Origin of the sequence: Kroppenstedtia guangzhouensis (assembly GCF_014637345.1) — a bacterium.
Lineage (GTDB): Bacteria > Bacillota > Bacilli > Thermoactinomycetales > DSM-45169 > Kroppenstedtia > Kroppenstedtia guangzhouensis.
The window spans coordinates 57,672-115,342 of the sequence record NZ_BMEX01000004.1; the positions used below are offsets into that span (position 1 = coordinate 57,672).

The window sequence follows — 57,671 nt, forward strand, 5'->3', positions numbered from 1 at the left end:
CGCTTCTTCACCGGAACCGATATGGGAACCTCGCCGGAGGATTTTGTCCATGCCGCCCGGGAGTCGAAGTGCTTTGCCGGATTGCCTGAAAGCCACGGCGGCAGCGGGGATACCTCCATTCCGACGGCATACGGGGTGATGCGGGGTTTCCGGGCCACTGCACGCCATCTCTGGGGAACGGACAGTCTGAAAGGAATAACCGTCGCTCTTCAGGGAGTGGGCAAGGTGGGGGCCCGGGTGGTGGATCACTTGCTGGAAGAAGGTGCCCGGTGCGTGATCGCCGATGTATCCCCTGAACGAATCGACTCGATCCGGATCCGTCATCCTGAGGTGGAAGTGATGCATGTGGAGGAGATCCATCAGGCGGACTGTGATATTTTTGCTCCTTGTGCCATCGGCGGGGTGATCAACGACCAAACCCTGAAGGAGTTGCGCTGCCAGGCCGTGGTCGGTTCGGCCAACAACCAGCTGGAAGCGGATCGGCACGGGGATCAGCTTCATGAAAAGGGGATCCTGTATGCTCCGGATTATCTGGTCAATGCTGGCGGACTGATCCAGGTGGCGGATGAACTGGAAGGTTACAGCCATGAGCGGGTGATGGAAAAGACTCGGGGGATCTATGACATGTTGCTGCGGATCTATGAGTTGTCCAAGAGAGAAGATCTGCCTACCTGTCGGGCGGCGGATCGGCTGGTCCTGGAACGCCTGCGTCAGACAACCGATCTGAAGCGGATTTTTCTCGGTCTTTGATCGCCGGACCAGGAAGGGGGAAGAAAGATGTTTAAGCTGATGGATCGGGTGGACCGGCAACATATATTGCCTGACGGGGATTTGAGCTCGGAAGGAAGGGAAGTGTGGGGGAAGCTGTCCAAGAACCGGAAGTTGGATTTTTATCGTTGGATGATTCGGGTTCGCACTTTTGACCGGCGGGCTGTCATTTTGCAACGGCAGGGTCGGATCGGCACCTATGCTCCCCTGGAAGGGCAGGAGGCGGCTCAAGTGGGCAGTGCCTTGGCCCTCTCCGAGGAAGATTGGATCTTTCCCAGCTACCGGGAACATGGGGTGGCCATGATCGCCGGGATGCCTCTGACAAAGATCCTCCTGTATTGGATGGGTCGGGTGGAAGGGAACCTGGCCCCGACAGGAGTGCGTCTCCTGCCCCCTTATGTCCCCATTGCCACCCAGATGCCTCAGGCGATGGGTGCGGCCTGGGCTTCCCGGTTGAAAAGGGAGTCTTCCATTGCTGTCGCCTATTTCGGTGACGGAGCCACATCGGAAGGGGATTTCCACGAAGCCTGCAATTTCGCCGGGGTGTTTCGCCTGCCTGTCATTTTCCTCTGTCAGAACAATCATTACGCGATCAGCGTACCTTTTACCCGTCAATCAGCGGTTCCTACGGTGGCGGAACGGGCAGCTGCCTACAACATCCGGGGGATCCGCGTGGACGGAAATGATGTGTTGGCGGTGTATACGGCGATGGAGGAAGCGGTGAGCTGCGCCCGCAATGGAGAAGGAGCCACTCTGATCGAGGCGGTTACCTATCGAAAGGGGGCCCATACCACAGCAGATGATGCCACCCGCTACCGAGAACCTGCCGAGGTGGAAGAGTGGGTGCGGAACCGGGATCCGATCTTTCGCCTGGAAAAGCTCCTAAAGACGGAGGGATTGCTGACGGAAGCAGAAATCCGGGAATGGGAGGAGCACTGCGCGGAAAAGGTGGAACAGGCGGTGAAGGAGGCGGAATCCAGCCTTGCCCCGCCGGCGGATCACCTGTTTGCCCATGTCTATGAGACACTCCCGCCGGAACTTCGCCGGCAACAGGCCGAACTGTCGCAGGAGGGGAAACAGGATGGCTGAAAAAACATTGGTCCAGGGCATTCATGACGGATTGAGGACGGCATTGGGGCAGTATGAGGAAGTGGTGGTTCTGGGAGAGGATGTCGGCAAGAACGGAGGGGTGTTTCGGGCGACAGAAGGATTGTGGGAAGAGTTTGGTGATGAGCGGGTGATCGACACTCCCTTGGCCGAAGCGGGAATTGTGGGAGCTGCCATCGGGATGGCAGTCAACGGCCTGCGGCCGGTGGCGGAGATACAGTTTATGGGGTTCATCTATCCCGCTTTTGAACAGATCGTCACCCACGCCGCCCGTCTGCGCACCCGGACCCAGGGGCAATACCCCGCCTCCCTCGTGATCCGGGCTCCCTACGGCGGCGGGATTCGGGCTCCGGAACTTCATTCGGACTCCACCGAATCCCTGTTTGTTCACACTCCCGGTCTGAAGGTGGTGGTCCCTTCCACTCCCGCTGATGCCAAAGGGTTGCTCCTGGCGTCTATCCGGGATCCCGATCCGGTGATTTACCTGGAACCGATGAAAATCTACCGCTCCTTCCGGGAGGAGGTGCCTGAGGGGTGGTACGAGGTGCCCATCGGGAAAGCGCGGAAAGTGCGGGAGGGGGATGATGTCACTCTGATCACCTGGGGAGCGATGGTTCCTGTGGCACAACGAGCGGCCCGATCTTGTGCGGAGAGGGGGATCTCCTGTGAGGTGTTGGATCTGAGGAGTCTTTACCCCCTGGACGAGGAGGCGGTGATTGCCTCGGTGAAAAAGACGGGTCGGGCCGTGATCATCCATGAGGCCCCGAAGACCGCAGGTATGGGTGCTGAGTTGGCAGCTCGCATCCACGAGTTGGCCTTTCTGTGGATGGAAGCCCCCGTGGAGCGGGTGACAGGGTATGACGTACCTGTCCCGATGTTCGCCTTGGAAGATGAGTTTCTCCCCAGTCCCGGGCGGATTGAGGCAGCAGTCCGGAAAGTGATTCACTTTTGAGGGAGGCGAGAACATGGGTGTCGAGTTCAGACTGCCAGATGTGGGTGAAGGAATGACAGAGGCTGAGGTGGTTCGCTGGCTGGTGAAGGAGGGGGAGAAGGTCGCGGCGGATCAGCCTGTGGTTGAGGTTCAGACGGACAAGGCGGTGGTGGAACTACCCACCCCCGCTCCGGGAAAGGTGGGCCGAATTCCTTGGAAAGAAGGGGATACGGTGGCAGTGGGAGAGGTGTTGCTGGTGATTGAAACCGACCATGAACCGACCCATGGGGAAACAGCAGCAGCAAGTGATGTCACTCCGGCACGTGAAGAGAGAGAGGAGTTTCCCTCCTTGCTCGATCCTCCCCCGGTGGAGGAGGAAACTTTGCCCCATCGACAACGGGTCCTGGCGGCCCCTTCCACCCGACGTCTGGCCCGGGACCTCGGAGTTGAGATCCAACAGGTGAGCGGCACCGGCCCCGGGGGACGGGTGACCAAGGAGGATGTCCGCAAGGTGGCCGCTTCTTTGGCGGAGTCCCAGGGAGTGATTCGTTTTGCTGACCGTGTTGCCCGGGCTGTGACGGAAGGTTTTCCTGTCGATGCTGTCGGCATGGGTGTTGCCTCTGAGAGGATGACGGTAAAAGAGAGTGAGAACGGGACAATGAATGAAGAGCCCCTCTCTCCGACCCGTCGGGTGATCGCCGACCGGTTGCTCTTCTCTGTCACCCGGAAGCCCCATGCGACTCATTTTGACGAGCTGGAGGCCGAAGGGCTGGTGGCTTGGCGGTATCGGTTCAAGGGGGAGACTCGGTCAGGTGCTTCCCGGGTGGGATACTTGCCGATCCTGCTCAAGGCGATCGCCGCCTCCTTGAAGCGTCACCCACTGTTGAATGCCCATTTTGATGAGGAAAAGATGATGATCCGCCGTTTCTCCTCGATCCACTTGGGAGTGGCTACCGACACCCCCCAGGGCCTGCTCGTCCCGGTGATCCGGGATGTGGATCGGAAAAGCATCCTTCAAATCGCCGATGAGCTCCGGGAGTTGACCGAGGCTGCCCGCCAGGGACGCCTGATGCCGGACCAGATGAAGGGGAGCACCTTCACAGTCAGCAATGCCGGCGCCCTGGGCGGGCACTTCGCCACTCCCATCATCAACCCGCCGGAAGTGGCCATCCTCGCTCTTCATCCTGTGGAACAGCGTCCGGTGGTCCGGGATGGAGAGCTGGCCCCCGGCTGGCGCATCAACGTTTCCCTCTCCTTTGATCACCGGGTTCTCGACGGTGCCGACGCCATCCGTTTTACCCAAACCCTCGGCTCCTATACTGCCGATCCGGGAAGACTGGTGCTGGAGTTGACCTGACGCTTCCTCGATGAAACAGGACAAACCCCCGGTTCTCTCGATTGAGAGAGCCGGGGGTTTCTCTTGGTGAAAATCGATCTGTCAGTCGAGTCAGACTGCCTGTCTGGCGCTTATCCAGCAGGGATTGCATAATCCTCAACTTCCAAATCTTTTCCCTATTTATCCTCTATAAGAGAAATTTAGAAGACCCCTTTCTCCCTCGAGGTTAATTCCCCACTACCCATTTCACCTCATCAAACGGCCGATGATAAAAAATCACTGGCAGGGGCAGCATCCCTTGGTTCAATTGATTGACAAAGAATAGAGTCGGTGATAAGGTAATCCTCGTATCGAATGTTCACAATATACTGTGATCATTGAGAGAAGGTATCTCCATTCTTGGAAAGGGGGGCTCCTGGTGAAACTGGGTGTGTTTGCGGTTTTATTCGGGGACAAGTCGTTGGAGGAAGCCTTGGACTATATTGCGGAAAGCGGGCTGGAGGCGGTGGAAATCGGGGCTGGCGGGTTTCCGGGGGACAGCCATTGCAAACCGTGTGATCTGCTGGGAAATGAAAGCCGGTTAAACCGGTTTAAACAGGCTCTGAAGAGTCGGGGCCTGGAGATCAGTGCCCTGAGTTGCCACGGGAATCCACTTCATCCCAATCCAGAGATCGCCCGGCGGGATCATGAGGTCTTTGAGCAGACTGTCCGCTTGGCCGCCAGATTGGGTGTTGAAAATGTGATCACTTTCTCCGGTTGCCCAGGGGAGTCGGAGCACTCTCAGAATCCGGTGTGGGTCACCTGCCCTTGGCCCGACGAGTTTTCCTCTGTGCTGAAATGGCAGTGGGAGGAAAAGGTGATTCCCTATTGGGAGAAACAGAATCGATTCTTGAAGCAGCACGGGGTGCGGGTGGCGATTGAGCCGCATCCGGGGTTTGTCGTGTACAACACTGAGACGATACTCCGCCTGCGGGAGCAGTGTGGGGATCACATCGGAGTCAACTTTGATCCGAGTCATTTCTTTTGGCAACAGATGGACCCGGTAGTGGCGATCAAGGAGTTGGGACGAGCAGGGGCGCTCTACCATTTCCACGCCAAGGACACCGGGATCGATAAGCAGAACACGGCGGTCAACGGTGTGCTGGACACGAAGAGCTACCGGGAGGAGCTGAACCGGTCCTGGATTTTTCGTACCGTCGGCTATGGGCATGGGGAGGAAACCTGGAAACAAATCATCAGTGCGCTGCAATTGGTCGGTTATCAAGGGGCGATCAGCATTGAGCACGAAGACAGCCTGATGTCGGTGGAGGAAGGGTTCCAAAAGGCGGTTTCCTTTTTGAAGAATCTGTTGATCAAGGAAAGGGTGGGTGAAATGTGGTGGGTGTGAGAAAGCAGGTCCGGGTCGGGATGATCGGCTGCAAGTTCATGGGCAAGGCGCACAGCCATGCCTACCGGGACTTGCCTTTCTTCTTTGAGACCGACGTGGTCCCGGTGCAGCAGGCCTTGGCCGCCCGCGATCGGGAAGGCGTGGAACAAGCGGCAAAACAGTGGGGATGGGCCTCCTGTGAAACGGATTGGCGCCGTCTGCTCGAACGGGAGGACATCGATTTGATCGATATCGTCACTCCGAACCATCTCCATGCAGAGATGGCCATCGCCGCGGCGGAGGCGGGGAAGCATGTCATCTGCGAAAAACCTTTGGCGATGTCGGTGAACCAGGCACAGCGAATGCTGGAGGCCGTCAAAAAAGCGGGAACCGTCCATATGCTTTGCCACAACTATCGCTTCGCCCCGGCGGTGCAGTTTGCCAAAAAGCTGATCGACGAAGGACGGTTGGGCCGGATCTATCATATCCGTGCTCAGTATTTGCAGGATTGGATCATGGATCCTCAGTTCCCGCTGGTATGGCGCCTGCGCAAAGAGGTGACCGGTTCCGGTGCACTCGGGGACATCGGGACACACATTTTGGATTTGGCCCGGTTCTTGGTCGGGGAGTTTCAAGAAGTGGCCGGAATGATGGAGACCTTTATCAAAGAGCGTCCTGTCGGCGAGATGAGCGGCGGGTTGAACGCCAAGGTTGAATCCGGAGAGATGGGTGAAGTGGACGTCGATGATGCGGCGGTGTTTATGGCCCGGTTTGAAAACGGCGCCCTCGGCGTCTTTGAAGCGACCCGTTTCGCCGGGGGAAACCGAAACGGCAATCGGTTTGAGATCAACGGTGAAAAGGGTTCCGTCCGCTGGGACCTGGAAAATATGAACAATCTGCAGGTTTATCTGGAGGAAGATGAAGCGGGATTGCAAGGGTTCCGTACCATCCACTGCACGGAGGAATATCACCCCTATGCCGGTGCTTACTGGCCGTCAGGTCATATCATCGGTTATGAACACACCTTTATCAATTTGTTCAGCGAGTTGATGAAGGGAATTGCCGAGGGATTCAGCCCTGCACCTAATTTTGAAGACGGATTGCGCAACCAGCTGGTGCTGGCGGCGGTGGAGAAGTCCGCCCAAAGTGGGCAATGGATCAAGGTATCCGATCTGGAGCCGGTCACTCGGCGATAAATGCAGAAGAAGCGGTGAAGAATGGAAAGGAGACCATCAGTCCATGGCAGATGTTTTGCGGGTGGGTGTGATCGGTGCCGGCGCGATTGCCAGAGGGGCTCACCTCGTCAATTATCAAAAATGTGGTGAGCGGGTAGAGGTTGCAGCCGTCGCAGATACAGTGAAGGAAACGGCGGAAGAGTGTGCAAAGAGGTTTTCGATCCCCCGGGTTTTCACCCGTTATGAAGAGATGTTGGAAAAAGTGGAACTGGATGCGGTCAGCGTCTGCACCCCCAATAAATTTCACGCTCCAGTCACAATGGCAGCTTTGGCGGCGGGTTGTCACGTTTTGTGCGAAAAGCCGCCGGCGATGACAGCGGAAGAAGCGGAACGGATGGCCCAGGCGGCTGAAAAGGCGGGAAAGATTCTCACCTATGGCTTCCATTACCGCCACGCTCCCGAAGTGGAGGCGCTGAAACGATTTGTGGACGCGGGTGAATTAGGTGAGATTTATGCGGCCCGGGTACACGCCCTTCGTCGCCGAGGCATCCCCGGGTGGGGAGTGTTTACCAATAAGGAGCTTCAAGGAGGAGGCCCCCTGATCGATATCGGGGTGCACATGCTGGATACGGCGTTGTACCTGATGGGTTACCCGGAGCCGGAAGTGGTTCTGGGAAGTACCTATCAAAAGCTGGGAAACCGCAAAGGCGTCGGCGTGATGGGGGATTGGGACTGGAAAAATTTTTCGGTAGAGGATATGGCCCGGGGGATGATCCGCTTCAAGAACGGGGCGTCTCTGATTCTGGAGTCGGCCTTTGCCGCCAATCTCGATCCACTGGAGGAGATGAATGTCACTCTGATGGGAGATGAAGGGGGGGCCGATCTGTTCCCACTTAAGATTTATCAGGAAAAACACGACACCCTGGTGAATATTACCCCGGCCCATCTTCCGGAGAAAGGATCTTACGAGCTGGAGATTGAGCGGTTTGTGGACAGCTGTCTCACCGGAATCCCACCCCTGTCCACCCCAGATCAGGGAGTGGTCCTGCAACGCTTGATCCACGCATTCTATCAATCGGCGGAAACAGGTGAAGCCGTGAAGCTGGACCGTTGAAATCAGATATATATCCCCCTCCGTCAAGGAGGGGGATTTGTCCGTGGGCCCGGCTCCACGATATGCATGGGAAGCCGATTTTGAAGTATTGTGAATAAGTGCTGGCCGGGTCAGTCGGGATGGGGTTTCAGATCCCGTTTTCGTTGTTCTGAACTGCAAAAATCAATACACGTGGAACTTCCCCTCCCTGTGAACCGCTTTTCCACAATGCTTTTTGGGCCTAATAGATAAACTTTTCATCCAGAGAGGTATCCGGTCGCATCTTTCTTTCCATTTCCTTGGTACGGGTCACAGTTATTCCGTGCAGTTGTTTCTGGGCGGTAAAGGTGAAGATCACCGTGTTCTCCTTCACTGGGTAGAACAGTTTGGTGTCTGTTTGTTTCTTCGGTTTCCCGAATATTTTCCTCACATTTTCCGGATGGATGGGCCAAGGTTCCCCTTTTTCCCTTATATCGATCCGGGTCAGCCGGTCATGACGGAGTGAAAGTGTGATGCGGCGGTTTTTGTATTCGTATCGCACTTGGCGTTTCTTCTTCTTTACATCCAGTTTGGACCTTGTCACGGGATCCTTGCAGTGTTTTTTTATTTGGTCATAGGTGCTTCCCAGAGGGCCGCAATCATAAGCCGGTGGATCCCCGGCCTCAATCATGGGTTTCAGACGTTGCATCACGCTTGAAATCCCTGTGAATGGAATCTCTTTTTCCGGTTTTGCGTGATGTTCGGTCCCCCAAGTCCAAGAGGCTTGGCCAGGTGGAAGAGGGTGGAGGCTTTTCACCCGAATGGAAGTCAATTTTTTGGTGTTGTCATAGATAAAAGTAATTTGATTGGATGAGACCTTGTAGGAGTACTGGTTGGTCTGTTCCAGACTCTGATGTTCCACATCTTCAAAAGCTTTTCTCACCTGGGGGAAAGGGACCTGTTTAAATGCCGGATCGGAGACCTCCATTTCTGTAAGGATGCGGTCGGTGAAAGAATAGGTGAAAATCCGATTCTCCTCCCCTTGGATCCGTAGCTTTTCAATGAAATGATATGGCTTCTCAGTTTGATGTTCAGTGAGACGGTATACCGGTTGAGGACATTTTTTTAATACATCTTCCAGTTTCATGCCCAGCCTCGCACAATCACTGTGGATCAGCTCTCCTGATCCGGCGAGACGTTTGGCCTTGATGGCTGCAGGTTCATTTCCGCCAATCCGCATCATCCATTCATTAGTGGTATCTTCAAATGCTGTCAATAGAATCGTCAACAGGGTTGGAACTACGATGACGCTGATCAGTATATAGAACCCTTTGCTCCAGTATTTTTTTCCTTTCTTTTTCATGATTGTCTCCCTCTTCAAAATCGGATCCCGATGAGCCGGTTATTCGGTGTGTTGCTCCAAAAATCGGGACAACAACCCGCCATTCTGGTCATTGTACATCCCGGTTTTTCGCAACCAGATCCCGGTACATTTTCCATTGTTGATGTTGAAAGTTAAGTCTTTGTCATCCCATTGATATTTGAGGAAGATAGTCGGTTCCTTGGTCGAAAGCTTCATTTTTCTCTCAGACAAAGGTTCGCCAAAGACTTGCTTTACCTGCTCAGGTGTGATCTTCAACGGTTTTCCATCCAACATATTGATTGAAATGGAGGACAGAACTTCTTTGAAAAACTTGACATTCACCTGATAGTCTTTATAGGTGTATGTCATATTGTGAGTTTTTTGCTGTTTATCGAATCCCTTGGCCGTGAGAGAATCTTCGCAGGTGGACAGTACATCCGAGAGATGGGTTCCTAGGGGACCGCATGCATAGTTGACCATATCTCCCTGTTCTGCCCATTGTTTAATCCGTCTGACTTCGTCCATCCCGCCAACCTTCACTCTCTTTTCATCCGGGACGGGTTTTAATTCTTTTTGATGGAGATCAGTGGGTTTCCCCTTGAATCTTTTATGAGCATCCTTGGAGGAGAGCTCAATCTGTTCAAATTTTTTTTCATGATTGTTATAGGTAAAGGATAACTCCCGAGCATCAGGCAATTTGTATGTATAGATCGTCCGTTTGACCCCGTCAAAGGTACTTTCCAGCGGCTCCTGAGATGGATTTCCGAAAACACGCTTGATCTTTGGCAAGGTGAAGGAAGCGAATTTTTTTGTATCTTTCACCATAATCCGACTTACGTAATCATTGGTGAAGTCGATCAATATCAGATAATGATCGCCTTTGGTATAACCGATCTTTTGTTGTGTAGATTCCCCGTTCATCGACTTTTGACTATACACCGGATCGGGACAATTTTTCATCACACCCTCCAGCTTGGCTCCCAACGGCCCACAGTTATAATGAATCAGGTTGTTATCAGCCACCAGTCGTTTTAACTGCTCCAGATCTGACTCTTCTTCATCCTCGATTCCCAACCATGTATAGACCCAATGGTTGGTTTTTCCTTCGTATGCCGTCAATATGATGGTCGACACCGTGGGAAAGAGGATGGTACCGATTACAATTGTCAATATTTGATACCAACGTTTTCGATTTCCTTTCATCCATGTCAGAATCCGATACCAATGCTTTGGCCTTCCTTTCCCCTTGCTCATCCGGCTGCTCCTTTCCCATCCAGATTCTTTTATTTTAGCAGAAAATGAGGGCGATTCCCCCTTTTGGATGTTTGGAGAAACCAAAAGAAACCCACCTCCCAAAAAGAAAGGCGGGCTGAAGGGAAAGCAGGGAGATTTCCGGGTTCAGGTGTGTTGATTAACCAAAAAATGGGTGGTGGAAGGGATCGCACCATTACATCCCTATACAACTGAATTAAATAATGAGAGGTGGGGAAGAACCTCGGCTTTTCGGTTTGTTTCTGCCTGAATACACAATTGCATAAAAATAAATTACTGTTATATCCTGTCGTGTTTACAAAGAATCGGACGGAATGACCTCCTGACTTTTTATGAGATGGCTTTTACACGTTGGAGTAGTTTCAGTTTGTGATCCCATTCCCTTTCATCCCCACCCAGAGTTCCGATTGCTCCAATGCATAGGCCATCCTGAGCAACCGATTTTCCATCCCTTTCGGTGCAATAAACTGAACCCCGAGGGGAAGGTTGTCTGCTGTGAGATGGACCGGGACGCTCATGGCCGGCTGTCCAGTGAGATTGGCCAGCTGGGTGAAGGGGGTGTAAGTGAGGCTCGGCAAAAACATCTCATAAATCAGGGACTGCTGTCCCTGTTTATCCAGTTCACTGATCTTCATCAGTTCCTCTGTTTCCTGTGCAGTCTGGGTCAACTCTCCCACTGTCGGTGCGGCATCCGCTGTCGCCGGAGTGGCATACAGATCATATATTTTGTGAAATTCCGCCATTTGTTCTGCTGCAGTGTCCCATGAGGTGAGACTGGCTGCAAACTCCGCTGCGGTCACTTTCTTTCCGGCTTCATTCAGTACCCAGGAGACGATTTCCATGTCCTGTGCTGTAATCGGTCTGCCCAGTGACGTTTCCATGGATGCAATCATGGCCGCCATTTCACCGCTGTTCATCAGATAGTAATCCTGCATCAGCCGGATTCCATCCACGCCGGTCTCCCTTTCCTCCACATGATGTCCCTGCTCTTCCAGCCACTTCATCGTTTTGTGGACAGCTGCCACCGCTTCGTCGCTGACGGGAGTACCCACCGGGGAGGTTGTGGAAAAGGCGATACGAAGGGGTTTTAACCCGGCCTTCATATCTTCGAGGAAACTTCCGTCAAACAAGGGTGTCTGGAATGCCGCCTCCGGTTGCACCGTTTGCAACAGGTCCAGCAATGCCGCACTGTCCCGCACTGAACGGGTGAGTACAAAATCGATGGCCGCTCCTTGCCACTGGCGTCCCACACCCGGTCCGACAGGTGTCCGGCCCCGGGTCGGCTTTAACCCGAACAAACCGGTGAACGAGGCCGGTATGCGGATGGAGCCGCCTCCATCACTGGCTCCCGCAAGAGGAACCACACCGGAAGCCACGGCTGCCGCAGATCCCCCGCTGGACCCTCCCGGCGAAAAGGCGGGATTCCACGGGTTTCGGGAAGCTCCGTACAGCTCGGGTTCCGTAATGTTTTTCAGCCCGAATTCAGGTGTGTTGGTATGTCCGAGAAAAAGAAAGCCTGCTACCCGCAGTTTGGCGACCAGATGGGAATCCTGTCGGGCCACATGGGAAGACAACAGTCGGGCCCCCGCGGTCAACAATTCCCCGGCCACGGCCTGGGAGATATCTTTCAGCAGCATCGGCACGCCGGCAAAGGGTTGTCGGGAAAGGTCAAGGAGATCGATTTCCCGCAACACCTTTTCCTGCCTCGTCCGCACCACCGCCTGCAGCCGGGGTTGAACTTCCTCCAGACGGGTAAACGCCGCCTCCACCAATTCTCTTGGCGACACTTCCCTGTTCCGGATCCTTTCTGCCAAGGCTGTCGCATCATGTGAGATATATTCGGATGGGTTCATGGTATGACCCCTCTCTTTTGGTTTTATGGTCTGGAAGCATTGTGAAAAAGCCGTTTACAGGGAGGGTTGGGGTTCACATGGAGTGATTTTGAATCGTCAGAACAACGGAAGCGGAATGTGGAACCCCCATCCCGACCGGCCCAGCCAGTACTAATTCACAACGCTTCTAGCTTCTATTATACTAAGCGGGAACTTGTATGAAGCAGGATCGGCAGACCAGGTCGGGAAAACCACCGGTGGTCAACCGATTACAACAGGTGGTGGGATTTTCATGTTGGGGTTTGGAATATTTTTTCAAAAAGTGAAAAAGACACCGGAAAATTCTTTTCAATTCAGCCGGTGAAAGAAGATTGAACAATGAGTCCCTCCTTTCAGGGGGCTATTTGCGATCTGAGCAAGCTTCTCCGGAGTCACGAAAAAGCAAAAAATGAGGAATTGAATCATTGTAACGGATGGAAAAAAGGGTGTACAAGCCGGTCGTTAGGAACCGAAGATCAATTTCAAAACCGATAGAAGGAATCAAACTATGGCCATAAATAAGCCACTCTCCCACAGTTGTATGAGGGAGAGCGGCTGTTGTTTTTCACGGATGGAATCAATACACCGCATGGGCTGCCGCTTTCACCAGGGATACAGTCTGATCGACAGTGACTTTTCGGTGGTGTTTGAAGTCCGGATCGATATGGATGGAAGGATCATCCGGGTAAAATTCCAACTCCGCGATATGCAGATGTCCGCCGGGAAGATCCTGTGCGCCGAGCCCGAGGCGAAGGCGATTGGAACGGTACTGGCTCTCATTGGAGAGATAACTGCCACCGCCGCCGGAGCGGGCTTTGGAGCCCGATGTCGGACCACCGTCATGGCAGGAGTATGGGTCGGAAAAGTCAGGGGGCAACCACTCACACACTTCATCGTTCCGTAAAACTGGCCAGGGCCCCGTACTGGCGTCGATCATCTCCTGAACAGGCAGAGTCGTTTCAATGAACTCCGGCAGGGGATTCGGCATCGGCCAATGGGAGACGGTGGGGATGACGCCGGAGCGCGACTCCAATCGGTTGTCGATGCCGGTATGCCAGCGTCCGGCGTAACCTTCAATGGCCATGCGACGGGGGCCTCCCTGACTGATGGTCATCATCAGATCGATCCGATGGGGTCCTTGGATCAGGTGGGGACCGAAGGCATCCTCCACGATTCCATCTTCAAAATCTTCCCAACGGACAGGGAAGATGACGGCCTGTATGATCGCGGATCCGTCTTCCGTCCGGATCCGCATCCTATCCAGCTGTAATGCGGAAGCTCCTGAAGGATTACTGCGACGGAATTCCTGCTCCAGCCGGTAGGGATCAAATCCGCTGACCAGAATTCGCTTGATCCCTTTTCCTTTGGGAAACTGAACGGAAGTGATCCCCCGGGAGGCGTATTCCAATTGTTTCAGGAGTTCCTGTCGTTGGACACCGGTGATGGGAAAGTCGGGTTTCCACTGGCGGAGCGCCCGGGTCATGTGCAACCGTGCCCAGTAGAGTGGACGGTCGTCATAGCGGTCCAGAGAACCGAGGTCGGGGCGCCTTCCCTGGGCACGATCGACGGCGGTTTGCCACAGTTGGGTGCTGTGTCTCTCCACCAGTTTTTCTGCTGTCTGCAAATTGGGCGCCGAACAGAGAGCCTGCTCAAACCGGTCCACATAGCGGTTAAAGCGGCTCTCCTTCAGAATCCGCTGTGGAATGGGTGCACCGTCAGCGATTCGTTTCTCTTCAGGGGTGATGGGAACAGAGGAGTCAAAACAGGCGGTTTTGGTTTCAGCGAGGGCTCCCTGAGGTTCTGCCGAAATCAGAAAAGATGTCAACAAAACCGGGATGAGGAACAGGCAAAGCCCGGAGGATCGTTTTGTGAACATGAATCGTGCCTCCTTTTGCGAGTATGCACTTTCTCTGAATTGCAGGTGTGTTGATTAGCCGCATTTTGGGTGTGGAGTTCGTTTCCTGCCACGCAAGGATGTGGAAAGATAGGTATAAATAATAATTCTATTTAAAATTTAAAATCCCTGTCGATTTTTCTCTTTTATTTGGGAAATGGACTGGATTCCCGTCACTGAGCCTCTTTCTCTTTTTTTCATGTTCTGCTTAGATTGGCAAACACCATCTTGACAACAATGGAAGTGACGAAAGTGCATTAAGATTTGATTGCTCCGTTGCTTGAAAGCGCTTTATGATAAAGGAAACAGGACGGGGGGATCAAATGTGTCCGTGAATCAACATGCCATTGACAAAAACGGTGAACCTCTCCGAGAGCGGAATTGGAAAGTGAAAATTCAACGCATGGGGAGTCACCTGAGTGGAATGATCATGCCCAACATCGGGGCGTTTATCGCCTGGGGATTGATCACGGCTCTGTTTATCCCGACAGGTTGGCTTCCCAATGAACATTTGGCCAAACTGGTCGACCCGATGATCAAGTATTTGCTGCCGCTGTTGATCGGGTTTACCGGGGGGAACATGGTCTACGGGGCGAGGGGCGGCGTGGTCGGGGCCACGGCCACAATCGGGGTGGTCGTCGGTTCAGATATCCCGATGTTCCTGGGGGCCATGTTGATGGGGCCCTTGGGCGGCTTTGTCATCAAACAAGTGGACCGTCTCTTTGAAGGTAAAGTCCGATCCGGATTTGAAATGCTGGTGAACAATTTTTCCGCCGGAATCGTGGGTGGTTTACTTACCTTGGCCGCTTATCTAGGGATTGGGCCGGTGGTGCTGGGGTTGAACAAAGTGTTGGCCGCCGGGGTGGAAGTGATTATCGGAGCCGGGCTGCTCCCTTTGGCCAATATGTTTATCGAGCCGGCCAAGGTGCTTTTCCTGAACAACGCCATCAATCACGGTATTTTGAGTCCCATCGGTGTGGAACAGGCGGCGAAAGCCGGGAAGTCCGTCCTCTTCTTGCTGGAGTCCAACCCCGGGCCGGGGTTGGGGATCTTGCTCGCCTACTGGATGTTCGGAAAAGGGATGGCCAGACAGTCGGCCCCGGGCGCGACCATCATCCACTTCCTGGGCGGAATCCATGAAATCTATTTTCCCTACATCTTGATGAAACCGCTCCTGATTCTGTCCGCCATCGGTGGCGGGGTGGCCGGGGTCTTCACCTTTACTTTGTTCGACGCGGGACTGGTTGCAGTTCCTTCGCCAGGCAGTATCTTCGCCCTGCTGGCCATGACTCCGAGGGGTGGTTATGTCGGCATTCTGTCCGGTGTCCTGGTTGCTGCGGCCGTATCCTTTTTGATCGCTTCTCTGTTTTTGAAAAGAAGTTCCGGGGGTGAGGCGGGGGATCTAGAAAAAGCGACCAAAAGCATGGAAGCCATCAAAGGTAAAAAGAGTACCGCCGCATCCATGCTCTCCTCCCAAAATCCGGTGCGAAAAATTGTGTTCGCTTGTGATGCCGGGATGGGTTCCAGCGCCATGGGTGCCTCTGTCCTGAAAAACAAGGTGAATAAAGCGGGTCTGGAGGTTGAGGTGACCAACACTTCCATCAGTCAACTGCCGGAGGATGCGGATCTCGTCATCACTCACAAGAACCTGACGGATCGGGCCAAAGAGAAGCTTCCCCATGCCCGTCACATTTCCGTGGATAATTTCCTGAACAGCCCGGAATACGATGCATTGATCTCCCGGTTAAAAGAAGACTAGAAGCGATGAAAAAGTCGTTCACAGGGAGGGTTGGGGGGGTCACATGGAGTGATTTTGGCAGTTCAGAACAACGAAAAGGTCATGTGAAACCCCATCCCGACCGTCCAAGAATGGACTATATCATACGCTTCTAAAGGCATTACCCACAGGCAGGTGAAGGCCATGTACTTTTCATCCAGGGAGCGAAACTTGATCCGTCTGCTGATGGACTCTGACCAAGCGTGGACCGTCAAAAAGCTGGCTGAGGTTCTGGGCGTCAGCGAACGGACCATCCACCGGGATCTGTCGGGGGTGGAAACCTCTTTGGACGAGATGGGTCTGTTCCTGCGGAAAAAAACGGGGGTCGGCATCTCACTGGAAGGGGATCCAGCCGGTTTTGAGGCACTCCGGTCTGCCTTGGCGGAGCAGCCGGAAACCGAATTTACACCGGATGAACGGAAAACACTGCTCCTGTGCACTTTGCTTGTTACCTCAGAACCGGTTAAATTGATCGCCCTCGCCCGGGATCTTCATATCAGTCCCGCCACGGTGAGCCAGGATTTGTCCCGGATCGAAGGGTGGCTGGAGTCCTTTGGGTTGACACTGGTGAAAAAACGGGGTTGGGGGGTTCAGGTAACCGGAAAAGAGAGAGACAGAAGGGTGGCCATGCGTTCCCTGCTCGCCGAGCATTTTGATGAAGCGGAGATCCTGGGAATATTGAAGCGATCCCTCCGGCGAAAAACCGGGGAACACTCGGGACTTGTCGTGGAACGGCTGTTGGGAATGGTGGAGCTTGAAAAGCTGAGTACAGTGGAAGAAGCGGTGAAAAAGGAAATCGGTCATCTCCCCTATTCCCTGGCAGACGGGGCTTATATCGGGTTGGTGGTCCATCTGGCCCTGGCCGTGGAACGGATCGAGCGGGGGGAGACTCTCACCTTCGATTCCAACCTGCTTCATGAACTGCAGAGAACTCAGGAATACCGGATCGCCTCCAGAATAGCGAACCGGTTGGAATCCGGGTTCCAGCGGGAATTTCCGAAATCGGAGGTGGGTAACCTCACCCTTCATTTGCGTGGGGCCAAACTGGGAAATGATCGGCAGAATTGGTTGGAGTCGGAGGCCGGGACTGTGGTGGAAACCGGGAAACTGATTCGCCGGGTGGAGCAGGAGCTGGATGTGACTCTTGCCGATGACCCTTCCCTGATGCAGGGACTGATGGCTCATTTGGAGCGGGCCGTTTACCGAATGAAGTTAAATCTGCCGATCCACAACCCCTTGCTCTCCCGAATCGAGAAGGATTATCCGGCGGTGTTTGCCGCAGTCGAACAGGGGGTGAAGGGGGTGTTTCCCCAATATCGGGTTCCACGGGAGGAGATCGGATATCTGGTCATGCATTTCGGATCCGCCCTGGAACGGAAAAGACGGGAGCGTTCCCCCAGTGTCTGGGTCGTCTGTGCCAGCGGGATCGGAACCTCCAAGCTTCTCGTCAGTCAGTTGCAGACGGAGTTTCCGGAAATCAGGCGAATCCGAAACGTTTCCCTGCTTGAACTGCAACAATGGGGTCCGTCGGAATATGACCTGGTGATTTCCACCATCCCTTTGGAGCTGGATGGGGTGGACGTCCTTTTGGTCCATCCATATCTGACCAAAGAAGATGCAGCCAAGATCCGGGCTTATCTGGATGAACGGATGCAGCGTTGCACCCGGGAAAAACCTCGAAAGCAGGTGGCAGAAGGTAAGAAGAAGGAACGGCGGATGATGGATCACTTGGAAAAGATCCACTGGGCGATCCAGACCACGCTGGAATTATTGAAGGGATTCTCCCTGTCGTCTCTGCCTGCCGAGCCCCTTCGGAGCATATTGGATCGGGCCTGTGGGAATCTGGAGGAGGCCGGCGTACTCCGGGATCGGAAGGTTGTGGTGGATCGGTTGCTGGAACGGGCGGAGGAAGGAGGATTGGGAATTCCTGGCACCGCCATGGCTCTCTTCCACACCCGAAGCGAGGAGGTTCTCCGCCCCTCCTTTACCATGTATGATCTGACCGATTCGATCCCGGTGGAGGGTATGGATGGATCCACGATCCTGATGGACCATTTGCTGATCCTGCTGGCACCAGAGCAAACCCGTGAGGTGGTTTCAGAGTTGTTGAGTCGGATCAGTGCAATGATCATTGAAAGCCCCCGCAGTCTGTCCGTCTTCCAGTCCAATGACGAAGAGCGAATCCGCGCTTATCTTACAGAACATCTCAACGGTTACATCTATGATCAGATTGATGAACAAAGGAGCGTATGAGGATGAGTCACCCAATCCTGACCGAAAAGACGGTCCTCTTGAACGCCAATGTGAAGAACAAGGAGGAGGCTGTTCGTCTGGCGGGACAGTTGCTCGTTGATCAGGGCTGTGTGGAACCTTCTTATATTGATAGGATGTTGGAACGGGAGCAATCCCTGTCCACCTATATCGGTAATTCCGTCGCCATTCCCCACGGGACTGAAAAGGGGAAAAAGAATATCCTGCGTTCCGGGATCTCCATCCTCCAGATCCCCGGGGGTGTCGACTTCGGTGACGGCCAGATGGCCAAAATTCTGATCGGGATCGCCGGCAAGGGGAACGAGCACATGGAAATCCTCTCGAAAATCGCCTTGGTCTGCGCTGAAGAGGAAAACGTGAGCAAAATGATCCACGCCCGATCCAAAGGGGAACTCTTTTCCCTCTTTGATGGGGTGAATTGATCATGCTGGCGGTTCATTTCGGTGCAGGCAATATCGGGAGAGGGTTTATCGGGGCATTGCTCAGCCGTTCGGGATACGAGGTCTGTTTTGTCGATATTCAGGGCCGGCTTGTGGAGACGATCCGGGAGCGAAGAGCCTATAAGGTTCACCTCTTGGAGGAAGAAGATAATAGAATCGACGTGAACCATGTGACCGCACTCAACAGCCGGACCGAACCGGAACGGGTGATCGAAGCAGTCGCCGGGGCGGACCTGGTAACCACGGCAGTCGGACCATCGGTGTTGAAGTCTGTCGCCCCGATCCTGACCGACGGGTTGTGCCTGCGCCTCGAAAAGGATGGCGGCCCCCTGAACGTGATCGCCTGTGAGAATATGTTGGGCGGATCCAGCCTGTTGAAAAAGCTGGTCACCAGTGAGATGACGGAGGAGGAGTGTCGGGAGGTGGATTCCCTGATCGGCTTTCCCGATGCTGCCGTCGACCGGATTGTGCCGGAACAAAAGGGAACCGATCGACTGGAAGTGGCGGTGGAGCCCTTTTATGAATGGGTTGTTGATGTTCGGGGGGTGAGAGGAACCGTCCCACCCATCCAAGGTGTCACCTATGTGAAGGACCTTACGCCCTACATCGAACGGAAACTGTTTACGGTGAACACCGGCCATGCCGTCTGCGCTTACCTGGGCTATATTATGGGGTATGGCACAGTACAGGAAGCGATCGCGGATCCCTCCGTGAGCGAAACCCTTCGGGGGGCTTTGGAGGAGACGGGGGAGTTCCTCGTGCAAAAACACGGATTTGATCCTCGGGATCATCAAAAATATATCGAGGAAATTCTGAATCGTTTCCGAAACCCCCATCTGAAGGACCCCGTCACCCGGGTCGGACGATCCCCCCTCCGAAAATTGGGCAGGGAAGATCGATTGTTGGGTCCCGCCCTCCAGATGATGGACCGCGGAATTCAACCCAACCACCTGGCAGTCGGAATCGCCGCCGCCCTTTGCTTCGATGATCCGGCGGACCCGGAAGCGGTAAAGCTGCAGCGAATGATCAAACGGGAAGGGCCTGCCGGGACGCTGCAGGCGATCGCCGGGATTGCCCCGGAACATCCTTTGGTGCGACGGGTGCGGGAGGGGTATCGAAAGCTCCGGCAAGGGACGTGACCCGGGTTTTGGTTACCCGGCGGAAATGAGGGATTCCATTTATAAGACAAAGAAAAAGAAGCCTGAGACATCGGGCTTCTTTTTCTTTAGAAGCGTTGTGAATGAGTGCTGGAGGGTCGGTCGGGATTGGGTTTCACATGACCTTTTCGTTGTTTCGAACTGACAAAATCATCCATGTGAAACCCTCTCCTCCCTGTGAGGACTTTTTACAACGCTTTCAGTTTAGTCCTCATCGAAAAAGTCTCCAATGTCATCCAAAAGTTCATCCCCGTCAGGGAGTTCAAAATCAGTTGCTTCTTCGATGGTTTCAGAGAGACCCTCCAATCCGTCTTCCGCCAGTTCGGAGAGAACCATGCCACCCAAGATTCCTGCGGCAAAACCTCCGACCATGCCTCCCCAGTTGGTTCCACCGCGGGCGGTGTGACCTTGGAAGGAGTGATTCTGCATGGGTGGGAAGCCGGAGGGATTGTTGACCATTTCCGCGAGAATTCCCCGGAGATGCTCCTGCAGATGGCTTTCATCATCCAATTGGTCGTTCTCGAGGAAGAGTTCCCTGCGGGCCTCCTGCTTGCCGAATCCGGTGAAGACATCCACTTCCAGGAGGAGACGGACGCCGGAAGAATCAAGAGCGGCGATAAATTCCACTTCCTCCACCTGTCCCTGAAGAAACTGCGTCGGAAACAATTCAAATTCTTGGGTTTGACCATTGAAGGAGCGGGAATCGTAGGTTTCCCGGAAACCGAGTTGGGAGAGGGCATCCAGTACTTTCTGCAATTGTCGGGGGGGATGGATCCGGATGGTGTCGTGATCGTGGTGATCGACACCTGCGGCGATATCCAAGTGGGTGTCAAAAGTGTAGAAGATGTGATTTCCCGAGACGGGAAGATTTGCCGGCAGGCTGTAGTTGAAAGGAAAGCTTCGGCGTTCAGCAGGTTGCACAGTGAAGGATTGCGGGAAAGGAAAGCTTTGTATGGTGTGGGACAGGGTCTTTTCCTTTACTCGAATATTCAGTCGTAGATCGATCTGGATCCGGTTGATCTGTTGATCGACGGTTCCGCCATGGATCAAAAGTTCGCCCTTTACCTCTTCACCAGGGAGATAATCTTCCTTTTCCAGGACCAGATCTACCTTTGCTCCGCCTTTGCCCAGCTTAGCCATCAGATTTTTAATCAAGGTATACCCTCCCATGGAGTTGATCTTTGGTGACAAGCCCAATATACCCAATCCGAAGGAAAAAGGCATCGGTCTGTAATCGAAATACTAATTTAGCCGTAGGCAAACCGATCTTTCCACCTGGCAGAGGGCGGAGGGATAATATGAAAGGAGAATACTTTGTAGTATCATAGAGGTTAAATATTCCGGTATGGAGTCAACTTGATCCATATTTTGAAAAACGATGAGAGTGTGAATGGGATGAGCAAGCTTCAGATCCAACAGACGCAACAAGGGGATGTGGAGGCTCTTCAGTTTAAATTTAACTTTTTTGAAAATAGATTTCGCATCTGTGTCTATCATGTGGATGGCCTGTTGCTGGAGACCGGGCCGCGGCGGGTTCGAAGAGAAGTGAAGAAGTTTGCAGAAGAGATTCAACCCCGAGCCATTGCCCTTACCCATTTCCATGAGGATCACAGCGGCAATGCGGGACTTCTGTCAAATCAGGGCAGGACTCCGGTCTGGATGGGGAAGCGGACGGCGGAAATTTTGTCCGACCCGCCCCGGATTCCCTTCTATCGGAAGCTGGTTTGGGGTTCGATCGATCCGGTCCGAGGGGAAGTGGGGGATGTGATTGAGACGGATCGCTTTCGTTTTCGGGCGATTCCCACCCCCGGTCATTCGGAGGATCATATCGCCTGGGTGGAAGAAGAGCAGGGCTGGGCTTTCACCGGGGACCTGTTTCTCGGTACCCGCCTCCACTATGGAATGCGCGAGGAATCCCTAACAGATCTGGCGGCTTCCATCCGGCGTCTGCTGACGTTTCCGATCCGGACGGTTTTCTGTTCTCATGCCGGGGTGATCCCGGAAGGGGCGAAGTCCTTGGAAAAGAAACTGGATTTTTTGGATTGGCTCCGTGATGAAACCTTCCGTCTTCACCGGCAGGGCGCCAGCTCCGGCGAAATCGCTTCCCGGCTGTTGAAAAAACAACCCGGACTGGTCTGGTTTTCCCGGGGAGAGTTGTCACCGGTTCATTTGATTCGCTCCATCCTTCGGGAAGAGGAAGGGTGACACAGTGATGTGTCAGGCGGATGGAAGATCCGATCCTTTGTCCGTCTCCATTTCTGCCATGTTCCGATCATAAATTTTGAAAAAGGGCAGATAAATGAAGAAAGAGATTGCGATGTTCAGCAAGACGAGTACAATGGCTCTCCAATCCCCTCCGGTTGCCAGATAGGCACCGATCGGGGCCGGCAGGGTCCAAGGGGGTTGGATATAGGTGGGAGTGACTAAACCTGCTGCTGTTGCAAAGTAGGACAGGGTGGCGGTGATCAGAGGTGTGATCACAAAGGGAACGATCATGATGGGATTTAAAACAATCGGCACACCGAAGATCACCGGTTCGTTGATATTAAAGATTCCGGGAACCAGGCAGGCTCTGGAGAGCGTCTTGGAGTATTTTGATTTGGAGAACAATAGCATCGCCAGCACCAGGCCCAGAGTCGCACCGGACCCTCCGATCCATATAAACCACTGGTAAAGGGTTTCCGGAGCGATGTGGGGAATATGGGAAGAGCCCGAGGCTACAGCATCAGCGTTATTAAAGAGGTACACTTCCCAAACGGGACGTGCGACTGTGCCCACGACGGAGACCCCGTGAATCCCGAAGGACCAAAAGAATGTTATCAGAAAAACCGGAATCCACACTCCGAAAATACTGTCTCCCGCCGTTACCAAGGGGCTGACAGCTTTGTCCACGACCTGATGCAGATCGATTTCGAAACCCACTGTGATCAAAGACATAAGGAGCACAACCAGTGCAACGGGGATCAGCGCTTCAAAAGATCGAGATACGGAGGCGGGAACCTGTTCCGGCATTTTGATTGTGATCTTGCTTCCTTTGCAAAGGCGCAGGACCTCCACGGAAAGGATGGAGACCAGCATGGCCACAAACAGACCGTGTCCCCCCAGGTTGTTCATGGGGAGTACAAATCCCAAATCTTCAATCATTTGGGGGGTGATGGTCAACAACAAGGCCGCCACCGCCGTCTGTGCCCCTGACAGGGGGTCCAAATCATAACTTTTGGCCAGATTGTATCCGACTCCGAAAGCGATATACAGCGACATGATAAACATGGTCAAACGGTAGGGGATCAAGATCTCGTTTGCATGTTTAGCAGCCCATTGGGAGATCAAGGAGTCTTCCGGCAGCGGGGGAAAAGCGACGATCAGGAAGAAGCTGCCAACAATGATGAAGGGCAATGCCGAAATCACTCCATCCCGAATCGCTCGCAGATGCCGTTGTTCAGACAGTCTGGCCATCGGTCCGGATAGATTTTTATCCAAAAAAGAGATGAAACCATTCATAGAGCTCTCCCTCCCTACTCAAAGTAGTACTAGATCCCCATGAGCTGTTTTACGGTGTTCAGCAAGATCGGCCCGCCCAGCGGTGTATAAGCCTGGGGGGGAATGGCCCCACAAGGTACGGAAGCTTTGTCAGCCGCCTTCTGGATCGATTCCATCCGGTGCCTCACCTGGGGTGCGACCATGACGAGATCCCAGCCCTTCTTCAATTCGGATTCGATGTCGCTTGTCCCCACCGCCAGCACTTCCAGCTCCAATCCCTGCTTTTCCCCCTCCTTTTTCAACGCCTGTACCACAATTGCACTGGACATACCTCCCGAACATACGAACAATACCTTCACACGACTCGCCTCCTCCGAAAATGAATTCAATATATTTAGTATGTTCCCGATGCGACGGAGATTCGGCCGGGCTTGAAAGAAGCATGGGAAGGGGTTGATTTGACGGCTCTTTTTATGTATGATTTAACTATCTTGTGTTACAAGATAGTATCCGGGAAGGGGGAATCTCCATCTCCAACTACAGTCAAATGCTGAAGGGGATTATGGAGGGGTGTATCCTCGCGGTGATCGAGGAAGGGGAGGTGTATGGGTATGAGCTCAGCCTCCGGTTGCAACAATACGGATTTCCCGAAGTGAGCGAGGGAAGCATTTACCCCTTACTGTTACGCCTGCAAAAGGAGAACCTGATCCGGGGCACCATGCACAAATCCCCCAGCGGCGGTCCACCGCGGAAATACTATCATCTGACTGAAGCGGGTACTGCTCAATTGATGCACTTTCGCCAACAGTGGACAGAGTTGAGTTCTGCCGTGAATCGGGTGATTCATGGGAAAAGGAAGTGATTTTATTTTTGATCAACTATCTTGCTTTGCAAGTTAGATGATCAAGTGAGGTGGATTTTATGAACACCGATGAGATGATTCAGATGAACAACCAGCTTCGTGAAAAACTGACTCCAAAAAACAGGGAGTATTACGAAAAGATGTTGCTCTATCTCCGTTCCAGTCCCGTGCCTCAACATCAGACGGAGGAATTGTTGCTGGAATGGTTGGAGCACTTATTGGAGGCGGAGAAGCAAGGGAAAACCGCCCTCGAGGTCTTCGGCCCCGATCCACAAGAATACTGTGAGGAAGTGGTGGAGGCCATGCCCGAGCGGGGATGGGCCTCCCTGGGAAAAGAAATTCTTTTTATCGCCTGGTTGGGTTTAACGTGGACTTTTTTGGTGCATGGAGTGCTGGGAATCACCTTCCAACTGGTGGGAGAGTGGTGGGAGATTCCCTTCCGGGAGGGTTACGGACCGGATCAGCTTTCCCTCCTGTTTGTGGTTCAAATTTTGTGGTTGTTTTTCTTTATCCAATGGGTTTTTCACCATTTCCGGAAGACCGCTTTCAGCGAAGAAGAGAAAGATGTCCGGCAGAATTTGAAGCTCGGTTTTATTTCTGCCATAGGGTTAGGGCTGGTCTGGTTGCTTGAGTTTTGGCTGGATCGCTGGTTGTCCCTGCCCACTATTCCTCTGTCTCCGGTGATGAGTATCATCCTGTGGGCGGTCTTTTACTCGGTTTACAGGCTTTGGATTAGAAAGTTGGATTTTTAAGAAGTCATTCCCTTATTTTGATTTATTTCCTGGGAAAAGGTTTCAGAAAACCACATCACGTAAGGAGGGGGGAAGGGGTTGATCCGTGTCGGCTTTTCCCATCTGGATTACAATGTATCCGACTTGAAAAAAGCTGTCGCTTTTTATGATCCGCTCATGAAATTCCTCGGGTTTTCCAAGGAAGTAGAGAGTCGGGAGTGGATTTTGTACGGAAACGGGCGGATGAAGTTGTGCCTCGTTCAATGTGGACCGTCCTTCGCTGGTGAGGGTTTCCATCGGAAACGACCCGGACTGAACCATATCGCTTTTCAGGCGGAGCACCGGGAAGATGTTGATCGGACGGCTGTCTTTCTCAATGAACACGGAATTGCTACTCTCTATCAAAGTCCGGGGCAATTTCATTCGGAGCTGGAATATTATGCGGTCTTTTTTGAAGATCCCTTTCGATTGAAGTTGGAAGTGGTGTACAGTCCCTGTTACTTAAAGGATGGGGAATGATTCATGTAATCCCATACCAAAAGCCAGCCCCCGAGGGAGGAGCCGGCGTTAGGTAATTTTCTTCAAGATGCGAGTCAAAGCCGGAACCTCATGGTTCATCTGTTGATTCAGTGGGTCGGTCGGGTTTGTAGCGGCCGGCTTTTTTGGCTGCTGTTTTGAGCAGAAATTCCATTTGCCCGTTGACGCTGCGGAATTCATCAGCCGCCCATTTTTCCAATACCTTGTACAGTTCAGGGTCAATGCGCAAGAGAAAGCGTTTTTTGGAACTCATGAGTACAGAGTGCCGGTATTGATGACCGGCTGTGTGTCCCTTTCAGCAACCAGTGCGACCATCAAGTTGTTGACCATTGCTGCTTTTCGCTCTTCATCCAACTTCACCAGTTGCTGATCTTCGAAGTGAGCAATGGCCATCTCCACCATGCCGACCGCCCCTTGCACGATTTTCTCCCGCGCGGCAATGATCGCTTCCGCCTGCTGACGTCTCAGCATCGCTTGGGCGATTTCCTGGGCGTAAGCCAGGTGACTGATACGGGCTTCCATGATTTCCACTCCGGCGACTTGTAACCGCTCCTGTGCCTGACGCTTCATTGCCTCGGCCACTTCCTCGGGAATTCCCCGCAACGAAGGAACTTGGTCGTCGTGGCTGTCATAGGGGTAGCTGCTAGCCAAAGCCCGGATGGCGGTTTCCGATTGAATGGCCACAAATTCTTCGTAATCATCTACATCGAACAATGCTTTGGCTGAATCGACCACCCGCCAGACGACGACGGCACCGATCTCGATGGGATTCCCCTTTGCATCGTTCACTTTCAATTTCCCGCTGTTGAAGTTGCGGACCCGGAGGGAAACCCGTTTTTTCAACGCGAGTGGGTTGGCCCAAAAAAAGCCTGAGCGCCGGATGGTGCCTGTATATTTTCCTAAAAAGATCAACACACGGGACTCATTGGGTTGAACGACAACATACCCGAGAAGGCCCACTGCAGCCGGTACTAGGAGCAAAATCCCGAGAGGTGGGTAAAAGAGGAGCAGCAGAACCCCTGCCAATGTAATCAATGCATGGATCAATACCACCGGGAAACCGCTGACATGCCAGGCAGATCGTTCATGGATTGGATCGACGGCCATGTTTTCATCCCCTTTGTTCATATTTGTCTATCAATATGATATCATTTAGATATAGTAATGACAACATATAAAACGCCATCACCTATAAAAGACTAATGATCAAAATCTTTTTGGAAAACTGGATAAAAAAAGAAAAGTGGTTCTTGCCACCTTTCCTCAGTGAGTGCGGTTCATTCTTTTTTTCTCCACAGGTAAAATGAATAAAGACCGTAATAGGCAATGAAGAGCCCTAGGATAAAAAATGCGATGACAATACCGTAGTCCTGGCTTGAAACCTCATGGCTTACCAGAGTTCTGACTCCATACTTAATCACCATATAGGCGATGATGAAGAGAAGGAGAAACCCATACCTCAGGAATTTTCTCTCTCGTTGCATCTCTTTTCCTTTCACCCTCATCCAATAGCGGAAATAACCGATCGACGAGCCGACAAAGAATAGAATCAAAAACAAACCACGCAAAGGATGCTGATCGATAAAAGCCTTGATTATGGTGAAGACGGCCATTACTGAAAGGATGACAGAGGCAATGATGTAATAGTGAATGGAACGGTTTCTCAAGGATTGTAAACCGCCTTTCGCCTGGGGTTGACTACACAATTACAATACCAAATCTAAGACATATCCGTTCAAGTGTTGATTAGCCATATTTTGGTTGGTGAGGATCGTGTATTCCCGCACGACCGTTGCACCCATAGGGCACAAGTCTCGCCAGGGTCGCTTCGCTCCCGTTCTCGCTATGGCAACAAATGACTCTCCTTCACTCATTTTCCGGTTAATCGACAGCCCTGATATCAGTTGCTACTTTTCTATACAAATGGGGGTTATATCAAATAGAATTAAGAAAAACAGGTGACAAAATGTACATCATGAATTGACACTTTTTGGGCATCGTAGTCATAATAGTATTATAATTTTGTTAACCATAACCGGGAAGGGGTGGAAAAATTGCAGAAACCGGTGGTTGAACAACAATCGATCCGCAATGAACGGGAGAGCGAAGGAAGGTATCTGTTATCCTTTGTCTGGATGCTCCTGTTTACAGGGATCTCCTTTGCATTGGTGGGAATGAAGCTGTTGCCAAACCTGATCATTCCGGTGATTCTTCTGTTGGCCTCTCTGCAGGTTCTGATGCAACTGTTCACCTTTATGCATCTCGATTTCAAATGGTATCTGACAGCCACTGTGTTTATGGGAAGCGGTTGCATCGTCGCTGCTACGGCGATCATCGCCATGCTCTTCTGGGTGTGAGATCGGGAAACCCTCTCCATGGAGAGGGTTTCCCGTGTCAAAAACGGCCGGTCCATTGGAAAAAGAGGACGATCACTCCCATTCCCCAGACGTAAACAGCGAAGATTTTGAGAGAGCTTTGTTTGAGCAGATTGATCATCCAACGGACCGCCAAGTAGCCGAACAGGGCGGACATGAGTGTCGCCATCACCAAGGAAGAGAGTGGAAGCACCTGAGTCTGCCCTGACATCAGATCGACAAACTGAAGGAGCAGCGCCCCGGCGATCGCCGGGATGGATAGAAAAAAGGAAAAGTGGGCGGCGGCGGATTTGTCGATGCGGCGAAACAAGGCGGCAGCGATCGTGAGACCGGAACGGGAGATGGCCGGCAGAATCGCCGCCCCCTGCCAGACTCCGATAAAAGCGGCATCAGCATAAGAGATCTCTTCCAACTGTTTATGGCCGTGCTGTTTCCAGTTATCGGAAAGCCACAGAATCAGGCCGGTGGCCAGAAATTCCCATCCGATCGTGACCCCGGTCTCTGAGATCTCTTCAAAGAAATCTTTGAAAGCGAGCCCGATGATCACCGTGGGGATGGTCCCTGCCACCAAAAGTCCGCCCATTCGACTGAAGGGGTTTTTCAGGAGGGAGATGATCTCCTCCCGATACACCGCCAAGACAGCGATCAGGGTGCCGAGGTGGAGCATGGTGTCCAAGAACAACCCCGCCTCGTCCAAGCCGAACAGATGTCTGCCGAGATACAGATGACCGGTGCTGCTGACGGGCAGGAATTCAGTCAGCCCCTGGATGATGCCCAGCACCGTGGCTTCCAGCCAATCCATGGGGAACCCCCTTCGCCCGTCCGGTGGCGGGCATGCAGAAGATTAACGATCGAGCAGGTGGCCGATGGCGTCCACCACTTCCATAAAAGAGGTCTGTTCGTCAAAACGACCTGCCAAATTTCCTTCCGGGTCGATCAGCACGGAGGTGGGGACCGAGGTGAGACCATAAGCGTCATACGTGGAACGTCCCTCATCCAGCAATACGGGAAACCGGTACCCGTGTTTTCGGATGAAGGGTTTCACCTGCCGGGGATCCGCCTCCCGGCCCGTCACATTGATTGTGAAAAACGCAAAGCGGGAAGAGTCCAGCGAGCGGGCGAAGATTTCCTTCCGGGGCAGATCCGCCTGACAGGAGGGACACCATGTCACCCAGAAAGAGAGAAGAACCACTTTTCCCCTGAAATCCTGCAGGCAGACCCTTTTGCCGTCCAAGGCGGGCAGGCAGAAGTGGGGAGCTTTTTCCACCGGCATGGACCGAACCTCCTTTCAAACTTCACACCCGGGTGAGGGCCAATCCGACAAAGAGCAGGAGCAGAGAGATTTTCTGCAAGAAAGAGAGTCGTTCCCCAAAACAGCGGATCGACAGCAAAGCAACCACCAGGCTGTTGGTGGCAAAGAGAGGAGCCACAATACTGGCCAGCCCCTCGATCAGAGCCAAAGTGTACAGTTGCATTCCGATGAAGGAAAAGATTCCGGCGATGCCCCCCCACAAAAGACCGGTCCGAATCCCGATCCGCTTTCGTATTTCCTGCTTGGAAGGGGACCTTCTGAGAATTTCTATACTCATCCACAGCCAGCTGAACAGATAACCGTAAAACAGAACAGTCTCCCCGGCCATATCCATTTCGTCGGTCACTTTCAGGCCACCGTTTCGAAACGTGAAAAACAGCGTGGCGGCAATTACGAGGGCGTACCAGGACCGATTCCGGATGGATAACTCTTCATCGGGATCGATGGGGATCAGGAAGACCGCTCCCACCAGCAGTATCACCCCCATCCATTCAGTAAGAGAGAGAGCTTCTCCGTACCATGTGACTGAGAAGGCGATAATCAACAAAATATTGGTGTTGACGAGAGGTGAGGTCAGGCTGGCCGGTCCTTTGGCCAAGGCCAACATGAACAGCCAGTTTCCCGCTGCTGAACCCAGACCCACAATCAGACCTCCGAGCAGGATTGGCAGGTCTAAACGGAATTGACCGGTGACGGCCATCCAGATGGCAAATCCGAGGGTGCCGGTCAGATAAAGACTCCACAAGGTATGGGTGACCGAACCTTGGCGGGCGGAGCTGACCTTCATCAAGAAGCCGGACATGCCGAAGGTGACAGAGCTTAACAGAGCCCAGAAAAACCACATGGCTTCTGCGATCCTTTCTCTTGAACTGTTTTTTCTTCGATAACCACCCTATCACAGGCTCCGCTCCTAAGTCCACGGGCGTGTCCCCTCCTTTCTATCTATACATAGTCTGACCGGGACAAAAGATGCCACTTGCATAAGCATGCGCTTTCCACCGCATTCTAATGAAAGGTGTCAGGGCTTTTCAATCAACTGGAAAATGGGCAGCGGAAGCGAGGGATTTGTTCCCCATGGGGTAACGACACGGTGGAACATCATGGACCCATTTGGGAAGATGAATATCTGATTGGAGGGATGGAGATGGAAAAGGAGGACCGGGATCGGGGGCGCCCCCATTTGGATCCGCTGGAGCAAGCGACGGAAGCGCTTCCGAAACGGGATCGATATTCGAGGGAAGAAGCAAAAGAGACTGAACGCTTGGATCACGAGGAAGAGGTGCAGGCTCCAAAGCGGCTCTCCTACAGTGAACAATTGAAACGACTCTGATTGTGGAGGCAAATCGTCTTCCGGTTGTCACAAGGAAGAGGACTGGTCCTCCGGCAATTTTGTTACAATGGAGATGAAAACAACGGTCCGTCCCAGCGGACCGTCTTTTGGCTGGAGGGAGTTGCATGTCACATCTGGACAATCTGAAAGAGGCGGCCAGGGAACAGATCGCCCATCTGTTGCCGAGTAACATTTTTGATGAGTTCGACCAGCTGAACTCGCGGATGCTGATCGCCGTCACCTGCTTACAGCGGGGACTGAAGGATCTCGCATATCCGTTGTTCGAATCCATCGCCGAGCATGGTCCCAATGATAATGAGAACCACCATTTCGCCTATGTGCGCAGCTTGGTGGAGATGGCGGAGATGGATGCGGAAAATGAAAATTTTGCGGAGGCAGAAAAGAAAATGGACACGGCCCTGCAGGAGTTTCCCGAGTCGATGGGGTATATGATGAGCCGGGTTCATCTGGAAGTCTATCTCAACTATTACCGCTTCCGCCTGGGTGAAAAGGAAGCAGCTTATGCCGGTTTGGAAGAGATTATCCGGCGGGAGGAGAAGCGGTTCCGGGAATTGGGCCCCGAAGACGGACGGAACTTGGTGGGACCGGGCCTCTCCTATGCCATACACCAGTTGGCCCTGTTCCACGGAGAGGAAGGAAATTGGAAACAGGCTGTGGAGACCTTCCGCCGGCTGCGGGAAACCGTTTCCGAGGTGGATGAGAAAAGCTGGGAGCAAGCTGAAAGCTTGGCCAAAGAAGGTCGGTATGCGGAGTCTTTTCAGCAGATGGAGGAATCAGTCAGCTATCAGGCGGGGTAGGAACGGTCACACCGTGCCGACCCTCCGCAATGGGACTTATCAGATGATTTGTTCAAAGGAGGCTTCCGTTATGCGGGCAGTTATCGTGAAGCAGCCCGGCGGACCGGAACAGCTGGAATTGGGAGAAGCACCTCTCCCCCGGCCTGCCGAAGACGAGCTGTTGGTACGGGTGCAAGCTACCGCCCTCAACCGGGCCGACATTCTGCAACGGCAGGGAAAATACCCCCCACCGCCAGGGGCCAGCCCGATCCTGGGACTGGAGATGGCCGGAGTGGTGGAAGAAGTGGGAGAGAAGTGTCAGGGTTGGCAGGTGGGGGATCGGGTGTTTGGACTCCTGCCGGGGGGCGGGTACGCGGAATACGCAGTGATCCCCGGGGAGATGGCCCTCCCCGTTCCGAAAAGACTGAATATGATGGAAGCGGCGGCGATCGCCGAAGTGTTCCTGACTGCTTATCAAGCCTTGTTCTGGTTGGGTGATTTGCAAAAAAGGGATCGGGTATTGATTCACGCCGGAGCCAGCGGAGTGGGAACGGCGGCGATTCAGTTGGCCAAGGCCTTTGGGACCACTGTCTTCACCACCGCCGGTTCCCGAGAAAAACTAAAAGCTTGCCTTTCCCTTGGCGCGGATCTGGCACTCAACTACAAAGAGGGGCCCTTCGCCCCGGCAGTCCAAGAGGCGGCGGGAGTGGAAGGGGTACAGGTGATCCTGGATTTTGTAGGGGCACCCTACTGGGAACAAAACCTCGACTGTCTGGGGATGGACGGCAAACTGATCCTGATCAGTACCCTGGGAGGCACCCATCCGGAAAAATTTAGTCTGGGCCCCTTCCTGACTAAGCGTCTGCAATTGATCGGAACCACTCTTCGCTCCCGCAGTCCAGACTACAAAAAGCGTCTTACCCGGGATTTCGCCGATATGGCGCTTCCCCTCTTGGATCATGGGCGGATCCAACCGATCATCGACCGCATCTTCCCTTGGAACGAAGTAGGTGAAGCCCACCGCTATATGGAGGAAAACCGGAATATCGGGAAGATCGTGTTGCAAGTGGAGTGATCCATGGGCCGTGTCCCCCCACCCGCTGCCGGGAGAGAAAGTTTATGCTTTTGTCCTGATTTAAGCGTACAACCTTTCATCCGGGAAGCCGAATAGGATATGACGAACTCACTCAGAAAGGGGGAGACGGTCCATGAGCTACGGAGGATATGGCTATGGATTCGGGCTGGGTCGTCTGCTGTTATTCCTGTTGGTGATTGCCACGATCTTTGCCTTGATCGGATTCTACAGCGGCTACTGATCCCGATCGAACTTTGAAAAAAGTCCCGGCAACGGGGCTTTTTTTCATTTTTTGTCGAGATGCGCGCATGAAGGGGGTGGCGACGGCACATTATACAGGTGATACGATTGCGGAGGAGGCCTGTACAGATGGAAGGTTCATACGTGGAACAAGCATTGCAGGAGTATAAGGAAGGTGTGGGCGCTTTTAAAAAGGATTTGCCCGAAATTGCCCACCAATACATGAAATTTACTGAAGCTTGTTTTGAAGAAGGGGAGTTGTCCGTCAAGAACAAACACCTGATTGCTGTCGCACTCGGTGTGATGAGTAATGATGAGTATTGCATCATTTACCACGCCAAGGGGGCGATCGATCAAGGAGCCAGTGACCGGGAGATCATGGAGGCTGCCGCGGTTGCTGGTGCCTTTGGCGGCGGTTTGGCCATATCCCAAACCGTCACCTTGCTTCGGGATGTATTGGATGAATTTCGTGGAGGCGCATCCCCGGCAGGACAAAGAATCAACCACTGACCCCTGTGTTTGGAGTTGAAAGATGGAGCTTCTTACCTCTAATTCTAAAGATAAAAGATCTCCTCTCTTCCATGCCGGGGCGGAAGCGGCTGAAGTCGAGGGGGGCGGCCTCAGCCGAATTGGCCCCCCTATAAAGCCGTGTTAAGATGAAGTTGCAATCACGAAGGGAGAGGGTTTTTATTTTAAGGCCAAAAGTTTCCACAACCATCGAACATGCCATGTTTAACTCCCACCATATGAGTTTTCCGGAATATATCCACAATCTGGATAAAAAGATGGAAGTGGAAAAAAGGCGGGAACAGGAATATCGAAAGGCGAAACAATGGTTGGTGGAGACCAGGGTTTAAAAAATCAGGACCATAGTAAACTGGATTGCAACCGGTGGCGGATGGCTACCGGTTTGTCATTTTACAAAATCGTGATTTGAAGAAGATGATATAATGCCAGAAGGCGGATCAATCAACCATCCGTTGGATGGGAGGAAAAAGGAGAAGGGTGAATCGATGTCAAAAAAATATAGTATGACCTGGGATTTGGATACGTTTTTTCCCGGGGGAAGTGATTCTCCGGAGTTTAAGCGTTTTCTGGATGAGTTGGAAGGGGATGTGGACGGATTTAGCCGTCAAATTCGTCAACTGGAAAAAGCTCCTGCGAAACATGCTCATTCCCTGCAGGAGATTGTGGCCATTCTGCAGGATCTGACCGCCCGCTTGGAAGAATCGGGCTCTTTTATCGAGTGTCTGGCCTCTCAAAACATGAAAGATGAACAGGCCAAGATTCATCGTGCCCGTCTTTCCCAAACGGGGGCCGCTTTCCATTCAGCTATGACCCGATTGGACCGTCTCTTTCTGGAGATGTCCGACGAAGAATGGGCTTCTTTCCTGAAGAATCCAGAAATCGATCCGATCGCTTTCTCTCTGGATGAGCGGCGTCGGCGGGCGGCGGAAAAACTTCCTCCGGAAATGGAAAGCCTGGCAGGGGATCTCTCCGTCGATGGGTATGATGCTTGGGGCGAACTTTACAACACCGTCGTCGGCCGGATGACCATTCCCATCGAAGAAGACGGAAAGACTCGGGAATTCTCCGTCGGTCAGGCATCCAACAAACTGACCAGCAGCAACCGGGAGCTGCGCCAACAAGTGTTCCATCGAATGGAGGATGCATGGAAGGAACAAGAGGATCTGTTGGCCGCCAGCCTGAATCACCTCGGCGGTTTCCGACTCAACCTCTACCGTCAGCGGGGATGGGATTCTGTCCTCAAAGAACCTCTGGATCTCAATCGGATGTCGGAAGCGACACTGAACACGATGTGGGAAGTGATCAGTCAAAACAAGCAAGAGATCCTTCGCTACTTTGAACGGAAGGCTTCTCTTCTCGGGTTACATAAATTGAGCTGGTACGATATTTACGCTCCGATCAGCCGGGAGGAGTCCCATGTCCCTTATGACGAAGCGGCGGAATTTATCTTGGAACAGTTTCAACATTTCGATCCGGAGATGGCCGCTTTCGCCAAGCGGGCGTTTGATGACCGCTGGATCGAAGCGGAGGATCGCCCGGGAAAAAGGCCCGGTGGTTTTTGCACCAATTTTGGTGTGAGCAATCAGACCCGGATCTTCATGACCTACTCCGGTACTGCCGGAAACATCAGCACCTTGGCCCACGAACTGGGGCATGCCTATCATCAGCATGTGATGACCGATTTGCCGGTGATGGCCCAGCAATATGCGATGAATGTCGCGGAGACCGCCTCCACCTTCGCTGAATCGATTGTCTCTGATGCTTCCATCCGCCACGCCCCCACCGAGGAACGCCGAATCGCCCTCCTGGAGGATAAGATCCAGCGAGCCGTCGCCTTCTTTATGGATATCCATGCCCGATTCCTGTTTGAGATCCGTTTTTACGAGGAACGGAAAAAAGGACTGGTCTCTCCGGACCGGCTGAAGGAACTGATTCTGGAGGCGGAAAAGGAAGCCTTCTGTGACGGGCTGGAGGAATATCATCCCTATTTTTGGGCTTCCAAGCTCCATTTTTACATCACGGGAGTGCCCTTCTACAACTTCCCTTACACCTTCGGCTATCTCTTCAGCACGGGCCTGTATGGTCGTGCTCTGAAAGAAGGATCCGCCTTTGCCGGGAAATATGTCGATCTTTTGCGGGATACCGGACGGATGACCGTGGAAGATCTGGCGCAAAAACATCTGGGTGTGGATCTCACCCGGCCGGATTTCTGGCAGGAAGCCGTCAATCTGGTGAAAGCGGATATCGATCAATTCCTGAAACTGACGGAAACAGCTTGATGACATCGGATCCGGCGCCTGAGTGCACCGGGTCCTTTTTTTGGAGCAGGGGATCCGGGATGAATCGGAGAAAACATTTCTTATGGATGATGACAAGAGTGATCACGATCCTTTGAGGGATCCCCGGTTCAAATTGAACTTGGGATTAACTCTGAAGAAAGCGGGTGATGATTCTGGAAAATTTCGATCAATTTTGGCCTTTTTATCTGTCACATGTGGATCGATTATCTCTTCCGTCACGTGGATACGGTTCGTCTGGGAATCTCCACCTGGTCCGGAAACGAGCGGATGATCCGTCTGGCGGCCCGCTGTGGCATGGTGGAGGAAGGAAGGATCCGGAAAGCCCGGATCGTCCGGGGGAGGTATTATGACTCGGTCAAGATGGGGATCCTCCGGGAAGATGGGAAGCGATGATGAGGGGGTTATCTCCTTATTCGGAGTGAAAATCGACGATTGCCTCAAAGGTCTCTCCAAGAGGCCTATTTTTTGTGGTGAGGCAATGAGTGTATTGGAGGCAATTTCCATTGACGGTTTGTTGAACGAATTGTACATTAAATAACGAATATGAACATAATATAACATAAAATATGTTCGTTTATGTTCGATATTTGAAAAGGAGTTTTACTCTGTATGTTATCTGCGGAACGCCGGCGTTTGATTCAACAAAAGTTGGAGCGGGAAGGTGTTGTCAAGGTCAGTGATTTGACAGAGGAATTGGGGGTCTCTGCCATGACGATCCGCCGGGACCTGGATCAGTTGGAACAGGAGATGGCAATTCGGCGCACCCATGGCGGGGCGGTGCTCAACCCCTCCCGACTTCGGGAATCACCGTTACGGGAAAAGGAGATCCGGAACGGACAGGCAAAAAAAGCGATGGCCCGGGCGGCATTATCCTTGTTGAGCTCCGGGGAGAGCATTATTTTGGATGCGGGTTCCACCCACCTGACCTTTGCCCGGGAGTTAAAACGGATGAAAGATCTGCTCCTGGTGACCAATGATATTAAAATCGCCGTGGAATTGGGGGAGGAAGAGGGAATTCGGGTGATTTTGACCGGTGGCGAGTTGAAACCCCATGTATACAGCCTGGAAGGATATTTTGGAGAAACGATGTTAAAAGATCTGCAGGTGGATACCGCTTTTGTGGGGTGCGACGGCTTTAGCCCGGAGGGTGGAATTCAAACCAACAGTTTACCGAAGGTGAAGATGAAACAGGCTATGCTCAGTCGGGCCGGTCGCCGGGTGCTGATGGCGGATGCCAGCAAGTTGAATCAGCCGGGTCTGGTGCGCTTTGCATCCCTGGAAGAGTTTCAGATGATTATCACCGATGACCGGATCACCGATGAGTTCCGGGAAGTGTGTGAGGAGTTGAAGATCCAGCTGATCGTCGCCGAAGGGGGAGACGAGAGGCGGACTTCAGAAAGGAGTTGCTGATGAAGGCGGGGATTATTGCTGATGATTTGACAGGTGCCAATGCCACCGGTGTCCGTCTGTCCAAACAAGGGTTTCGCACCGCTTCCACCGTGTTTGGATTGGACCAGCCCAAAGGCGATTTTGATGCGATCTGTGTGGACACTGACAGTCGCTATGCAACAGTGGACGAGGCCCGGCGCCGGGTCCGGGAAACAGCTGAATCGATGCAGAAAAGCGGGATTAACATTTTTTGCAAACGGATCGACAGTACATTCCGGGGAAATATCGGGGCGGAGATTGAGGCGCTGCTGGAAGTGCTGGGGGAAGAGGCGACGGCGGTGGTGGTCCCCTCTTTTCCCGATTCCGGGAGAGTGACAGTGGGTGGATATCTCATGGTCCATGGGGTTCCTCTTCAACGGACCGATGTGGCCTTGGACCCGATCGCTCCCATACGACATTCCTTTATCCCCAGGCTTCTCGAACAGCAGACCCGATATCCGATCGCTTTCATCGAGTTGGAAACGGTTCTGAACGGAGAAACCGCCATCTCCTCGGCACTGTCTGAGGCGATCGAACAGGGGCACCGCATGGTGGTGGTGGACGCTGCAACGGAGGAGCAAATCGCCCAAATTGCCAGAGGGATGGTAAAGACAGGCAAACCTGTGATTCCGGTGGATCCGGGGCCGCTGACGGTGGCTTGCATCCAGACACGGTTCCGGTCCCAGCTTTCGGGCAGCAAAGTGTTGGTGACAGTGGGAAGTGTGACTCGCACCTCGGGGAGACAGTTGGAACGGTTGATCCGGGAGTGGGACTGTAAACCGGTGTATATCCCTCCGGAAGCTTTGATCCTGGAGTCAGAAAGAAGGGAGAAGGCGATGGAGGAAGCGATTGCCGCGGCCCTAAAGCGGAGCCGGCGGGATTCCGTGGTCGTGGTGACCACGTATCACCCGGATCAAAGAGTGCTCGATCTGGCCACCATCGCCAAAGAACACGGCACCTCGGAGAGTTCTTTGGCCAAAAGTATCACCGATGGACTCGCCGGGGTCACCCGCCGGGTGATGGAGAAGAGTCAGGGGGAAATCGGGGGGTGTTTTTCCAGCGGTGGGGATGTGACGGCTTCTCTGTTTGCGGTGACGGGAGCCAAAGGAATTGAACTGATGGATGAAATTCAACCTTTGGTCGCCTACGGACGTTTTGTGGGAGGCTATCTGGATGGGACGCCCATTGTCACCAAAGGGGGGATGGCTGGGGGAGAGGATGCCATTCACATCAGTGTCCGTTTTTTGCGGGCACAATTGTTAAAGAACCGATAAGGAGTGTGGAATTTGGATAAACCATTGATTGCTGTCTCCATGGGAGACCCTGCCGGAGTCGGACCGGAAATCACAGTCAAAGCTCTGAATAATCCCGAAATCTACGAGGTGTGCCGCCCGGTGGTCACCGGTCATCGGGAAGTGCTGCAACAGGCGATGGAATTCAGTGATGTCCATCTGGAGTTGCATGAAATCGAAAGGCCTCAGGATGGCCGCTTCCAGCATGGCACCATCGATCTGGTCCACCTGGACAATGTGCGGATGGAGGAATTGAAGCTGGGAGCCATCCAGCCCATGGGTGGCCGGGCCGCCTACGATTATTTTATGTTGGCTGGCCGATGGGCCCATGAAGGGGTGGTAGACGCAGTTGCCACCACCCCGATCAATAAGGAATCGCTGCAAGCAGCCCAAGTTCCCTTCATCGATCATACGGCAATGATCGCCCATATCTCGGGAGTGGAAGATCCTTTAACAATGTTTGAGGTACGAAACTTGCGGATCTTTTTCCTGACCCGGCATCTCTCTCTGAAGGATGCGATCGAGTTGATCGATGCCGACCGGGTGTATGATTACCTGAAACGGTGTGATGATGCCCTGCGCAAGTTGGGCTTGAAAAAGCGCAAACTGGCGGTGGCCGCTCTCAATCCCCATGCCGGGGAACAAGGACTGTTCGGAAGGGAAGAAATGGATCAATTGACACCGGGAATCCAACGGGCTACAGCGGAGGGAATCGATGCCCATGGCCCGGTGCCGGCGGATTCGGTTTTCTATCAAGCCCAGCAGGGTCGATATGATGCGGTTTTGTCCCTGTATCATGACCAGGGACATATCGCGGCCAAGATGCTCGACTTTGAACGAACCGTCTCCATCACCAGCGGGGTTCCCTTCCTGCGCACATCCGTGGATCACGGCACCGCTTTCGATATTGCAGGGAAAGGAATTGCCAGCCCGGTCAGCATGGAAGAATGTATCAAGGCAGCAGCCAAATATGCACCTCAATTTGTGCGGAACTAGAAGCATTGTGAAAAAGCCGTTTACAGGGTGGGCCGGGTTTCACATGCAGGAGTTTGGCAGTTCACCACCCCCTATTCCGACCGATCCGGCTATCACTGATTCACAACGCTTCTGGGGTGGGTTTCCATGATATATAGGGAGGGGCGGGTGTGACCGTCTCCGATCCTAGCAAAGAACGCAAAGGATCTCCGCCGGTCACACCGGCTCGACTCTCAGGAATGTATGGGTGACACGGCCCTTAATCTGCCGTACGAAACCTGACAGGAGGGAAACAGGATGAGTAATGTAGGCATGATGATATTGGGTTTGGTGCTGGGGATCGGGATCTTGATTCTTTTGGTCCTGAAAACCAAGGTTCACGCTTTTCCCGCATTGATCATCGCGGCTTCGATCACGGGATTGGTCGGGGGCATGGCGCCTCCGAAAGTGATCGATGCGATCACTGCCGGTTTTGGCAATACTTTGGGATCGATCGGTCTGGTCATCGGATTCGGGGTGATGATGGGTCGCATTCTGGAGGTTTCCGGTGCGGCGGAGCGATTGGCCTTCACGTTTCTGAAATGGTTGGGAAAACGGAAGGAAGAGTGGGCGTTGGCTTTGACCGGGTACGTAGTGTCGATTCCCATTTTTGTTGACTCCGCCTTCGTTATCTTAACGCCCCTTGCGAAAGCGCTTTCCAGCAGGACCGGAAAATCTGTGGTCGGATTGGGGGTGGCCTTGGGGATTGGTCTGGCAGCCACTCACCATGCGGTTCCCCCCACTCCGGGTCCTTTGGGAGTGGCCGGAATCTTCAAGGTGGACGTCGGGGTGATGATGCTCTGGGGACTGATCTTTGCCATCCCGATTATCATTACGGGCGTTTACTACGGAAAATGGATCGGTAAAAAGATTTACCAATTGCCGGATGAAGAGGGCACCGGTTGGGTGCGTCCGGATCAGCCCCAAACTTTCCAGGAGTTTGTCGAAAAAGAGGAGAAGAAAAACCTCCCATCACTGACCCGGGCGGTATTGCCCATACTGATCCCTCTGATTCTGATTTTGGGCAACACCATCTTGTCAGCCATGGAACTGAAGGGTGGACTTTATGACTACCTCATCTTTCTGGGATCCCCGGTGATCGCAGTCGGTATCGGTCTCCTCATCGCCCTGTACGGGTTGTTCGGCCATCTTCGCCGTTCTGAGGCATTGGATCGGATGGAAGAAGGGATCCAATCCGCCGGGATCATTCTGCTGGTGACGGGTGCCGGTGGCGCTTTGGGCAATGTGTTGAGGGAAAGCGGGGCGGGGGATGAGATCGCCAACCTGATCGCTCAAACTGCAATTCCCGCAATTTTGTTGCCTTTCTTCGTAGCCACGATTGTCCGCCTGATCCAGGGAAGCGGTACCGTGGCCATGATCACCGGGGCCTCCATCTCAGCACCGATCCTCGCCAATCTGGATGTGAACATGGCCCTTGCTGCACAAGGGGCTGCCTTGGGAGCGATGATTTTTTCCTACTTCAACGACAGTTTGTTTTGGGTTGTTAACCGGATGTTGGGAATTCGAAATGTGAAAGAACAAATTCTGACCTGGTCTGTTCCCACCACTCTTGCTTGGGGGGTTTCGCTGGTGATGTTGGTGGTGGCCAACTTGATTGTCGGCTGACACTTCCCGGACATAGATTCACCTTCTTTTGTAATTGAAAAATTGAATTCCTTCAGGAGGCCATTCACATGCCATGTGAATGGTTTTTTTGGGCGAAAAACAAGGCCGGAATCGTGGTGGGTCGGGGATCAGTATCTTTCACCAATTAAAAACAAAACCCAAAATGCAGTTTAGATGAGTGGATAATAATAACCAGAATCTACGGATTATTACTGTTTCGGGCTCTGTGAATCTGTTATAATGGTTTTCTCAGTATCCCATGTTTTCCTAATTCTCTCTCAAGGGGGCGCAAATATTGAACTGGCAACGGGGATTGTTGATGGGGTTGGCTTCCGCCGTTCTCCTGGGGACGGGATGGATGCCTGCAGCCAATGTTTCGGCAAAACCTTCTTCCTATGTCAAAGATCCGAAAGTGGAGGATGTGGGGCCGAAATTGAGGGAAGATTCATTGGAAAAAGCGATAGACGAAGGACGACTGAAAGTTCCAAAACAAGGGTTCCGTTCTTTTTCCGCCACCAAGGAAAACCAGGTGGGGGATATGGTTCAGTGGCCGGTGAGCAACGATGTGACCGGCAAATATGATTTTGAGATGTTCACTCTTCGCGCCATCGGAAAGTACGGCGAAGTCTGGGTGGCCAATGATCTGGATTTTCCGGAAGGAGATCCCCGGAACGACCGTGTTCGCATCAGTGACGAAAAAGTGAAGTATCTTCTCGATGAATTTGATCACAACATGTACGAGAAAGAAGTGGAATTTTTCGCTCCCCCCAAAGAGCGGACAGGGACTCGCTCCGAGGTGGATTGGTATCGGGAGAAGAACGGCCGGGTGGCCATCCTGGTAACCAATATCAAGGATGCCAACTTCTATGATCCCAACTATCCCAGCTACATAGCCGGTTATTTCTCCCCCACCGTCAGTGAGTTTGCCGATCGCAACGTGATGACGATCGACAATTACGATTGGGATAACCGGACGGGTCCCGATGCTCCAAAACCCTATCTGTATGAAGGAACATTTGCCCATGAGTTTCAGCACCTCCTTCACCATGACACGGACAGTGCCGAGGAGAACTTCATCAACGAAGGGCTCTCGGATTTTGCCCAGTATATTGTTGGTTATGGTCACTCCACCGGTCATGTGGACTTTTTCATGGATCATCCGAAAAATTCCTTGGTCCTGTGGGGAGACCGTGGGGATCTGGAGATTCTGGGTGATTACGGAAATGCTTATCTGTTTCAACTCTATCTGTATGAACAGTTTGGAGAGAAATTCACCCGGAACCTGTTTCAAAACCGAAAGCAGGGCATCGCCGGCATCAATGATGTGTTGTCTCAAATGGGTAAAGGCAAAAATAAAGGTCTGAACTTTGAAAAAGTGTATGCTGATTACATGACGGCCCTGATTGTGGATGCCAAATACAAGGGAAGCGACCGGTTTCAGTTCCGTTCCATCGATCTGAAACCGGATATGGATGCAGCTGCCAAACTGGATGCCACCGCCCCGGCCTGGGGAACCGACTTCAAGGTGATCCAACCTGATAAGAAGATTGATCATCTGTATTTTAAAGGAATTGATTTCCTGGGCACCAAATGGAAGTCTGTGGATGATTCGGAAAAAGGAAAGGTTCTCTGGGGGAACACTGCGGACCAAGGGGATCACCAATTGCTCAAGGAGCTGGATCTGACGGGTCTCTCCCAAGCCACTCTTACCTTTGACCATAAATATGAGATCGAAGAAGAGTGGGATTACGGCATGGTACAGGTCTCTGTCGACGGCGGTAAGACCTGGACCTCTCTCGCAAACGAAAACACCCGGGACGAGATCAACCCCAACGGCTATCCCGCCATCAAGGAAAATCTGCCTGGATTTACCGGCAGCTCTCAGGGATGGACCACGGAAACCTTTGACCTGTCCAAGTACACCGGCCGGAAAATTCTCCTCAATTTTCGCTATATGACCGATTGGGCCTTCAATGATGCCGGATGGTACGTCTCCAACCTGCGGCTCAACGGAGAGGTGATCGACCCGATGACCTCCACCGCCGGATTTATGAGCCTGGAGGAAGCGGTGAAGGAGTATGTCAATTACCAGGTTCAGTTTGTCGGATATCAGCAGAAGAAAAACGGTAAAGAGAAGATCCGGGTAATCCAGTTCCCCGATCTGCTCAACATGAAGGATCAGGATCGAATCGACCTGAGAAAAATGCTGAAGGACACCAAAAACTATGACCGGATCATCATGATGGTGACCTATGCCGCACCTCAGTGCAAGGCGGGTGATGCACCCTACGAATATGAGGTGGTGAAGAAGAGGTCGAAGAAAAAATAAAACCGAGCGCAAGAAGAAGAACCCGGCTTTGGAGAAGCCGGGTTCTTTCAATGAATAAATGACGCAGATGCGGTTGCAGTTCCATCCCCGGGTGGAATTTGTCTGCACGGCTCAGTTCATCTGGGAGCCACCATTAGGGAAAACAGCAACTGCTCGGCAGCCGTTCTCCTCCTCCGGCTCTGCAGGGGTTTTACCCTGCATATTCAGGTGATTTGGTTGGGGAGGGGTTGGCTTTTTCAGGGGTGCCTCCGTTTTCGTCCAAGGTGCTGAGAGGGCTGAAAGCTTCAAAATGGATTTGTTTTTCCAGCACTCCCATTTCAAGTAAAGACCGGTAAATCACTTTCATGAAAGGAATCGGGCCACAGAAATAAAAGTCTGCATCAGTGTCCGGAATGACTGTCTCCAGCCAGGGTCGGTCGATATATCCTTCTTTGTCAAATGTTCCGGCAGCCCGGTCTTCATCCGTGGGTTTTTCATAACAGACAAAGGAACGGAAGCGGGGGTTTTGAGCGGCCAGTTGGGCTACATGCTCCTTCATCGCATGGACCCTGCCATTGAGGGCCGCGTGTATGAAGGTAACCTCTCTTTCAGGCTGGGTTTCTGCCATGGTGTTCAGCATACTGAGCAGAGGAGTCAATCCAACACCTCCGCTGATCAATACCACCGGGGTTCGGGAAGCGGTGTCCAGTACGAAATCTCCCGCCGGTGCACTGAATTGGAGGAGATCCCCCTCTTTCACTTCCCTGTGAAGGTAATTGGAGACCAAGCCCGGCGGATTGCCGTTATGGGCGTCTTCCCTTTTGACGGTGATCCGGTACTCATTCTTTCCCGGGGCGTCGGACAAACTGTAATGCCGGATGTGATCATATTTTTCACCGGGAATTTTGGCCCGCAGAGTTAGATACTGTCCCGGTTGATACCGGGAAATGGGCTGTCCGTCCGCCGCTTCCAGATGGAAAGAGGTGATCACATCACTCTCCGGAACTTTTCTTTTGACTATAAAATCGCGAAATCCTTTCCATCCCCCGGGTTTATCTTCGGCTTTCCGATACAATTTCTGTTCCATGTCGATGAAAACATCGGCAAGAACCTCATAAGTCTTCTCCCAGGCTTGAATGATTTCATCATCCACTTGGTTCCCCAAAACATCTTTTACAGCTTGGATCAAGTTTTCTCCTACGATGGGGTACTGTTCCGGTACGATTCCGATCGCCCGATGCTTATGGGCGATTCGTGTGAGTATGGGTTGAATTGATTCCAACTGATCAATATGTTCCCCTGAGACGTAGACGGAATGAGCAAGTGCTTTTTGTTGGATACCTCTCTTTTGGTTGGTCTGGTTAAACAGATTGGAAAGCTCCGGATGATTCCCAAACAGCAGTTGATAAAAACGCTTGCCGATGGCCTCGCTGTTCTGTTTGAGAACCGGAGCCGTTGACTTGACAATCTCGATGGTCCGTTGATCCAGCATCTTCACACCCCCTTTCAAGTCTGTTGAAAAATGGGAACCGGTCTCATTATGTGCAGGAAGAATCCTGTTCATACAGGCGGCGGCAGCTCCGGCTGTTTTTTTGCGGGAAAGGTAAAAGCCCTCCCCAATTTGGAGAGGGCTGCTTCAGTCCTTTGGATCCCGGTTTTTTGCATTCTCCACCCGCTCATACCAACCATCGCCCACCGGCCGGTAAAGGGAGCGGTTTTTTTTGTGAAGGGGGCAATAGGAGCACCGACCTCCGGGACGCTGTTTGTAGCATTGGATGCAACGGATGGGTTTTCCTTTCATCAGAACCCTCCCACTCTGCCCTCGACGGAACCCGATTCCATTTTTTCCGGCAACGTTCCCTCGGGAGTACCATAAAATAGTTGGTGGATCGTAAGGTTGAATCCTGTCGGCAACTGAGATAAAATGAAATGAGAATAAGTTGAGAATGACTTTAAAAGTCAACTCGAAGCTTGTCGGGTGTGAAAGGATTTGCGTGAGATCAGCCACCGGTTTCCGCCCACTTTCACCCCAAATCGTATCACCAACCCACGCCATCTGCAAACAGGGTCCTTTGGGCCCGTTTGTTTATCATAAATGGTGAGCAGAGATCAGACTATGGAGGAATGCAGAATGTCGACAACACCCAAACTCACAATAAAAGATCTGCAGGTTTCCATCGAGGATAAAGAGATCCTCAATGGTGTGAATCTCGAAGTGAAGGGTGGCGAAATTCACGCCATCATGGGCCCCAACGGGACCGGGAAAAGCACCTTGGCCCAAGCACTGATGGGTCATCCCCGTTATGAAGTGACCGGGGGAAGCGTCAGTCTGGACGGGGAGGATCTCCTGGAGATGGAAGTGGATGAACGGGCCCGCAAAGGATTGTTCCTTGCCATGCAGTATCCCAGCGAGATCAGCGGGGTGACCAACTCTGATTTTCTGCGCAGTGCCGTAAATGCCCGACGGGGTGAAGGGAACGAGTTGTCCATCATGAAATTCATGAAACAGCTGGACAAAAAGATGGACCAGCTCGGGATGGATGAATCCTTCGCCAGCCGTTATCTGAATGAAGGATTCTCCGGCGGTGAAAAAAAGCGGAACGAAATCCTCCAGATGCTGATGTTGGAACCGCGCATCGCGATTCTGGATGAGATCGACTCCGGTTTGGATATCGATGCTCTCAAAGTGGTGGCGGAGGGTGTCAACTCCATGCGCAGTCCCCAGACCGGATTTTTGATCATCACCCACTACCAACGTCTGCTGAACTATGTCAAACCCGATTTTGTTCATGTGGTGATGAAGGGGCGGATTGTAAAATCCGGTGGACCGGAGCTGGCGGAGCGGCTGGAAGCGGAAGGTTACGACTGGGTGAAAGAAGAGTTGGGCATCGAAGACGAAACCGTTGAGAGCCAGTCGTGAGAGAGGGGTGTGTCATGATGAACGTGGATACTGGACAACGATTTGATCGCGAGACCATCATCCAACTCTCCCAGTCCCAGCAAGAACCCGATTGGATGCTGCAACGCCGCCTCCGCGCATGGGACCGGATCGGTCAACTTCCGTTCCCCAAACCGGAAAAGACGCGCATTGACCGCTGGAACTTCACCGATTTCCAACCTGTTCAGGAGGAAGAAGGACTGGCTTCACCGGAAGAGTTGCCGGAGGAGCTCCGTTCCTATATCTCCGGGGATGAGACGGACAATCTGTTTATCCAGAAAAATTCGAGCCCAATCTTTTGTCGGTTGTCCAGGGAGCTTTTGGCTCAGGGAGTTCTCTTCATGGATCTGCCCACTGCTGTCCGTGATCACGGGGAACTGGTGCAGAAATATTTTATGACTGACGGGATTCAACCGGAGGAGCAAAAACTGACCGCCCTTCACGCCGCATGGGTCAGCGGTGGAATCTTCCTGTACGTGCCGAAGGATGTGACGGTGGAAACCCCCTTCCAAGTCCTGTTCTGGGCGAAGGGAAAAGGAATCGGAACCTTCCCCCATCTGTTGGTGGTGGCGGAGGCGGGCAGTGATGTCAATGTGGTGGCAAACTATATCTCTGATCCCGACACGGAGGCTGTCATCAACGGAGCGACGGAGGTTTTTGCCGGCGACAACAGCCGGGTGCGGATTGCTTCACTCCACACCCAGGGTCAAGGAGTGACGGAGGCCGCTTACCGACGTACGGTGGTCGGACGGGATGCGGACTTGAAGTGGATTGTCGGTGATTTGAACTCGGGCAAAACCCTTTCCGACAACACCACCCATATGAAAGGGTCCGGGGGAAATGCCCGGATCAAGGGAATCACCGTCGGCTCCGGTGATCAACGCTCCAACATCACCTCCACGGTGTACCACTGGGGCACTCACACCGAGAGCGACATGACGGTGCGGGGTGTGATGAAAGATCAAGCACAGACCATCCTGAACGGGATCACCAAGATTGAAAAAGGTGCCCGCAAGGCCAATGGGGTTCAGGCGGAAAAAGTGTTGATGCTGAGCGAGGAAGCCCGTGGGGATGCCAACCCGATTCTCCTGATCGATGAAAACGATGTGCAAGCGGGTCATGCGGCCAGTGTGGGCCGGATCGATCCGATCCAGATGTTCTATCTGATGTCCCGGGGACTCACCCGCCAGGAAGCGGAACGTCTGCTCATCTTCGGTTTTGTCGGTCCCATCCTGGAGACCATCCCCTTTGAATCTCTGCGCGAACGGATCACGAGTGTGATCGAAAGGAAATTGGGCTGATGAACCGGTACGCGAAAGACTTTCCTATCCTGAACCAGGTGGTTAACGGGCACCCGTTGGTTTATCTTGACAGTTCAGCTACCTCCCAGAAGCCGATTCAAGTGATCGAAGCGGTGGAAGAATACTATAAGAAAGACAATTCCAATGTGCACCGAGGGGTTCACACCCTGGGCACTCGGGCCACCGAGGATTACGAAGGGGCCCGGGAGAAGGTGCGACGCTTTATTCATGCTGCTTCCCCCAAAGAGATTATCTTCACCAGGGGAACCACCTCTGCCATCAACCTGGTCGCTATCAGCTATGCCCGGACACACCTGTCCGAAGGGGATGAGATCCTCCTCTCCCCTTCGGAACACCACAGCAATCTGATTCCATGGCAACAGGTGGCCAAGGTGACGGGGGCCCGGCTGAAATACTTCCCTCTGGAGCCCGATGGGACACTGGATCCCGCCAAAGCGGAAGTGATGATCACCGAACGGACGAAACTGGTGGCCATTGCTCAGGTGTCCAATGTCCTGGGTACTATATTTCCCCTGAAAGAACTGGCCCGGATGGTGCATCGCCATGACGGCATTCTGATGGTGGACGGGGCTCAGAGTGTGCCCCATATGAAAGTGGACGTGCAAGACCTGGATTGCGATTTTCTGGCCTTCTCAGGCCATAAGATGTTGGGGCCGACGGGAATCGGGGTTCTCTACGGCAAGGAACGGCTGCTGGAACAGATGGAACCGGTTGAATTCGGCGGTGAAATGATTGATCACGTCGATCTGTATGAGTCGACGTGGAAGGAGCTTCCCTGGAAGTTTGAAGGAGGAACCCCGGTCATCGCCGGGGCGGTCGGTCTCGGTGCAGCGATCGACTATCTGGAGGAGATCGGGATGGCGGAAGTGGAAAGGCACGACCGCCGGTTGGCCGCCTATGCCCTGGAGCGATTGGAACAGGTGGAGGGACTGGAAGTTTACGGACCGAGGGAGGACCGGATCGGACTGGTCACCTTCAATATCCGGGGAATCCATCCCCATGATGTGGCCACAGTACTCGACTCCGAAGGTATCGCCGTCCGGGCCGGACATCATTGTTGCCAACCGCTGATGCGGTGGTTGGATGTGTCGGCGACGGCCCGGGCCAGTTTCCACATCTATAACGATGAGGATGATATCGACCGTCTGGTGAAGGCTGTACAAAAGGCGAAGGAGTTTTTCGGCGATGTCCTTGGATGAGTTGTATCGGAGAGTAATCATGGATCACTACCAGAAGCCGAGAAACCGCGGCCGAATCGAAGAGGGTTCGGTTACGGTGGATTTGAACAACCCCACCTGTGGGGATCGGATCTCCATTCAGATGCATGTGGATGAAGGGAAGATCCGTGAGGCGAAATTCCTGGGTGAAGGCTGCTCAATCAGCATGGCTTCCGCTTCGATGATGACGGAAGCAGTCAAGGACCTCACCCTGGAAGAAGCCTTGCACCTGGTGGATCTCTTTTCCAAAATGGTGCAGGGAGAAGAGGTGGATCCGGATGAATTTCCGCTGGAAGATATTGAAGCCCTTCAGGGTATCTCCAAGTTCCCGGCCCGCATCAAATGTGCGACGCTGGCATGGAAGGCTCTGGAGAAAGGGGTGAAGGAAGCAGCTGACCAAGGCTGATTCCGCCCTGAATAGGAGGGATTGAATATGGCGAAGGAATTGCCCGATATTTCTTCGGAGTATCAATACGGGTTTCATGATAAAGATGTCTCGGTGTTCCGGGCGAAGCGCGGGTTGACCCGGGAGGTGGTGGAAGAGATTTCCCGGATGAAGGATGAACCGCAGTGGATGTTGGATTTCCGACTGAAGTCGCTGGAACAGTTCTACAAGATGCCGCTTCCGAGTTCGCAAAACTCCAGGTGGTTCTCTCTGTTGCCCGGCAAATTGGATGATCTCGATTTTGACGACATCACCTACTATGTGAAACCATCGGAACGGCAGGGACGCAGCTGGGACGAAGTACCGGAGGAGATCAAGCGGACCTTTGACCGCTTGGGGATCCCCGAAGCGGAACAGAAATTCTTGGCCGGAGTCTCGGCACAGTACGAATCTGAAGTGGTTTACCACAATATGCAGAAGGAACTGGAGGAGCAGGGGGTCATCTTCTGCGACACGGATACCGCCGTCAAGGAGTATCCGGAACTGGTACAGAAATATTTTGGCACCATCGTGCCCCCCACAGACAACAAGTTTGCGGCTCTGAACAGTGCTGTTTGGAGCGGTGGAAGCTTCATCTATGTTCCCAAAGGGGTGAAGTGCGATGTTCCGCTACAGGCTTATTTCCGCATTAACTCCCAAAACATGGGCCAATTTGAGCGGACGCTGATCGTCGCCGATGAAGAATCCTTCGTCCATTATGTGGAAGGGTGCACGGCACCGGTCTACAGCACTGACTCCCTGCACAGCGCGGTGGTGGAGATTATCGTCAAGGATCATGCCCGATGCCGCTATACCACGATCCAGAACTGGGCTCCCAACGTCTACAACCTGGTGACCAAACGGGCTGTTGCCGAAAAAGGGGCCCATATGGAGTGGGTGGACGGGAACATCGGTTCCAAGCTGACCATGAAATATCCCGCCGTGATTATGAAAGGGGAGGGGGCCAAAGCGGATGTGCTCTCCATCGCCGTGGCCGGTAAAGGTCAGCACCAGGATGCCGGGGCCAAGGTGACCGCCCTCGCCCCCAACTGCACCTCCACGATCGTGTCCAAATCGATCAGCAAGCAGGGAGGAAAAGTGACCTATCGCGGCCTGTCCAGCTTCGGGAAAAACGCCCGGGGCTCCAAGGCGAAAGTGGAGTGTGACACGCTGATCCTGGATAACCAATCCACTTCGGATACGATCCCCTACAACGAGATCAAGAACGATGACATCACCCTGGAGCACGAAGCCACCGTTTCCAAGGTGTCGGAGGAACAGCTCTTCTACCTGATGAGCCGGGGTCTCTCCGAAGAGGAAGCCACCCAGATGATCGTGATGGGCTTCATCGAACCCTTCACCAAGGAACTGCCCATGGAATACGCGGTGGAAATGAACCGCCTGATCAAGTTTGAGATGGAAGGCAGTATCGGATAACGTCGAAAGGTGCCTTTGGCTTGGTTTGCCCAGGATGATATCTTTTGTAAAAACCGAGATGAATACAATACGTGTCTGCTGTGACTTTGATGCATATCTGAGTCACAGGGACACGTATTTTTTATGGTTTCAAAGGGATTAAAAAAGGAGTCACTGATTTTTTCTTAAAAATAGAAGGATTATTGGGAATACACCTCGAATTAATTTCACGGGAATGGTAATTTGTCCCTGATAAGGAATCTGATTCCATGCGGACGAGGGGTTCTTTTGAGATCACACCATTTGACAAGGGAGTGTTTGATCGTGCTCTCCAGACGAAGTGTGCCGTTCAAAGTACTCACTCTCTGTTTGACTTTATTACTTTCCGTCACGCTGTATCCGGGTTTTCAATCCGTCCAAGCCGCTGCATCGGGGCCACCGGGAGCGGTTGTGCTCAATCACACTCATTGGAATAACGACGGTAATTACAAGATCGAAATGAACATGTGGTGGGGGAATAACGGAAGCTCCTGGAAACTGTATGAAAACGGAAAGCTGATTCATGAGGAGGGCTTAAAGGAGAATTCCCCCCAAGCACAGTATGCTTTCAAGGAATTTACGAAAAAAGCGGGTGGAACATTCAAATACCAAGCAGAATTGATCAACTCCCACGGAATTACGGAAAGTAATGAAGTGATCGTCAAGGTTCCCGGTGAGGGGGAAATTCCGGGGGATGAAGACGCACCCACCGCTCCTCAAAATTTGCGACTGGAGGGTAAAACCGACCAGACGGTCTCCCTGAAATGGGATGCATCCACGGATCAGGTCGGTGTGACCGGATACGAAGTCTACCGTAACGATGTCCGGATTGCGACGGTGCAAACGACTTCTTACCGGGATACCGGACTGACACCGGGTATAGAGTATACTTATTATGTGAAAGCTTTTGACGCAGTGGGGAACATCTCCGAACCCAGCAACCGATTGGTGGTGACCACTTCAGAAGGCGGAGGCGGGGACCCGGGCCAATCCGGCCGAAAGGTGATCGCCTATTATCCCGGTTGGGCCACCTATGATCGCAACTATCAAGTGGCGGATATCGATGCTGAAAAAGTAACCCACATCAACTATGCTTTTGCCAATATCGCCAACGGGGAAGTGGTTGTGGGTGATGTGTATGCAGATACGGACAAAGCATTCCCGGGTGATTGTTGGGAACCGGGGTGCAAACGGGGGAACTTCAACCAGTTGAACAAACTGAAGCAAAAACACCCCCATTTGAAAACATTGATTTCGGTGGGAGGGTGGACCTGGTCCAACAATTTCTCCGATGCTGCCCTGACGGATGCTTCCCGGACCAAATTTGCCGACAGTGCCGTTCGTTTTATCAGAGAATGGGGTTTTGACGGAGTGGACTTGGATTGGGAGTATCCGGTGGAAGGCGGTTTGGTGGACGGACGTCCGGAAGATAAGCGAAACTTTACGCTCCTGTTGCAAAAGGTAAGGCAAAAATTGGACGAAGCGGGGAAACAAGACGGTAAAGAGTATCTGCTGACCATCGCATCGGGAGCCAACCCCAACTACGTGAAAAACACGGAATTGGATCAAGTCCAAGCTCAATTGGATTGGATCAATATCATGACCTATGACTTTCATGGGGGCTGGGAAAATGTTAGCGGTAACAATGCGCCCCTTTACTTTGATCCGAAGGACCCCTCTCCTGGAGCAACATCCTTCTACGTGGACGCTGCGGTGGAAGGTCACTTGAAGGCAGGTGTTCCCAAGGACAAGTTGATATTGGGCATACCTTTTTACGGACGGGGATGGACCGGATGTGATGGGACCGATCACGGCCTCTACCAGAGCTGTTCCGGCCCGTCAGAGGGAACATGGGAAGCGGGTGTCTTTGATTTCTCCCACTTGGAGAAGGATTATATTAATAAAAACGGATACACCCGTCACTGGAATGATCAGGCCAAGGTACCTTACTTGTACAATCCCGCCAACAAAACTTTCATCTCCTATGATGATGTGGAATCGATCGGGTACAAAACCGATTACATCAAATCCAAAGGGTTGGCAGGGGCCATGTTTTGGGAATTGAGCTCAGATCGAAACGGTACATTATTGAATAAAGTGTATAACGATTTTAAGTAGATCGTCGAAAGTGACTCAAAAAGAACCGGGCTATAAGGGCCCGGTTTTTTTATGCAAAAAATCCCTCCGAAGCATGGCTCCGGGGGGATGAAATGACTCAGTTTTCCACGGACTGGGGTAATGGCTTGAATTTTGCTTTGTCTTTGCGAACATCACGCAGGAAGAGACAAAGAAGCAAACCGACCAATGTGAATCCCACAGCCCAGATAAAGGCATCATTGATCCCGGAGACTGCCGCCTGTTTGCCGGCTTCCCCGAAGAGCATGGTGGCGAAGAGCTCTTTAGACTGGACCAGGGGGACTCCCGTCGCCTCGGAAAGCTTGGCGGCTCCTTCCTGAAACGACTGGGCAAATCCCGGATCAAACAGGCTCATTCCTTCACTTCGTTGGGCCAAATGTGCACTTGTCCGGTTAGTATAGATCGTGGTGAGCAAGGCTGTACCGACTGAGCCTGCCACCTGGCGAATGGTGTTGCTCATCGCGTTGCCGTGACTGTTGAGATGCTCCGGCAATTGATTCAAGCCCGCAGTCACAATCGGCATCATCAACAGGGACATGCCCAGGGAGCGAACCGTGTAAATCCAGATTACATGGGCATAGCTGGACTCCAATGTAAGGTGGGCCAACTCCCAAGTGGTGATGGCGGTGATCGTCAGTCCAACAATGGCAAGGGGACGCGGACCCAACCGATCAAACAGAAAACCGGAGATGGGAGACATAACCCCCATGATCAGAGCACCGGGCAACAACAGCAAGCCCGACTCCAGAGGGGTGAAGCCCCGCAGGTTTTGCAGATAGATCGGCAACAGGAACATCCCGGCGAACATGGCCATCGTGATGATGGCATTGATCACTGTGGACAGAGTGAACATGTCATATCGAAACACCTGGAAGTTGAGCAGGGGATCTTCCTGTTTCAACTGGCGGAATACAAACAGGAATATGGCAAATACCCCCAGCCCCAGGCTGATCACCACTTCCGGACTGTTCCAGCCTTTGGAACCGGCTTCGCTGACTCCATACAACAGAGCGCCAAACCCGATCACCGAAGTGATCATCCCGTACAGATCCGCGGGAGGTTTTCGCAAGGAGCCCAGATCCCGCACGAGGAGAAAAGCCAGGATAGTGATCACAACGCCCAACGCGAACATCCCGTAAAAGAGAACGCGCCAGGAATGATCCTCCAGGATCCAACCCGCTAGGGTTGGCCCCACCGCCGGAGCGAAGATCATTCCCAATCCGAGAATACCCATGCCGCGGCCCCGGATTTCCGGAGGGAAAATGATCAGAATCAGATTCATGACCAGGGGCATCATCACTCCAGCCCCGGCGGCCTGAATCAACCGTCCCGCCAGCATCACCGGAAAGTTGGGGGCCACTCCGGAGATCAGCGAGCCTGCAGTAAACAGTAGGAGGGAGGTTGTAAACAATTTTCGAGTTCCAAAGGTCTCCATCAAAAAGGCGGAGATGGGGATCAAGACGCCATTGACCAGCATGTAGCCGGTCATCAACCATTGTGCGGTGTTGGCTGAGACGCCGAAATCATTGATCAAACGGGGGATGGCCACGTTAAGTACGGTCTGGTTGAGTATGGCTAGGAACATCCCCATCATACATATGCTGAGCAGGGGGATATAAGGAGTGATTTTTACTTTGTCAACGTCGGTGTCAGGTGATGACATCATGCCCCTCCTCTCTGTTGGTGATGGACTTCCGTATCGTCATTTGGAGATTTGAATGGTGGCGTTCATTCCCGGAACCAGACTGTCCGGATAGGAATCCATGGAGATTTGGACCGGGATGCGCTGGACCACTTTGGTGTAGTCGCCGCTGGCATTTTGCTGAGGCATCAGGGAGAAGGTGGAAGCCGTCGCCAATCCCCGCTGTTTCACTTTCCCTTCGATGGTGCTGTCGGGGGCGGCATCCACTGTGATCTTCACATCGGCCCCTTCTTTCACATCTTTGTAGTCAGTCTCTTCGATATTGGCAACAATGTACAATTCATCCAGATCGACCAGGCTGCCCATCGGTTGACCCGGTGTGACCGGCTGTCCCTTTTGTACCTTGTTCTGAATGATCGTTCCATCTGCAGGAGCTTTCACCTCCAGGCTTTGCCCTTCGGCTGTCTCGATTTTGCCGATGACATCCCCTTTTTTGAAAGAGGCTCCCTCTTCACCCTTCCAGCTCTTTACCCGTCCCGGCATTTCCGACACCAGCGGGACCAGTTCTCCTTCCACCCGGGCATCATCGGTTTTCACATAGTTGGCTTGTTGGTAGTAATAGTAGTAACCGCCGATTCCGGCGGCCACAATGACCAAGGCCAACACGATATTCAACAGGATCAATCGTGATGTTTTCATCAGTGACTCCACTCCCGTCAAGATTTGTGTATTTTAACGGCAGCATTCATGCCGTAAACGACCTCGTGATCCTGGAAATCCGCCTCAATATACACGGGAACCCGTTGGACCTCCTTGGTGCTGCTTGTGGTGGATTTCAGATCTCCGGCTTGGTCACCGATTCTGTCCACTTTTCCCTTGAAAGTGATTCCGGGCTCGGCGTCAAGGTGGATATCCACTTGCTGCCCTTTCTTGACCCCGGTAATCTTGGATTCATCCACATAGGCGACGATGTGGAGATCTGAGAGGTCCGCCACCATTGCCAAAGGGACTCCCCCGACTGTAATCCGATTGGAGGAGGGGAGGCTTTCCAAAACCGTTCCGCTGATCGGGGATTTGATTTCCTGGGCGGGAGACTTCCCGGACAGGTTGGATGTCCCGGCACCGGACAAAAGGGGCGATGGGACAGAGGGAGACGGTATCGGAGTCAGACTTCCGATCACTTCGCCGGCTTTGACAGCCTCTCCGCCGTGAACCTTCCAGTCCAGCTTGCCGGTAGCCTCCGCAGTGAGGATGGCCATGGGTGCCTTCACCTGGGCGATGTCTGACGCGATATAGTTCTGCTGTTGGTACCCGTAATAGATACCGCCGCCGATCCCTGCGAGCAGAAAAAGCACCAGGATCAAGCCCCAAAGGAAAGAACGACGCTTCATGATTCCTCTCCTTTCGAAGGTGATTCAGTTTCCTCCAGAATTCGGATAAACTTGCGAAGTTGCAGAATCAGTAACTCGATATCTTCGGGAGGAAGACGGAGCAGCCGAGATTTAAGAAAGTTGGGGTTGAGAGCGGGAACCTTTTTGACAAAGGTTTTCCCCTCAGGGGTGAGATCGATCCACACCACCCGCCGGTCGTTCTGATCCCGTTTTCGTTCCAGATATCCCATACCTTCCAGTCGATCCACGATTCCACTGAGAGAACTGGTCGACATCCCCGCTTGTTCACTCAGTCCGGCAAGGGATTGCTTCCCTTCAAAGGAGAGGGTTCGCAACACAATGCTTTGTGGAACGGTGAGATTATATTTTTTCACCTCCAAGAATGCCTGTTGCCGAAATCTGCGTCCGCTCTGTCTCAACAAAAAGATCAATTCGTTGATCTGATCTTCTCCCATCAGGGACACCATCTTTCGATATATTTCGGGTGGCGAACTATACGTATAGGAACGAAGTATATGTTAATCCTTCGCATGCGAATTGTCAATGGGCCTTTTTGGAAATAACCCCCATAGTTATTACTTTTTACAATACGATATGGTACTATAGACCGAAAATACAGAAAGTTGGATGGGGGTGGGATGGATAACAAAGGAGGGGACCATAGTAAACCAGTGGGCCGCGGGCATGGTCTGTGTGATGGTTGTCGGCTTCGTCTTTGCTCTCTGGAGTGGGAAAAGCGGGAGTCGGAAAGCGATGCGGAGAGTGATTTGTCTGGGGATGGTGGGAATGTTGGCCTTGTTTCCGACCCACGGGGGAAATGCTCCCGTGGAAGCGAAGAGAACTTCGGATCCGGGAGGTTTTCTTAATATCATGCCACTGGGGCAGAATGGAGTGGCAACTTTGGTGATGTGCTCGCATTTCTGATCAGCAAAAAGTTTCCCAAACATTTCAACGACCAGACACAAATGTATGAATCCCTGATCAAGCGTTCCCCAGCTATCACCGAAGATGAACTGACACGTTACTTCAAAGTGGTCTCCCTGGGAGTGGAAGGGAGACCGAAGCGGACCTACTCGCCCAAGACGGGGGTAACGGTTGGAAGAGATGGTTTCGGTGTTCCCCATATTCAGGGACAGACCCGGGAGGCGACGATGTTTGCGGTGGGGTACGTGACGGCAGAAGACCGTCTCTTTATGATGGACGTGCTCCGTCATCTTGGTCGGGCCCGATTGAGTCAATTTCTTGGGGACAGCGAACGAAACCGCGAGATGGACGAGGCCCAGTTGAAAGTGGCTCCCTACACCGAGGCAGATTTGACCCGCCAGGCTCAAAAGTTGTGCGCACAAGGGACGGAAGGAGCCCAGGTCTGTGAAGACATGGAGGCTTATATTGCCGGAATTAACGCCTATATCAAAAACGCCAGATTGAACCCGAAGTACCTGCCCGGTGAATATGTCACCCTGTTTAAGAACCCCCAAAGGTGGAAGATGGAAGACAGTGTGGCGATCGCCAGTCTGGTCGGAGGGATTTTTGGCGAGGGCGGCGGTGAAGAAGTGGCTGCGGGCAAGTTTCTCTCCTAACTTCAACAAAAATATGGTGAGAAAGAAGGACGAAGGATCTGGGAGGATTTCCGGAGTGCCGAGGATCTGGAAACGCCGGTGACGATCCACAAGCGCTTCCCTTATCAGCAGGGGCACCGGGTGGATCCCCGCTCCACAGCCCTACTGGATCTGAAAATCGTAGATCAAACCTTGGAGGAAATGGAACCACCGGAGATGAAGATCGATGGTCCCATGGGTCCCATCGATCTCCGCTTACCTGATGGGATGAGCAATGCCATTCTGGTGGAGGGGAAGCATACCAAGGCAGGGCGACCGATCGCCGTCTTCGGCCCCCAGACCGGCTATTTCAGCCCGCGGTTGTTGACAGAGGGCCGGGGATTGAAGCCCGTGGAGTCGGCTTTGCCGGAGTAAACCTGTATGTGCAGATGGGCCGGGGTCGGGACTTTGCCTGGTTGGCCACCTCCGCCGGAGCGGACAACGTGGATCAATGGGTGGTCAAGCTTTGTGAACCGGACGGGGGGCAAGCCCACCCTGAGTTCCCAGGGCTAT

At 52.9% G+C, this 57,671-nt stretch carries 56 protein-coding genes and 1 pseudogene (2 of these 57 cut by a window edge); 38 read left to right on the plus strand and 19 right to left on the minus strand.

Translation table 11 applies throughout. The annotated features are described in order from the left end of the window. From IEV46_RS06820 to IEV46_RS06850, 7 genes are all read left to right on the plus strand, one after another. Positions 1–750, plus strand: partial view of a Leu/Phe/Val dehydrogenase gene (locus tag IEV46_RS06820; protein WP_229735957.1) — the 3' portion only. 402 nt of this gene lie to the left of the window's left edge; the window shows 750 of its 1,152 coding nt (coding positions 403–1,152); its start codon lies off the left edge, out of view; its stop codon occupies positions 748–750. Between the two features lie 27 nt (positions 751–777). Then, complete coding sequence (gene pdhA, locus IEV46_RS06825; protein WP_188431300.1) at positions 778–1,857, plus strand: pyruvate dehydrogenase (acetyl-transferring) E1 component subunit alpha; 1,080 nt, start codon at positions 778–780, stop codon at positions 1,855–1,857. Then, positions 1,850–2,827, plus strand: coding sequence for an alpha-ketoacid dehydrogenase subunit beta (locus tag IEV46_RS06830; RefSeq protein ID WP_188431302.1), 978 nt, complete (start codon positions 1,850–1,852; stop codon positions 2,825–2,827). Before pdhA ends, IEV46_RS06830 begins: the two co-directional genes overlap by 8 nt. A gap of 13 nt (positions 2,828–2,840) precedes the next feature. Then, positions 2,841–4,163, plus strand: a complete 1,323-nt coding sequence (locus IEV46_RS06835) for a dihydrolipoamide acetyltransferase family protein (protein WP_188431304.1) — start codon at positions 2,841–2,843, stop codon at positions 4,161–4,163. Between the two features lie 397 nt (positions 4,164–4,560). Continuing rightward, the gene (locus IEV46_RS06840; protein WP_188431306.1) at positions 4,561–5,529 is read left to right on the plus strand and encodes a sugar phosphate isomerase/epimerase family protein; all 969 of its coding nucleotides are present in this window, start codon (positions 4,561–4,563) and stop codon (positions 5,527–5,529) included. 20 nt (positions 5,530–5,549) lie between these two features. After that, positions 5,550–6,704, plus strand: coding sequence for a Gfo/Idh/MocA family protein (locus IEV46_RS06845; RefSeq protein ID WP_373284582.1), 1,155 nt, complete (start codon positions 5,550–5,552; stop codon positions 6,702–6,704). A gap of 43 nt (positions 6,705–6,747) precedes the next feature. Beyond that, a complete protein-coding gene (locus tag IEV46_RS06850; protein ID WP_188431310.1) occupies positions 6,748–7,797 on the plus strand; it encodes a Gfo/Idh/MocA family protein in 1,050 nt (349 codons plus the stop codon). Positions 7,798–8,017: 220 nt separating this feature from the next. Here IEV46_RS06850 and IEV46_RS06855 read toward each other — a convergent pair whose 3' ends face one another. From IEV46_RS06855 to IEV46_RS06870, 4 genes are all read right to left on the minus strand, one after another. After that, a complete protein-coding gene (locus IEV46_RS06855; protein WP_188431312.1) occupies positions 8,018–9,118 on the minus strand; it encodes a hypothetical protein in 1,101 nt (366 codons plus the stop codon). A gap of 39 nt (positions 9,119–9,157) precedes the next feature. Further along, a complete protein-coding gene (locus IEV46_RS06860) occupies positions 9,158–10,372 on the minus strand; it encodes a hypothetical protein (protein ID WP_188431314.1) in 1,215 nt (404 codons plus the stop codon). Between the two features lie 380 nt (positions 10,373–10,752). Further along, complete coding sequence (locus IEV46_RS06865) at positions 10,753–12,243, minus strand: amidase (RefSeq protein WP_188431316.1); 1,491 nt, start codon at positions 12,241–12,243, stop codon at positions 10,753–10,755. A 595-nt stretch (positions 12,244–12,838) separates the two neighbouring features. Then, the gene (locus IEV46_RS06870) at positions 12,839–14,137 is read right to left on the minus strand and encodes a PA0049 family protein (protein WP_188431318.1); all 1,299 of its coding nucleotides are present in this window, start codon (positions 14,135–14,137) and stop codon (positions 12,839–12,841) included. Positions 14,138–14,486: 349 nt separating this feature from the next. Between IEV46_RS06870 and IEV46_RS06875 the strand changes: the two genes are divergently transcribed. From IEV46_RS06875 to IEV46_RS06890, 4 genes are all read left to right on the plus strand, one after another. After that, positions 14,487–15,914, plus strand: a complete 1,428-nt coding sequence (locus IEV46_RS06875) for a PTS mannitol transporter subunit IIBC (RefSeq protein WP_268235876.1) — start codon at positions 14,487–14,489, stop codon at positions 15,912–15,914. Positions 15,915–16,076: 162 nt separating this feature from the next. Next, positions 16,077–18,185 carry a BglG family transcription antiterminator gene (locus tag IEV46_RS06880; RefSeq protein WP_188431321.1) on the plus strand — a complete coding sequence of 703 codons (2,109 nt, stop codon included), beginning with the start codon at positions 16,077–16,079 and terminating at the stop codon, positions 18,183–18,185. Positions 18,186–18,187: 2 nt separating this feature from the next. Then, positions 18,188–18,625 carry a PTS mannitol transporter subunit IIA gene (locus tag IEV46_RS06885; protein WP_188431323.1) on the plus strand — a complete coding sequence of 146 codons (438 nt, stop codon included), beginning with the start codon at positions 18,188–18,190 and terminating at the stop codon, positions 18,623–18,625. Positions 18,626–18,627: 2 nt separating this feature from the next. Further along, positions 18,628–19,782, plus strand: a complete 1,155-nt coding sequence (locus tag IEV46_RS06890) for a mannitol-1-phosphate 5-dehydrogenase (protein WP_188431325.1) — start codon at positions 18,628–18,630, stop codon at positions 19,780–19,782. Between the two features lie 222 nt (positions 19,783–20,004). Here IEV46_RS06890 and IEV46_RS06895 read toward each other — a convergent pair whose 3' ends face one another. Then, the gene (locus IEV46_RS06895; RefSeq protein ID WP_188431327.1) at positions 20,005–20,955 is read right to left on the minus strand and encodes a sporulation protein; all 951 of its coding nucleotides are present in this window, start codon (positions 20,953–20,955) and stop codon (positions 20,005–20,007) included. A 240-nt stretch (positions 20,956–21,195) separates the two neighbouring features. On the opposite strand from IEV46_RS06895, the gene IEV46_RS06900 reads away from it, so the two are divergent. Further along, complete coding sequence (locus IEV46_RS06900) at positions 21,196–22,005, plus strand: MBL fold metallo-hydrolase (protein WP_188431329.1); 810 nt, start codon at positions 21,196–21,198, stop codon at positions 22,003–22,005. A gap of 12 nt (positions 22,006–22,017) precedes the next feature. On the opposite strand, the gene IEV46_RS06905 is transcribed toward IEV46_RS06900, so the two are convergent. Then, positions 22,018–23,301 carry a PTS sugar transporter subunit IIC gene (locus IEV46_RS06905; protein WP_188431331.1) on the minus strand — a complete coding sequence of 428 codons (1,284 nt, stop codon included), beginning with the start codon at positions 23,299–23,301 and terminating at the stop codon, positions 22,018–22,020. A 29-nt stretch (positions 23,302–23,330) separates the two neighbouring features. Beyond that, on the minus strand, positions 23,331–23,639 hold the full coding sequence (locus IEV46_RS06910; RefSeq protein ID WP_188431333.1) for a PTS sugar transporter subunit IIB: 309 nt from the start codon (positions 23,637–23,639) through the stop codon (positions 23,331–23,333). A 188-nt stretch (positions 23,640–23,827) separates the two neighbouring features. On the opposite strand from IEV46_RS06910, the gene IEV46_RS06915 reads away from it, so the two are divergent. The 3 genes from IEV46_RS06915 to IEV46_RS06925 all read left to right on the plus strand — a co-directional run bounded on the left by IEV46_RS06915 (position 23,828) and on the right by IEV46_RS06925 (position 25,392). Further along, positions 23,828–24,142, plus strand: a complete 315-nt coding sequence (locus IEV46_RS06915) for a PadR family transcriptional regulator (RefSeq protein ID WP_188431874.1) — start codon at positions 23,828–23,830, stop codon at positions 24,140–24,142. Between the two features lie 59 nt (positions 24,143–24,201). Next, the gene (locus tag IEV46_RS06920) at positions 24,202–24,894 is read left to right on the plus strand and encodes a DUF1129 family protein (protein ID WP_188431335.1); all 693 of its coding nucleotides are present in this window, start codon (positions 24,202–24,204) and stop codon (positions 24,892–24,894) included. A gap of 78 nt (positions 24,895–24,972) precedes the next feature. Further along, the gene (locus IEV46_RS06925) at positions 24,973–25,392 is read left to right on the plus strand and encodes a VOC family protein (protein ID WP_188431337.1); all 420 of its coding nucleotides are present in this window, start codon (positions 24,973–24,975) and stop codon (positions 25,390–25,392) included. 88 nt (positions 25,393–25,480) lie between these two features. Here the strand turns inward: IEV46_RS06925 and IEV46_RS06930 are convergent, their stop codons facing one another. The 3 genes from IEV46_RS06930 to IEV46_RS06940 form a co-directional block, all read right to left on the minus strand. Further along, the gene (locus IEV46_RS06930) at positions 25,481–25,663 is read right to left on the minus strand and encodes a type II toxin-antitoxin system antitoxin (RefSeq protein ID WP_188431339.1); all 183 of its coding nucleotides are present in this window, start codon (positions 25,661–25,663) and stop codon (positions 25,481–25,483) included. Next, complete coding sequence (locus IEV46_RS06935) at positions 25,660–26,502, minus strand: SPFH domain-containing protein (protein ID WP_229735990.1); 843 nt, start codon at positions 26,500–26,502, stop codon at positions 25,660–25,662. Before IEV46_RS06935 ends, IEV46_RS06930 begins: the two co-directional genes overlap by 4 nt. Before the next feature lie 185 nt (positions 26,503–26,687). Further along, positions 26,688–27,077: a hypothetical protein gene (locus tag IEV46_RS06940; RefSeq protein WP_188431343.1), complete on the minus strand. Its 390-nt coding sequence runs from the start codon at positions 27,075–27,077 to the stop codon at positions 26,688–26,690. A 387-nt stretch (positions 27,078–27,464) separates the two neighbouring features. Between IEV46_RS06940 and IEV46_RS06945 the strand changes: the two genes are divergently transcribed. After that, positions 27,465–27,767, plus strand: coding sequence for a cytochrome C oxidase subunit IV family protein (locus tag IEV46_RS06945; RefSeq protein WP_188431345.1), 303 nt, complete (start codon positions 27,465–27,467; stop codon positions 27,765–27,767). 37 nt (positions 27,768–27,804) lie between these two features. Here the strand turns inward: IEV46_RS06945 and IEV46_RS06950 are convergent, their stop codons facing one another. Genes IEV46_RS06950 through IEV46_RS06960 form a run of 3 tightly spaced genes read right to left on the minus strand, consistent with a single transcriptional unit; the run spans position 27,805 to position 29,941 of the window. Continuing rightward, on the minus strand, positions 27,805–28,587 hold the full coding sequence (locus IEV46_RS06950) for an undecaprenyl-diphosphate phosphatase (RefSeq protein ID WP_188431347.1): 783 nt from the start codon (positions 28,585–28,587) through the stop codon (positions 27,805–27,807). 42 nt (positions 28,588–28,629) lie between these two features. Further along, the gene (locus tag IEV46_RS06955; protein WP_188431350.1) at positions 28,630–29,058 is read right to left on the minus strand and encodes a TlpA disulfide reductase family protein; all 429 of its coding nucleotides are present in this window, start codon (positions 29,056–29,058) and stop codon (positions 28,630–28,632) included. Positions 29,059–29,080: 22 nt separating this feature from the next. Continuing rightward, positions 29,081–29,941, minus strand: coding sequence for a DMT family transporter (locus IEV46_RS06960; protein WP_188431352.1), 861 nt, complete (start codon positions 29,939–29,941; stop codon positions 29,081–29,083). A 246-nt stretch (positions 29,942–30,187) separates the two neighbouring features. On the opposite strand from IEV46_RS06960, the gene IEV46_RS06965 reads away from it, so the two are divergent. The 12 genes and pseudogenes from IEV46_RS06965 to IEV46_RS07015 all read left to right on the plus strand — a co-directional run bounded on the left by IEV46_RS06965 (position 30,188) and on the right by IEV46_RS07015 (position 43,056). Further along, positions 30,188–30,427 (plus strand): hypothetical protein, encoded by a 240-nt coding sequence (locus IEV46_RS06965; RefSeq protein ID WP_188431354.1) that lies wholly within the window; start codon positions 30,188–30,190, stop codon positions 30,425–30,427. A 125-nt stretch (positions 30,428–30,552) separates the two neighbouring features. After that, positions 30,553–31,245 (plus strand): tetratricopeptide repeat protein, encoded by a 693-nt coding sequence (locus tag IEV46_RS06970; RefSeq protein ID WP_188431356.1) that lies wholly within the window; start codon positions 30,553–30,555, stop codon positions 31,243–31,245. 70 nt (positions 31,246–31,315) lie between these two features. Continuing rightward, the gene (locus tag IEV46_RS06975) at positions 31,316–32,299 is read left to right on the plus strand and encodes an NAD(P)H-quinone oxidoreductase (RefSeq protein ID WP_188431358.1); all 984 of its coding nucleotides are present in this window, start codon (positions 31,316–31,318) and stop codon (positions 32,297–32,299) included. 369 nt (positions 32,300–32,668) lie between these two features. Then, entirely contained in the window at positions 32,669–33,049 is a 381-nt protein-coding gene (locus IEV46_RS06980; protein ID WP_188431360.1) for a carboxymuconolactone decarboxylase family protein, read from the plus strand. 218 nt (positions 33,050–33,267) lie between these two features. Next, a complete protein-coding gene (locus IEV46_RS18805) occupies positions 33,268–33,396 on the plus strand; it encodes a YuzK family famiily protein (RefSeq protein WP_505712042.1) in 129 nt (42 codons plus the stop codon). Positions 33,397–33,552: 156 nt separating this feature from the next. Beyond that, a complete protein-coding gene (locus IEV46_RS06985; RefSeq protein WP_188431363.1) occupies positions 33,553–35,346 on the plus strand; it encodes a M3 family oligoendopeptidase in 1,794 nt (597 codons plus the stop codon). 213 nt (positions 35,347–35,559) lie between these two features. Next, positions 35,560–35,760, plus strand: a pseudogene (locus tag IEV46_RS06990) (GNAT family N-acetyltransferase); the annotation flags it as partial. A gap of 216 nt (positions 35,761–35,976) precedes the next feature. Then, on the plus strand, positions 35,977–36,777 hold the full coding sequence (locus IEV46_RS06995) for a DeoR/GlpR family DNA-binding transcription regulator (protein WP_188431365.1): 801 nt from the start codon (positions 35,977–35,979) through the stop codon (positions 36,775–36,777). Further along, positions 36,777–38,069: a four-carbon acid sugar kinase family protein gene (locus IEV46_RS07000; protein WP_188431367.1), complete on the plus strand. Its 1,293-nt coding sequence runs from the start codon at positions 36,777–36,779 to the stop codon at positions 38,067–38,069. Before IEV46_RS06995 ends, IEV46_RS07000 begins: the two co-directional genes overlap by 1 nt. A gap of 12 nt (positions 38,070–38,081) precedes the next feature. Then, positions 38,082–39,083, plus strand: coding sequence for a 4-hydroxythreonine-4-phosphate dehydrogenase PdxA (gene pdxA / locus IEV46_RS07005; protein ID WP_188431369.1), 1,002 nt, complete (start codon positions 38,082–38,084; stop codon positions 39,081–39,083). A gap of 276 nt (positions 39,084–39,359) precedes the next feature. Beyond that, the gene (locus IEV46_RS07010) at positions 39,360–40,727 is read left to right on the plus strand and encodes a GntP family permease (protein WP_188431371.1); all 1,368 of its coding nucleotides are present in this window, start codon (positions 39,360–39,362) and stop codon (positions 40,725–40,727) included. A 295-nt stretch (positions 40,728–41,022) separates the two neighbouring features. Next, complete coding sequence (locus IEV46_RS07015) at positions 41,023–43,056, plus strand: M6 family metallopeptidase (RefSeq protein WP_188431374.1); 2,034 nt, start codon at positions 41,023–41,025, stop codon at positions 43,054–43,056. Between the two features lie 190 nt (positions 43,057–43,246). Here IEV46_RS07015 and hmpA read toward each other — a convergent pair whose 3' ends face one another. Together hmpA and IEV46_RS07025 are read right to left on the minus strand one after the other, a co-directional pair. Further along, complete coding sequence (gene hmpA, locus IEV46_RS07020) at positions 43,247–44,527, minus strand: NO-inducible flavohemoprotein (RefSeq protein WP_188431377.1); 1,281 nt, start codon at positions 44,525–44,527, stop codon at positions 43,247–43,249. Between the two features lie 144 nt (positions 44,528–44,671). Further along, on the minus strand, positions 44,672–44,836 hold the full coding sequence (locus IEV46_RS07025; RefSeq protein WP_188431379.1) for a hypothetical protein: 165 nt from the start codon (positions 44,834–44,836) through the stop codon (positions 44,672–44,674). Positions 44,837–45,166: 330 nt separating this feature from the next. Here IEV46_RS07025 and sufC point away from each other — a divergent pair, with 330 nt between their 5' ends. From sufC to IEV46_RS18465, 6 genes are all read left to right on the plus strand, one after another. Then, complete coding sequence (gene sufC, locus IEV46_RS07030; RefSeq protein ID WP_188431381.1) at positions 45,167–45,955, plus strand: Fe-S cluster assembly ATPase SufC; 789 nt, start codon at positions 45,167–45,169, stop codon at positions 45,953–45,955. Positions 45,956–45,972: 17 nt separating this feature from the next. Next, on the plus strand, positions 45,973–47,274 hold the full coding sequence (sufD, locus tag IEV46_RS07035) for a Fe-S cluster assembly protein SufD (RefSeq protein ID WP_188431383.1): 1,302 nt from the start codon (positions 45,973–45,975) through the stop codon (positions 47,272–47,274). Beyond that, positions 47,274–48,494, plus strand: coding sequence for a cysteine desulfurase (locus tag IEV46_RS07040; RefSeq protein ID WP_188431385.1), 1,221 nt, complete (start codon positions 47,274–47,276; stop codon positions 48,492–48,494). Before sufD ends, IEV46_RS07040 begins: the two co-directional genes overlap by 1 nt. Continuing rightward, positions 48,481–48,918, plus strand: coding sequence for a Fe-S cluster assembly sulfur transfer protein SufU (gene sufU, locus IEV46_RS07045; RefSeq protein ID WP_188431387.1), 438 nt, complete (start codon positions 48,481–48,483; stop codon positions 48,916–48,918). The genes IEV46_RS07040 and sufU overlap by 14 nt, the downstream gene beginning before the upstream one ends. A 27-nt stretch (positions 48,919–48,945) precedes the next feature. After that, a complete protein-coding gene (gene sufB, locus IEV46_RS07050; protein WP_188431389.1) occupies positions 48,946–50,373 on the plus strand; it encodes a Fe-S cluster assembly protein SufB in 1,428 nt (475 codons plus the stop codon). Between the two features lie 303 nt (positions 50,374–50,676). After that, positions 50,677–52,509, plus strand: a complete 1,833-nt coding sequence (locus tag IEV46_RS18465; RefSeq protein WP_188431391.1) for a glycosyl hydrolase family 18 protein — start codon at positions 50,677–50,679, stop codon at positions 52,507–52,509. 97 nt (positions 52,510–52,606) lie between these two features. On the opposite strand, the gene IEV46_RS07060 is transcribed toward IEV46_RS18465, so the two are convergent. Genes IEV46_RS07060 through IEV46_RS07075 form a run of 4 tightly spaced genes read right to left on the minus strand, consistent with a single transcriptional unit; the run spans position 52,607 to position 56,015 of the window. Continuing rightward, positions 52,607–54,193: a DHA2 family efflux MFS transporter permease subunit gene (locus tag IEV46_RS07060; RefSeq protein ID WP_188431393.1), complete on the minus strand. Its 1,587-nt coding sequence runs from the start codon at positions 54,191–54,193 to the stop codon at positions 52,607–52,609. 36 nt (positions 54,194–54,229) lie between these two features. Then, entirely contained in the window at positions 54,230–54,868 is a 639-nt protein-coding gene (locus IEV46_RS07065; protein ID WP_188431395.1) for a biotin/lipoyl-containing protein, read from the minus strand. Positions 54,869–54,885: 17 nt separating this feature from the next. Then, positions 54,886–55,560 (minus strand): HlyD family secretion protein, encoded by a 675-nt coding sequence (locus IEV46_RS07070; protein WP_188431397.1) that lies wholly within the window; start codon positions 55,558–55,560, stop codon positions 54,886–54,888. Beyond that, positions 55,557–56,015 (minus strand): MarR family winged helix-turn-helix transcriptional regulator, encoded by a 459-nt coding sequence (locus IEV46_RS07075; RefSeq protein WP_188431400.1) that lies wholly within the window; start codon positions 56,013–56,015, stop codon positions 55,557–55,559. The genes IEV46_RS07070 and IEV46_RS07075 overlap by 4 nt, the downstream gene beginning before the upstream one ends. 298 nt (positions 56,016–56,313) lie before the next feature. Between IEV46_RS07075 and IEV46_RS07080 the strand changes: the two genes are divergently transcribed. The 4 genes from IEV46_RS07080 to IEV46_RS18335 all read left to right on the plus strand — a co-directional run. After that, positions 56,314–56,484, plus strand: a complete 171-nt coding sequence (locus IEV46_RS07080; RefSeq protein ID WP_188431401.1) for a hypothetical protein — start codon at positions 56,314–56,316, stop codon at positions 56,482–56,484. Continuing rightward, positions 56,469–57,140, plus strand: coding sequence for a penicillin acylase family protein (locus tag IEV46_RS18610; RefSeq protein WP_188431403.1), 672 nt, complete (start codon positions 56,469–56,471; stop codon positions 57,138–57,140). The genes IEV46_RS07080 and IEV46_RS18610 overlap by 16 nt, the downstream gene beginning before the upstream one ends. 78 nt (positions 57,141–57,218) lie before the next feature. Continuing rightward, complete coding sequence (locus IEV46_RS18615) at positions 57,219–57,533, plus strand: penicillin acylase family protein (RefSeq protein ID WP_188431405.1); 315 nt, start codon at positions 57,219–57,221, stop codon at positions 57,531–57,533. Between the two features lie 14 nt (positions 57,534–57,547). Next, positions 57,548–57,671, plus strand: partial view of a hypothetical protein gene (locus IEV46_RS18335; protein ID WP_268235877.1) — the 5' portion only. Its footprint extends 101 nt past the window's final position; only the first 124 of its 225 coding nucleotides appear in the window; it begins with the start codon at positions 57,548–57,550; the stop codon falls past the right edge of the window.

Bases quoted from the DNA above. Each gene is read 5' to 3' on its own strand.
- pdhA (WP_188431300.1), top strand. From the start codon at position 778: ATGTTTAAGCTGATGGATCGGGTGGACCGGCAACATATATTGCCTGAC.
- IEV46_RS06830 (WP_188431302.1), top strand. From the start codon at position 1,850: ATGGCTGAAAAAACATTGGTCCAGGGCATTCATGACGGATTGAGGACG.
- IEV46_RS06835 (WP_188431304.1), top strand. From the start codon at position 2,841: ATGGGTGTCGAGTTCAGACTGCCAGATGTGGGTGAAGGAATGACAGAG.
- IEV46_RS06845 (WP_373284582.1), top strand. From the start codon at position 5,550: ATGATCGGCTGCAAGTTCATGGGCAAGGCGCACAGCCATGCCTACCGG.
- IEV46_RS06850 (WP_188431310.1), top strand. From the start codon at position 6,748: ATGGCAGATGTTTTGCGGGTGGGTGTGATCGGTGCCGGCGCGATTGCC.
- IEV46_RS06855 (WP_188431312.1), bottom strand. From the start codon at position 9,118: ATGAAAAAGAAAGGAAAAAAATACTGGAGCAAAGGGTTCTATATACTG.
- IEV46_RS06860 (WP_188431314.1), bottom strand. From the start codon at position 10,372: ATGAGCAAGGGGAAAGGAAGGCCAAAGCATTGGTATCGGATTCTGACA.
- IEV46_RS06865 (WP_188431316.1), bottom strand. From the start codon at position 12,243: ATGAACCCATCCGAATATATCTCACATGATGCGACAGCCTTGGCAGAA.
- IEV46_RS06870 (WP_188431318.1), bottom strand. From the start codon at position 14,137: ATGTTCACAAAACGATCCTCCGGGCTTTGCCTGTTCCTCATCCCGGTT.
- IEV46_RS06880 (WP_188431321.1), top strand. From the start codon at position 16,077: ATGTACTTTTCATCCAGGGAGCGAAACTTGATCCGTCTGCTGATGGAC.
- IEV46_RS06885 (WP_188431323.1), top strand. From the start codon at position 18,188: ATGAGTCACCCAATCCTGACCGAAAAGACGGTCCTCTTGAACGCCAAT.
- IEV46_RS06890 (WP_188431325.1), top strand. From the start codon at position 18,628: ATGCTGGCGGTTCATTTCGGTGCAGGCAATATCGGGAGAGGGTTTATC.
- IEV46_RS06900 (WP_188431329.1), top strand. From the start codon at position 21,196: ATGAGCAAGCTTCAGATCCAACAGACGCAACAAGGGGATGTGGAGGCT.
- IEV46_RS06905 (WP_188431331.1), bottom strand. From the start codon at position 23,301: ATGAATGGTTTCATCTCTTTTTTGGATAAAAATCTATCCGGACCGATG.
- IEV46_RS06915 (WP_188431874.1), top strand. From the start codon at position 23,828: ATGCTGAAGGGGATTATGGAGGGGTGTATCCTCGCGGTGATCGAGGAA.
- IEV46_RS06920 (WP_188431335.1), top strand. From the start codon at position 24,202: ATGAACACCGATGAGATGATTCAGATGAACAACCAGCTTCGTGAAAAA.
- IEV46_RS06930 (WP_188431339.1), bottom strand. From the start codon at position 25,663: ATGAGTTCCAAAAAACGCTTTCTCTTGCGCATTGACCCTGAACTGTAC.
- IEV46_RS06950 (WP_188431347.1), bottom strand. From the start codon at position 28,587: ATGGATTGGCTGGAAGCCACGGTGCTGGGCATCATCCAGGGGCTGACT.
- IEV46_RS06955 (WP_188431350.1), bottom strand. From the start codon at position 29,058: ATGCCGGTGGAAAAAGCTCCCCACTTCTGCCTGCCCGCCTTGGACGGC.
- IEV46_RS06960 (WP_188431352.1), bottom strand. From the start codon at position 29,941: ATGTGGTTTTTCTGGGCTCTGTTAAGCTCTGTCACCTTCGGCATGTCC.
- IEV46_RS06970 (WP_188431356.1), top strand. From the start codon at position 30,553: ATGTCACATCTGGACAATCTGAAAGAGGCGGCCAGGGAACAGATCGCC.
- IEV46_RS06975 (WP_188431358.1), top strand. From the start codon at position 31,316: ATGCGGGCAGTTATCGTGAAGCAGCCCGGCGGACCGGAACAGCTGGAA.
- IEV46_RS06980 (WP_188431360.1), top strand. From the start codon at position 32,669: ATGGAAGGTTCATACGTGGAACAAGCATTGCAGGAGTATAAGGAAGGT.
- IEV46_RS18805 (WP_505712042.1), top strand. From the start codon at position 33,268: ATGTTTAACTCCCACCATATGAGTTTTCCGGAATATATCCACAATCTG.
- IEV46_RS06985 (WP_188431363.1), top strand. From the start codon at position 33,553: ATGTCAAAAAAATATAGTATGACCTGGGATTTGGATACGTTTTTTCCC.
- IEV46_RS06995 (WP_188431365.1), top strand. From the start codon at position 35,977: ATGTTATCTGCGGAACGCCGGCGTTTGATTCAACAAAAGTTGGAGCGG.
- IEV46_RS07000 (WP_188431367.1), top strand. From the start codon at position 36,777: ATGAAGGCGGGGATTATTGCTGATGATTTGACAGGTGCCAATGCCACC.
- IEV46_RS07010 (WP_188431371.1), top strand. From the start codon at position 39,360: ATGAGTAATGTAGGCATGATGATATTGGGTTTGGTGCTGGGGATCGGG.
- hmpA (WP_188431377.1), bottom strand. From the start codon at position 44,527: ATGCTGGATCAACGGACCATCGAGATTGTCAAGTCAACGGCTCCGGTT.
- IEV46_RS07025 (WP_188431379.1), bottom strand. From the start codon at position 44,836: ATGAAAGGAAAACCCATCCGTTGCATCCAATGCTACAAACAGCGTCCC.
- sufC (WP_188431381.1), top strand. From the start codon at position 45,167: ATGTCGACAACACCCAAACTCACAATAAAAGATCTGCAGGTTTCCATC.
- sufD (WP_188431383.1), top strand. From the start codon at position 45,973: ATGAACGTGGATACTGGACAACGATTTGATCGCGAGACCATCATCCAA.
- IEV46_RS07040 (WP_188431385.1), top strand. From the start codon at position 47,274: ATGAACCGGTACGCGAAAGACTTTCCTATCCTGAACCAGGTGGTTAAC.
- sufU (WP_188431387.1), top strand. From the start codon at position 48,481: ATGTCCTTGGATGAGTTGTATCGGAGAGTAATCATGGATCACTACCAG.
- sufB (WP_188431389.1), top strand. From the start codon at position 48,946: ATGGCGAAGGAATTGCCCGATATTTCTTCGGAGTATCAATACGGGTTT.
- IEV46_RS07060 (WP_188431393.1), bottom strand. From the start codon at position 54,193: ATGATGTCATCACCTGACACCGACGTTGACAAAGTAAAAATCACTCCT.
- IEV46_RS07065 (WP_188431395.1), bottom strand. From the start codon at position 54,868: ATGAAAACATCACGATTGATCCTGTTGAATATCGTGTTGGCCTTGGTC.
- IEV46_RS07070 (WP_188431397.1), bottom strand. From the start codon at position 55,560: ATGAAGCGTCGTTCTTTCCTTTGGGGCTTGATCCTGGTGCTTTTTCTG.
- IEV46_RS07075 (WP_188431400.1), bottom strand. From the start codon at position 56,015: ATGGGAGAAGATCAGATCAACGAATTGATCTTTTTGTTGAGACAGAGC.
- IEV46_RS07080 (WP_188431401.1), top strand. From the start codon at position 56,314: ATGCGGAGAGTGATTTGTCTGGGGATGGTGGGAATGTTGGCCTTGTTT.